Here is a 57,671-nt window from a genome sequence, read left to right as displayed (position 1 = left end):
CTTATCTTGCCAAGCTTAACGATATGGTAAAAGCGGTTGACAATTCACGCTTAACCAGCATTCGTAAATACTACCCTGGTGCCGAGATAGTGGATTCGTTTTCGCCATCAATTTGGGCGGGTTGGTATGGGGGCGCTTACGGTCAATATGAAACGGCCATGCGTGCGGCCAGTAAAAAATACCCTAACATGATTCATATGGAATATGGCGGTTCAAGTCATGTTGGTCGGCATACTGAAACTCCAATTGATGCACAGGGGTTACGTGATGCGCAAGTGTCTGTCGAGGAGGCTGTTAATCAGACCGTAGTAAAAAGTGTAGCTAAGTCGTCAGATTGGAATGAAAACTACATGGTGGATCTATTTGATTGGCACCTAAATGTTAGTGAATCATTGCCGGGTTTAAGTGGTACCGCACAATGGGCTGTACGCGATTTTGGCACGCCGCTGCGTCCAGAAAACCCCATTCCTTATGTTAACCAAAAAGGTTTGTTTGATCGTAATGGCAAACCTAAAGATACCTATTACGTATTTGCTAGTTATTGGGCCAAAGATCCGGTGTGCTATATCGAGTCACATACTTGGACGCATCGCTATGGCCCTAAAGAGGGCCGTACGGTGGATGTATTTTGTAATACTGAGTCGGCTGAGCTGTTTTTAAATGGGAAATCGTTGGGTGAAAAGCCTCGTAAGCAGGGCGAGTTTCCCGCATCAGGTTTGGTTTGGCAGGTTCCTTTTAATGAGGGTGGTAACACGCTTCGTGTTGTCGGCCGTAACGCTACTAAACAGGTGGCAACGGATGAAGTTGAGCTGACTTACTACATCGGTGAGCCGGGAAAATTTGACCGTTTACATGTGACTCAGCGCGCTACAGAGCACGGAACAGTGTTGGTAGAGGTAGAGGCTGTTGATGATAAAAACCGCCGCTTAACCGATTACTCGGACCGCATTTATTTCTCTGTATTGGGTTCAAATGATGCTTTGGTAGACCGCTTTGGTAGTCCAGGTCGCAGCAGTGTTATCGAGGCTGCCAATGGTTATGCGTCTATCGAAGTGCTCCCTAAAGCCGGGCATGATCTGGTGGTAGAGGTGAAAACTCAAAATGTTAAAGGTGTATTTGTTGCTGTTAGCGGGGAGTAAATCTGTTGTTAAACAGTGTCGAGTAGTATGAATTTTCGGTAAATACGTGTAGGTGGTCGCCATCTGGCTACCATCGTGGTAGGATGGTAAGGCCAATTTGGCGCAAATACTAATACCATCGCAAAATTTAGTTAGGAATGTACAGATGCAAGAGTCTTGGAGATGGTTTGGCCCAAGTGATTCGATATCGCTGGAAAAAATTAAGCAGGCGGGGGCAACTCATATTGTCACTTCTATGCATGATATTCCCACAGGTGATATTTGGCCTGAGACAGAAGTAATAGCGCGCAACGAGAAAATTAAAGCTTCGGGTTTATGTTGGAATGTGGTCGAGAGTATTCCTCTGCACAATGACATTAAGACGCGCAGTGGCAACTACTTAGAATTGATTGAGAATTATAAAGAATCGATTCGGAGTGTTGGTAAAGCAGGTATACCGGCGGTTTGTTACAACTTTATGCCGGTGGTTGACTGGACCCGCACTAATTTAAGTTATCGCATGCCCAACAGTAGTCAGGCGTTGAGGTTTGAGCTTACCGATTTTGCAGCTTACGACGTTTATATGCTGAAGCGTCAAGGTGCAGAATTGGATTACACTCAAGCAGTACTGGAGAAAGCCAAGTCACGTTTTAGTGAGATGGGTGAGCAAGAACAGCTATTACTTGAAAAAAATATTATTGCGGGACTGCCTGGTGGTGAAGGTTCTTATACTCGTGAGTCAATTAAAGTGGCGATTGAGCAATTTATTGCTTTGGGGACCGAAGGTCTGCGTCATAACTTAATAGAGTTTTTGAAAGCGGTAGTGCCAGTGGCGGAGCAGAGCGGTGTTAAGTTGTGTATTCACCCTGATGATCCGCCGTTTTCTTTGTTTGGTTTGCCTCGGGTGGTTTCGACCGCCGAAGATGTCCGTAAAATATTAACCGCGGTTGATAGCGCTGCAAATGGCATAACTTTGTGCGCCGGTTCTTATGGTGCACGATGCGATAACGATTTAGTGGCGATGGCGGAAGAGTTTGGCCCACGTATTTATTTTGTGCATTTGCGTAATGTTAAGCGTGAGGAAGACGGATCGTTTTATGAGTCCGATCATCTAGACGGTGACAACGATATGGTGGGGCTTATTAATGCTCTGCTAAAAGAAGAGCGTCGTCGTAAACAAGCCGGCGAGAGCTTGGTTTCGATTCCTATGCGTCCTGACCATGGCCACCTGATGGCTGATGAGGAAAAATCCGAAGGTGTTAAACCGGGTTATTCGTATATGGGTCGCTTACGTGGGTTGGCAGAGTTGCGTGGTGTTATTCACGCATTAAAGCACCTTAATACTTAGTATTAATACGATTTTACTAAATAAAAACCCCAGTAGGTTAAGCCTTCTGGGGTTTTTATTTAGCAGTTTATTAGGTCTAAACTTCTACATGTTACCAATAAGATTAATTTATAATTGACATAAACCATCATTTCTTTCGGTTTTATTGTTAAGGTTTGATAAAGTAAAAGATGGTTTAATGTCTTCTGAAATATCCACAGGAAAAGCTAGTAAGCAATCGTATTCATTGTGCTTTAGCATTAAAGTTTTAGCGTAATCGGTAAAGCGTTTGTCATAAATTTGACCTGCTAGTAAATTTACTCTAATCAAAGATTCTCGACTAACTGAGTTAGGTGTGTGATCGCTGATGTTTAACAGTTTATTTTGTTGTTGGTTTATATAATCTAGGGCTTTGACAATAAGATGTGTTTGGTTATCCTCTTCAGAACCTATAACTAATTTAAGTTTTCCTATGTCGGAAGCAATGACCGCCAATCCCCAGAATGCTTCAAGATTAAAAACACTGTAATGATAAGGCCGAGTTCGATTCAACTCGTGTGGTTGTTTTCCTGAGGGATTTATTTGGTTTTTTATGCGTCGTTTATAGAGTTTATTTATAGTCTCATTTAAGTTTTTTTGATCGTTTACAAAACGGGAAAAATAGGCGATTTGATAATCGTAAAAACTGGCATGATTGTTGTGAGTAAGTGATTCATCAATACCGTTAGGACTGTTTATCAGCCACTCTAGGTAGTCTGATATCCAAAGTGATAATGGCGCAGATACATATTTTTTGTAATTTTTAGAGCTTTTTAATAGTTGATGCGCATTGAGCACATTGATCAGTAAGCGAGACTCAATAATTCCAATTCCTCGACCATCGGTGATCCCCGGTATCGCCTGAGCATAGCGAAAATTTGGGTTCATTCCGGTATCTTTATCAAAAAGGAAGACCTGAAACAGAAGTTGTGCGTATTTTGCATAGGATTCATTATTGGTATATGCATAAGCTTGAGCTAATGTGCTTACACTCGAGACAAAACTTCGTAATTCAGTAGAGTCGCTATCTCGGCCTCGTACTTCGCGATTAATAACTCCATCTCTTCTTATCCAAGGTAAACCGTTTTCTGTTGTTGGGTTAGGCCACCAATAGGGTCCGGTACTGGTGTAATCTTGTAAGTCATTACTTGGAGGAGTGGAGTTATTAAAAGTGACGCTAAATGTTTCGTTTGTTTCAAGTAACCTGTCAGCCCGAGTGATAATAATCTTCAAGATGTCAGATCGAGTAGAGTCTTGTGGGTTAAAAAAATCTTGTGCTTGCCGTTGCCATTGATAGATGGAATCTGGTTGTTTATTAGAGTCTGGTTTCGTATTGGCTTTACTGTGACATCCAAAAATTATGGATGATAGCGTCAAGAAAACACCAGCTTTATAAATTAATGGTACTAAATTTATTTTATTTTTCACGGTTACTCTCCGCACAAGCGTTTTTGTAATTGATATTGGTATAGAGGTAAAGTTTTAGTCATTTTTGTAGCCAGCATAAGAGGGGGCGGGCAAATCACGATTTAAATTTTCAATAGTCTTTGCGGTACTTGATAGCGAGAGCATTATTAAAAGACAGCCAATAATCCTGTGGGCTTTAGGGTAAGTTATTGATTTATAAGTTTTATTGTTAGAGCTTTGGGGCGTCATGTGGTTGTACCTCTACTGTCTACCGATGAGTTTTTTGGGGTAATCTACGTTCAACTGGTAATACCACTTTACCATTTGCTTGGGTTGATTCATACTCTAACTAACGCTATTGGCAGGCCCAAGAGCTTGCATGGCGCTTCAGGTCGGTAACGACTTACAATAAAACGAATAAGAGTAGGAGAAAGTATGAGCTCTCTGTGTAAGCCACAATGTATAAATAAACGCGCGAGCTTCGCCCGCAAGCTTCTAGCTGTCACTATCGCATCAAGTTTTTTTCCGTCGTCTTTTGCTTTAGCGCAAGATGATGAGATGGATTTGCTAGAGGAAGTCGTGGTCATTGGTGTTATTCGCGAGACCATGCGTAACTCTATTGAAATTAAGCGTGATGCTGAAACGATCGTTGACGTTATTTCAGCATCTGAAATGGGCGCGTTGCCCGATTTGTCGGTTGCTGAAACCTTAGAGCGTATCGTTGGTGTGACTGGCGACCGTTTTAAAGGTAACTCTAGTGAAATATCGGTACGTGGTTTAGGGCCATTTTTGGGTTACTCTACTTATAATGGTCGTGAGATTTCATCTGGTAGTGGTAATCGCTCGGTTGCTTTTTCGCAATTTCCCTCTGAGTTGGTTAACGGTGCAACAGTCTATAAATCACAATCAGCTGATTTAGTAGAAGGCGGCGTTGCGGGCCTGATTAACCTACAAAGTATTCGCCCTATTGATTTTGGTGATCGCCGCTTCCAGGCAGAATTAAAAGGCAACTACAATGATTACGATGCAAAACTAAATGGTGATGACGGTATCGGTTATCGTGGCTCGGTATCCTATACCGATGTGTTTGATACTGAGGTAGGCACCATCGGTGTTGCTGTTGGTTACGCCGGTCACGATTCTTCAACACCGGAAGAGAGCTACAATACCAGCTCTTCACTGCGCAACTGTAACTCCGATCGATTTTTAGATGGCGGTAGCAATTGTTCGTGGAGTGATGACAATGCTGCAGCCAACGGCGGTGCCGCAGCGGATGGCGATTATTATTTTATACCTAATGCGTTTTATTTTAGACAAATGGAGTCTGAAGAGAGTCGCGATGCAGTGATGGCCACTGTTCAATGGCAGCCTAACGAAGATTGGAATATTACTGCAGATGCACAGTGGTCTGATCGTTTTTATTACGAAGATCGTCACGATTTATATTTTGATGATGGACGTCGTCGGATCAGCAACTGGGAAACTAATGAAGATCACGCATTAACCAAATACACCGGTGAATCCCGTATTAGTAGTTACGGTGAATACCGCGAGCGTGATGAAGAGTACCAAGGTGCAGGGTTAAACATAGAGTGGAACGCAACCGATAAGTTGCTATTAAGTGCTGACTTTTCTTACTCAGACACCACTCGTTATCAAGAAACATGGCAAACTCGCTTCCGTTCCGATCGTCTATGGTATGACTTTACTAATGAAGGTAATAGCGATTACCCATCGGTTACCATTTATGAAGATCCAGACGATGTTACCGGCACAACTATTAATAATAGTTTGTTGAATGATTATAGTTTCTATGATGCTGATCAGCGTGCCCGTTATGGCGAACAAGAAATTAATGACTCTATTAGCGCAGTTGCAATCGGTGCGTTTTACGAGCTGGATGGTAAAGTCTTCACTTCGTTAGAAGGTGGTATTCGTGTTTCGTCACACGAGCATAATAACTATGGCGAAGATCGTATCGAGTATACGAAATCTGACTTTGCTGACATTTCAACAATAGAACAAAACTGTGCTATCGAGTATCCACAGGACGGTTATGGTGAGGATGCGAACAGCAGCTTTAATCGGTGGGCTACTTACGATACTTTGTGCGCATCGGAGTTAATGTGGGGGACAGAGGATTGGGCGCTTTCACCTACCGATCCTAGTGCTGGTGATATCAACTTAACTGAAGATATCGTCTCTATTTTCGCTAAGGTTAATTTTTCAACGCAACTAGGTAGTGTTGATGTTAATGGTAATTTTGGTGTGCGTGTTGTAGAAACCAATGTTGAGTCGATTGGTTATCGCCAAAATTATACGATTATTGAAAATGATGCTGGAACTCCTGGTGATTTAACTGATGATAGTTACACCTTCAAGGAATTGTCCGATACGCTTACAGAGCAAGTCTTTGAAAATAGTTATGTCAATGTATTGCCAAGCTTAAACTTAAACATTGGCTTGACTGAGACTGTTCAGTTGCGGGCGGCAGCTTACATGGCTATTTCTCGCCCCGATATGTGGTGGATGGGTGCTGGTCGGGATTTAGAGTTGGGTGATGGTGAAGAAGAGTTCGCTAGCCTACAAGATGCTATAGATAACGGCAATGCGACTGCGTTGGGTAATCCCAATATGGAAGCAATTGAATCCATGAACTATGACTTGTCGTTGGGCTGGTACCCGCGTGAAGACACTATGATATCTGTCGCTTTGTACTATAAGGATTTTGAGGCAGGCCTAGAGGTTGCTGATGCCGCTGGTGTACAAGAATCGTTTAATATTAATGGTGAATTAATTAATATGAACGTCAATGGTTTGATTCAAAATACCTCTGAGTCGTCTAGCATTAATGGTATTGAGCTTAGCTTGCAGCACGGCTTTACCAACTTGCCGGCGCCCTTTGATGGTTTAGGTGTGATGGGTGGTATTAATATCGCCGATACCGATTTTGAATACGCCGAAAGTGGCTCTGATATGACCGACGATGTTGTTATTGCGCCCTCTGACTTACCGGGGTTTTCTAAAGAAAGCTATAACGCTGAGGTATATTGGGAGAATTACGGTTTCACGACTCGTCTTTCTTATAAGTATCGCTCTGATTACTTGAAGCCTTTTGGCAGCAGCTTTGGTCAAACAAATCGTTTTGTTGATGATACTAGCTCTGTAGACCTTTCTCTGGCTTATAGCTTGACCAAGAATCTTCAGGTTAAATTCCAAGCGCTTAACTTAACTAATGAGCCTTATGTGGAATACCGTGTAGCAGAAGATGCATTTAACCGTATCGAATATAGTGGCACTAAGTTCTTTTTGGGATTACGCTATAAAATGTAAGAGGACTTAACGGCTAATGGTGATTGTTTTGTGCGATCATCACTGGGTTTAAGGATTAATCAGTAAAACTTAAAAACCGGATGACTATCTAGTCATCCGGTTTTTTTGTCTGAAATATAGGCTGCGTATTGGTGTCGTCGGGCCAGCCAAGGTTAACGCGCCAATCGAAAAGATGACGGTTTCGTCGGCTAGGAAGTGGTATTCACCGGTAGCGATAGTAAAACCACTGCTGGATTTGGTTTGGTATGCAAAATTAGTCACTAGACTATCGAGCAGGCGCTGAGGTGCGGCTAAAAATGTGGTTGGCGGGGGGGATTAAAGCGCGGTGAAAAGATACCACCGCGCTGTTGTACTTTTGGATTTAACTGATCAGTGTCCCGATGGTATTGGATACCAAGGATCGGGGACGTAACGTACGCTTTCTTGGGCTTTATAGTACTGCAATGGGTGAGCTGGCGCGGGTGAGCCTTTCGGTAGGGCTAAACCGTTTATGCTGGAAAAATAACTAATACAGGCGTCGCGCCAGTAAATTGCATCGCGTAACTGCACCTGCAATTGTGCTGTTATTTGAGCAAAACGTTCGGGGTCGATATGGTTTTCTAGGCTTTGCCATTGCGATTGCATCTGCCGTACTTGTGCAATACCTGTGTCGTATTTATGTACTAGCTCATGCCACAAGCTGCGGCCGGAGTTCATTGGCTGGCTCCAAGGCAAGTGATGAAACCACAACATTAAATTCTCGGGTGTTGTCTCGGGCTTGGCAAATTGTTTAGCCCAGTGTGGATAATATTGCTCGATTGCGCTGGAGCCGCTAGCGGTGCGATCGTAACCGATGCCATCTTTATCGGCTTGATGATAATAGTAGGCGGTCCAGTCGGGGCGGCCCGATGTGTCGTGCCAGGGGGCGGGGCCGTAGTGGTGACCTTGAGCGTACAGGTGCGTTAGCCCTAAAGGCATGCGGTAGTTAACACCGGCTTCGCGACTGATGGCCATAATATCCGCGATCGGTGAGCGGACTGAGTCGGCGTTACTAAAGGTCATGCGAGTCCACTCATCGGCAATTGCTACCGAACTTAACTCGACGTCCCACGCTAATCGGCCAAAGGCATACCAGCTCGATTGAACAAAGGTGTGGCCGGTCCAGTTGCGATCGGTACCAGGGTTTATCACAGCAGCCATGCCGGTGTGTTTATAATCGAATACTTTGCCCGCTAAAATTTTACCAATGGTGCTGCCGGCACCTTGGGCGTAGGTATCAGTGTCGAGCGCCTCTTCAAACAATGGCCCTTGATAGGCCAAATGATTCGAGAAACCAAAATATTCTTGCGAGACTTGTAGCTCTAGCGCGATATTGGTTTTTTGCAGTGCGCCAAATAATGGCGAGAAAGGTTCGCGGGGCTGAAAGTCGATGGGACCGTTTTTGATTTGCACAATCACGTTGTCACGAAACTTACCGTCTAGTGGTTTAAATTCATCGTAAGCTTCGCGAAATCGGTCGCCTTGCTCTGGCGCGTAGACGAATGCGCGCCAAAATACTAAACCGTTATAAGGGGCGAGGGCGTCGGCCAGCATATTGGCCCCCTCGGCGTGGTTGCGGCCAAAGTCTTGTGGGCCGGGTTGGCCTTCAGAATTGGCTTTAACTAAAAAGCCGCCAAAGTCGGGGATGTATTGATAGACTTTTTTAACCCGCTCGCGCCACCATTTTTGTACCTTAGGGTCTAGCGGATCAGCGCTGTCAAAATCGTCCAATAACATCGGCGAGTTAAATTTAACCGACAAATAAAGCTTGATACCGTAGGGGCGAAACACCTCAGCCAAGGCGGCGGCTTTTTCTAAGAACGGTTCGGTTAAAATGCGTGCGTCGGCGTTGACGTTATTAATAACGGTGCCATTAATACCCAGCGAGGCATTAATACGGGCGTAATCGACATAGCGCGGATTGTTTTTATATTCGGGTAAATTGCCCCATTCCCATAGTGATAATCCGGCGTAACCGCGCTCGACAATTCGGTTAAGGTTGTCCCAGTGGTTGACGACGCGGTGCTCGACCGAGGGCGCTGAGTGCAGCGCTACGTTAGAGATGTCCGTGTTGGTTTGCAGCAGGCGCAACAAATGAAACGCGCCATATAAAACACCTGTATCGTTATTGGCAGCAATGATGGTGGCCTGGTGCCCAGCAACGTTGGCGCGGGTGATGATAAAACCCTCGGGGCCCACCGCGGTTAGGGCATCATTGAGTTTTAATTGGGCAATAGCCGCCGAGCTTGCTGGGGTGCCAATAATTAAATTGCCGGCCCCGTTAGGGCTTGGATGATTGGGTATCTGTTTGCTTAATAAACCGCTTAAGCCACGAGTTAATTCGGCTTGAGCAATGCTTAAGGTCGGCGATTGATCATTAACGACTAATTGTTGCAATTGGTTACGGTATTGCTGTTTGAGTTGGTCGTTGCTAATGGCGTCGTAGCGTAACCACATACGGTAGCCGTCTTCGGCGTGGGTGTTAAAGCACAGCAACGTAAGCATCACGCTGGCCAGCAGTGCCACATATTTTGGGGCTCGAGTCAGTTGTCGCATATTGCACAGGTCCTATTAGATGGCGTTATGGTCATTTTTACCATAATAGCACTTGTACTGCGCAGGGTTTAGTCTGCGGGCGAATTTGGCTGTAAGCGGTTTTAAGAGGGGTAACACATGAGGGAGTGTAGATTAATTTTATGCCGTAGTGGTAGACCGCGGCAGTGTTAAAACACGCTCCCATAAGAGGTTAGTCCAATGGGCCAGCTCGGCAATAAAAGGCTCCTGTACCAAGCTTGGATCAATAGACCATAAATCGATCTCGGGGTGGCCCAATGCGGCGTATTCCCAGTCAATAAGGTATAGGTGCTCGCCGGTATCGAGGATGTTCTCGGGAATTAAATCATGATGAGTGAGCTGCCTTGGCCAAGGCTGTTGATCAAATTGGCGTAAACGGGGCTCAAATTCGGCCCACAGTTGAGTTAACGTGTGGTCGGTGATTTTGGCTGTATGCAGCTGCTGCCAATAATGTGACAAGTAAGCGTGATAAGAGCGTGTGACAGTGGCAGGCTTAAGCTCGCGCACTTGTTGTAGCAACGCAAATAACCGTTGCCGTTGCTGTGGTTGGGCAAGCTCGGCGTGGCTCCAAACTCGCGCTTGTAGGTAGGGCAGCAGAGAAAAACGCTGCGCCGGGTCTTGATACAGCGGCGCGGGGGCGATGCCGGCGTTGGCGGCACACATCAAAATTTTCGCCTCGGCGCCGCGGTCGATTCCCAGTGCGTTGCTGTGACGATTATTAAGCCGCAGTATTATTGGCTCGGGAATACCCGGCAGTTCGATTTGAATACTGCGGTTGGTACGCCCGCCAAGGATTGGGCCAATTATTTTAGGTGGTGCACTAATCGCCAGTGGCCATTCGCGCCAGTTATCTAGTATCGGCTGTAGTTCGGCAATATTAGACACGGGCTAAGTCGGTGAGGTAATCGCGCCGCCAACTGATAAAACCAAACACAGAAATAATTAAATAAGACACCAGCAGCGCTGCAGTTAAATACAACCCGCGATCAATAAACAAAAAGATCGATGTGCTGTTGATAACCATCCAATAAGCCCAGTTCTCTAGCACTTTGCGGGCCACCATAAAGGTGGTGATCACACTGGCCCAAGTGGTAAAGGAGTCGACATAAGGCCAGGCGGCTCCGGTGTGTTGGTGCAGCAAGCTACCCGAGGTAACGGTTAATACCGCAATGGCGATAATTGCCAGTGCGTGTTTTTTTATCTTCCAGCGCTGCACGGGTAGCACCGTGTTACGGGTGCCACCATGATGCCAATGCCACCAACCATAAACGGCCATCAGCATGTAGTAACCGTTAAGGGCCGATTCCATTAACAGTTGTACATCCCAAAACAATAGCGTGTAAATGGCGGTGCTGGCCAGTGCGCAATACCAGCATAAGCTGTTTTGGCGCACCGCCAGCAATAAATAAGCAATTGCCAAAATTACCGCAGCAATCTCCCAGCCTGACATAGCTTGCCAGGCGTTGTTTATTTGCTGGGTAACGCCGTCACTCATTCGTCGTGCTCGGGTAGAGCGGTAAAGCCCGGTAAGAACTTGGCAACAAATACCGCTTTTCCGTGCTGCTCTATGCTGTGCTTAAAGCCATCGCGCAATATATTCATTACCCGGTCGTAATCGCCGGTAACGATGGTACATGTGGCGACGGTTTGTAGGCGTATGCCTTGTTGTTGATTGAGCCAAGCGATAAACCCCTCGATGGGCGGTAAATAATCGCCATTAAAGGGGTACATGCTCAATTCGACGGATAACTGCATAAAGGTTCTCTGCTTCTCGTTTAGGTTTGTTTGCACAGTAGCACTGCAAGGTTCTGGCGTTAGTTTACCTAAAATCGGTAGCTGGCGGTGGCAGCCACCATACGTGGTTCACCAAACTGATAGTAAGGTTTAGTGGTGTAACCGTCTCGGGGGTCGTTACCAAAGCTGCCAAACCCGCGTGTTTGCGTGTCTTCATCGGTGAGGTTACGGCCGTATAGGGCAAATTCCCACTGCGCTGTTTGGTAACCGATACGGGCGTTTAGCAACTCGTAAGAGTCTGCCTGCGCCTCGTGACGGCTAGAGAAGTAAAAGCCGTCTTTACCTTCTATCTCGATTCGGGCGTACCAATTGTCGCTAAAGTTAAACACCGCACCGGTGGTGAATTGGTAGCGTGGTGCGTGGGGTAAGTCGTGGCCATCTAGATTATAAGGTGCGCCTTCAGTGGCTTCGGCGTGGGCGAAGCTTGCAAAGTTTTTAAATTCGCTGCGCAGCAGGCCTAGGCTGGCAAACAAGCTCAACATTTCATGGGCTTGCCAGTTTATCTCGGCCTCTAAGCCGTAGGTAATACCCGCAGTGGCGTTGGTGGTGTAATCAATAAAGCTGCAGGGACAAATCTCGCCCTCGTCGGGTTGCACCAGTGATTGCTTGGTCTGCAAATCGTCTCGGTCTTGATAAAACAGTGCAATTTGGCTTTGCAGGCGACCATCGCTGCTGGTGGTTTTAAGGCCAGTTTCGTAGTTCCATAAAAACTCTGGATCGTACACACGGTCTTGCGCTGGAATATCGCTGTTGCTGTTAAATCCGCCGGCTTTGTAACCGCGCGAGGCCAGTGCGTAAATTAAGGTGACATCGCTCGGGCGATACTCTAGCGCCACTTTGCCGCCCAGCATATCGTCGCTGGGGTTGTAGCTGACGCCATCACTGTCGCGGTAGCTGGCTTCGCGTTGTTCGACACGTAGCCCGGTGATTAATTGCAGCGCTTGGCTTAGGGGAATTTCTAGCTGGCCGTAAAGTGCGCTGTTGTCGCTGTTAAAATCGCTTAAAAAGTCCTCGTCTAGATAGGTGTACTCGCGGTGCAGGTCTTCGGCTTGGTCGCGGTAATATGCACCGGCAACCCAGCCTAATTCACCGGGGGTATGATCGGAGACTAAACGCACATCTAAGGTGGTGTTGTTAATGTCGCGTTGGTAGTTATCAAACGAGGTAAAGCCATCGTAGATACAGGTAAAGTCGACACAGATATCGGTATAGGCCCAGTCTTCATCGTAACCGTACTCGGTGTCTGAGTTGGCGTTGCTGGCTTGGATTACCGCATGAAAAGCATCGCTTACTTGCCAGTTAGCTTTAACGGCAAAGGCGGCGGTCTCTTGGCGATCGTGGCCGGGCTGATCCGATAGTGTAGTGCGGGTGTTGTCTAGCGAGAAACCGTCGTAGCCGTTATCGATATTGACGTACAGGCCGGTAACGTCGAGAGCGAGTGAGTCGCTTACTTGCCAAGCGAGTTTGCCGCGCAGGGTTTGTTCATCAATGTTGGCGTTGTCGTCTATGTTTAGGTAGGCGTTATCTTGGTAGCCATCGCTGGTGTGTTGTTCAAGCGCAACGCGGAATCCGACATTGTGACTAATCGGGCCGCTGATGACACCGCTGGCCGTACGGGTGTTGTACTCGCCTACAGTGGCCGAGACATTACCGCTAAGCTCTTGGCTCGGGCTGCCCGAGGCCATATTGATGAGTCCTGCCAGTGCGTTGGCACCATATAGGGTGCCTTGTGGGCCGCGCAAAATTTCGACTTGTTGAATGTCTAAGGTGGTGGCAGCTGCGCCGATGCCGGTGAGGTCGATACCGTCAATTAATAAGCCCACTGATGGGTTTACAGGCTCAATAAATTGGCTGCGTTCGCCGATGCCGCGGATCTGAAAAAAGCGCCCGCGCGATGCACCGGTCGAAAAGTTAACATTGGGGGCTATGTTTAAAATATCGGCTAAATGCTCGGCGCCGCGTGCGGCGATGGTATCAGCAGCAATAACACTGGCGCTGGTCGATAAATCTTGTAGCGGTGCGGCGCGAAAGTCGGCGCTGACTAAGATTTCTTCGATAGTGTCTTCAGTCGCGTGGGTGTGCGCGGCAATGGCGAGGCTTAAAGTGCTGAGTGCGATGGTTTTTTTCATGTAGAGTCTCCGGTAGTGTTAAGGAGACCCGGTCTGCTTAAAGTAGCGTTGTAATTGGGGCACGTTGTTGGTGCTTGGCAGCCAAGAGTTTTGGCGGTGGGCTTGTTATTACTGTGCGAATAGTCCAATCCCTACGCCGGCATTAACCGGATCAGGTTCAACGGGTCCGCACTGTGTGCGTCTCAGGCATTGGGTTAAACCCTGCCACCCCGAGGATATAAAGTCAGTACTGCTTGTGCGCCGGCATCTTATACCATATTGCTTTAGCTCTCCAGTGATCGGCGGGATATTTCAAATCGCTCAGACCTTCGTCGCTGTTAAGCGCTAAATGTGATGATTAATGTATGTTAGTAACTAAGAGTGCGACTGAAAGCGTGCGAGGAACCTATCAATGCCGCTATGGGCATTGATAGGTTTTTACTGTGGTACGTTTAATGTTGCTAGAAAGGCTTACTGGGTGCCACACGCGGCTGGAATAAACTTAATCCAGTTTACATTAAAGTTGCCACTTAAGATGTTGAGCTCAATTGGAGTCTCTGCTTGCAGGGCAATATTGTTCAGCGTTAATGTCTCCCAGTTTTGCCAGCCACTGGTAGAGTCAATGCTTAGTGCAGGGCTAATATCTTGTCCTTCTGAGCGCAGTGTCAGCATTCCGCCGCCCGGTTGTGATGCCACACGCAGCGCTACGTTATAACTACCTGATGGTAGGCTGCTGTTATAACGCAGCCATTCGCCTGATGCTGTCCAACCAAGGTTATAACCGCCGCCGATGTCAGAGGTGACTTGCAGGTCAACATCATCAAAGCGGTAGCTGTTGCCGGAGTTGCCAGAGGTTGTATCGTAAAAAGCCGTATAGTCCTCGGCCTCAAGGGTCACGGCTTCACAGCTAGGGTTATTGTCAGAGGGGTCCGTTGCAGATCCATTACGCAGCTCAAATTTATCAAGCAAGGTATCGTTTTGCCCAACGTCTGTCTCTAAAATAAACACCAATTCAGTTGCGGTGGAGGCCAGGTTAAATGCAATGACTTTTTCACTAACACTTGTGCCAGTAAAATCGGTTGCACCTAATTTTTGCCCGTTTGCGTACAATGCAATACCGGCAGCGCTAGAGTTACTAGACGCGCCGAATATGCTTATTTGATAAGAGCCCGCAGACATTGGCGGCACGCTTACCGTAACTGATTCACCATTGCCGTAGAGTTTAGCTCCCGCAAGTGGCGAGCTAATGGGGGTTCTATAGCTGGGTGAAATGGTGCCCAGCTCAAATTCAAATACGCCAACAGGTGTGCCGTCGTTGCCGCCCGGTGTGGTGTTGGGCTCGTTGACGGTAATTGAGACGGTGGCTGATGCCGATAGGCTTCCATCAGAGATGGTATAACTAAAAGTATCCTGTCCAGAAAACCCATTGGCTGGTTGGTAAGTGAAACGGCTGCCCGATTGTGAAACTTGTCCGTTACTGGCTTGAGTGACGCTAACAATTGATAGCGTATCACCATCGGCATCAGAATCATTTTGCAACGCGTTAATCTCGATAGCCGTTTCAAAACCTGTTGTCACAGTATCGTTTTGGGCAATAGGCGCTTGGTTAGTCGGACAGCTATTGGTTTGTTCGCAAGAAGGAGGCGGTGTAAATTCACACTCCCCTGCAGGACAAATCACATGATACTTACCGCTTACGGCAAGCATGCCAAGCATATACAGTGAACCATCGTAATAGCGCCACTTACCACTGGGCACCTCGGTGTTCCACAAAGCTTGCACAAATTTCCAGGCCCGAGCATCGTCGGCCGCTAAGCTTGCTACCGCATTCATGGCAACTAACCCAGTTGAGTGGTCGGCATTATTTTCATAAGGCGTACCGTCTAACTCGTATAGGCTGGAATAAGCGTCCACGCCTTCACCTTCAAAGAAAGCTTGTAGTCGGTTGGCCCAAGTGGTTTGCCAAGGATCGTTTTGCCACCAAGAAAAATCCATCGCAGCATTGCCAATGGTACGCCATGCATCGTACTGAAAAGTGTCTTTCCAGTGCTGAAAGTCGCCATGAGGCGAGCCATCAAAATATGCGTAATCTGGAGACAAGCCGGTAACTGGGTGCGCAGTATCTTTAAAAAATTCTCGACTTTTTACTGCTAGATCTGCCCAAAATTGATTGTTGTTATCGGCCCAGCGTGCCCATAGCTCGTAAAATGCGGGCAGGTGATAAGAAGGATCTGTCCAGTTGCGATCAGAGGGGGTTGCTGGTGAGAAGACGACTTGCATCTCATCGTGATTGAATAAACTAAAAGTTTCTAGCTCTCCTTGATTGTTGTAACGTGTCTGGCCGTTACTGTAAAGATCATCAAGAATACTGTTAGCTTGGGCGTTGTAGTCGTAAATACCGCTGCCATCACCCCAAAGATGAGAGGCAAAAAATAAGGCGGTAACAAAATATTCTTCGCCATCGGGTGCCGGGTTCTTATCGAGTACATTGCCGCTGGTACTGACTTGCCAGGCGAAATAACCTTTCATGTCGCCCGATTTGTTCAGCGAGTAAGTGTGAGCCCACTTCCATAAACGATCAAAGTCGTCTTTTCTTCCCATTTGTACGGCCATCATCATGCCGTAAGACATCCCTTCACTGCGAACATCGTTGTTACCGACGTCCCAGATGTAAGCCATATCTGAACCTACGGGAACAAACAGCGCTTCGTTCTGTTGGTCTGGGCTGTGAAATAATTGATCGTAAGCCGATTGGATTTTGCTGTCGATCTCTGCGTTGCTGTAGCCCAGTTCTGCAAAAAGATTACGGTATACACCAGATTCGTAAGACCCAGTAGAAGGCAGTACAGGTGCTGGCGGCGGCTCTGGAATATCGCCTATACGATGCAGCTCAAACCAGTCGAGCAGTGTGTCGTTGGCACCGGTATCGGATTCCAGCACCAAACGTATTTGCTCGACGGAGCTATTGTTGTCCAGCTCAAACTCGAGTGATTGTACCGACGGTGTTTGCCCTGAAAAACTTAACTGGCCGAGGCGGCGAGTATCTAAATAAGCGCTAATGCCCGCGCTATTTGAAGCGCTGCTAGCGCCGCGAACATCCAATCTAAAAGTGCCGGGTGCGGTATTTACAATGGCCTCCGCACTTGCCCCATCTCCATTGGCGTAAGTCGCAATGCCAAGAAATGGCTGGTCAATAATGTTGGTATAACCCGGCAGTAGAGCCGTATTTTCGAGTTCTGTGTGTTGCAGTATTTCGGCGTGAGCCGAATGTGTTACAGCGCTAAGCAAGCTTACCGTTAATAGTTTTTGAATGTGTCTCATCGGTGTTCTCCCAATTATTTTTATCGTGGAGTTGCGATACATCTCCTTTGATGCGGAATAGTCTTTGCGTTTCCTTACATTCGCGCTGGCTACCCTACACCCCTTATGGTCAATCTGACAACAATTAATTTGTGTTATTTAGCCAAGACGTGAAAAATAGCAAAATGTAACCGAAATCATTTTTTAAAAAATGATTTCGATGTCCATCATTGGAAATTTTTAATAGTATTTTTAATAAGATTAGGGGCGCTAATACACACTTGCGTCATCTAAAAAGGCAGGAGACTTTAGGAAGTTTTAAATTTAGCACTTAAAAAATTTGGAGTTTTAACACAACGTTTAGAAGTTTTTTAAGATAAAAACCGGCGTGAAGAGCAAGCTCAGTCACGCCGGTTTAAGAGTAAAAAATTAGGCAGTTTTTGTTGTAGGTTACAAGCTTGTGGCCCAATCTGGCAGCCAGCTTACGGCCCAAGTTTCTAATAATTTATCGAGCCCAGTCAGTGTTAATAGCGCCAATAAAATTAGCATATAACCCAAAATAACTTTGCCACGACTGGCATTGCTGGTGAGTTTGCCCGAGAACCGGCTGAGTAACTTACCCGAAAACAAACCCACTGCCAGTAACGCCAGCGCGGTACCCAAGCCAAAAGCGAGCATGATGATAAAAGCTGTACCCATTTGCTGGCCGAATGATGCCAGCGCGATAGCCGCGCCAAGGGTTGGGCCAACACAGGGTAACCACACCATGCCCAGTAAAAAGCCCACACCAAACTGGCCGCCCCAAGCGTTTTCGGTTGTGCTGTTAAAACGACTGGTGAGTAGTGATAGGCGCAAACTTATCCAATCGCCCAACGGTTTAATGACGAGTATAAGGCCCACTAGCAACAGCAAAGTGGCGGCGATATAACGAAACAGCTCGGGGTCGAGCCCGGCACTGACCAATACAAAGGTGAGTAGTGTACCGGCAACGGCAAACGATAGGCTCAAACCCGCCGCCAAGGCGTAGGGCCCGTAGCGGCTTTCACCTGCAGCTGACCCCATAACGATAGGCACCAGTGGCCAAACACAGGGTGAGAGTACGCTGAGAATACCGGCTAAAAAAGCCAGCGGCAGTGCGGTTAACTCCAACGTCATACTTATTGCCCTAGTAGCTCGTCAATGGCAGCAAAGATTTTGTCTTCGCGAGTTTCGGCTACGCTAAACCATACTTGCTCGGTACCATCAAACAACAATAAGGTTGATTGGCGCGGGGCTTTAAAGTGTTTTACCCACTCTTTTTGGTCATCAAAATCCACTTCTAGAATGACTAACTTAGAATCGGGGTTTGCGCTTTGATAGGTTTCTAGCACCTTGCGTTGTTTGGCGCAGGTAGGACACCAAGTGGCATAAACATCCACTAAGATTGGGGCGCCTTCTGCTTGCAGTGCTTCAAAGCGCTCTTTGGTGAAAGATTCTGCCTCTAAGGCGTCGGCTGACAATGTGATGCTAAATAGCACAAGAAGGGCAGTGATAGGAGCGAAAAAGCGCGAAAATTTCATACTAAACCTCATAGGGATTAAACCGTTATCGGCGAAATGGTATTTAACAGACTCTTAAACGCCAACAATGTTACAGAAGTTTGCCATTGGTGTTTGAGATGGCTGGCAGGTTTTTTTCGAAACAGGTGTGTCGCAGGTAATATAGGCATAAAAAAGCCGCCGGTAGTAACGGCGGCTTTGGGATCTACTGCTTGAAATCTACAGCGATTAATCTATGTCGTCGAGAGTAAGAATTAGATCGTATTTCTTTACATTGATATTCTCGATGGTGTAGGTGTCACCGTCTTCATCTTCAGCTTGCACATCAAATTTGGGGTTGGAATAACCCTTTAAGCTGACAGTCACTGTCTCGCCATTGAATACATCAACATCCAACACATCCTCTTCCCATTCCACACTGCCAACACTACTGACGTAAAGATGGTAAATATCGTTGCCGGTGTTGTTGGTTACTTTAACGTACATGTTTTCGGCGTAGGCAGAGAGCGGCCCCAAGCATAATAAGATCCAGAAAATCGCAAGTTTCTTTATAAATAGAAATTCCAAAAAGTAATGATTGATGGCGCCGCTTTCAACGGATTGTGTAATATAAGCCAGTGCTTAGGCTAGGGCGACAAAAGTTTAAGATGGCGTCCAAGGCCCGCATAGTCGCAGCCTTGGCCGGGCCGCAAGTTTGCTCTATGGGCATTGTGGTGTCCGAGCGTTATAATAGAGCGCCGTTTTTGTTTGATTTGACGGTGCAATTAGCGTGTTTTGTCTAGCCGCCATGAGTAAAAAGTTTTAAATAAGTCGCCATCTTTTACCGAGTGTTGGTCGCCATAGCGCATATATCTTATGTTGATCCCGCCTTTGCGTTATAACTACCGCATCACTGTGGGTGATGCACACCAAACGTAACCACGAAGACTACATTATGACTCCTGAAATTCTTGTAGAAAAATTATCCAGTGAACCGCTTAATGTCGAGTTCGCCGAAGTTATGCAGATAATCGATGTTTTTTACCAATATCAACCCACTGCTTTTAGCAATGGTGAATTACACAATGCCGCTGGTAGCAATGAAGGCTCGTGCAAGATTTTTGCCTTTGCCAAATTGCATGGATTAACTGAGGCGCAAACCTTAGCCTGCTTTGGTACTTACTATCGCGATGATGTGTTGGCGCACCCTGAGGGAGTCGATCACGGAAATATCCGCAATTTTATTCAACACGGTTGGGACGGTATTGAATTTCACGGTGAGCCGTTAACACTCAAAGCGGGCTAACAGTGAGTAATCTGCTGGCAGCTCGCGTGCGTACTACTGAGATAGACACCGGAACATTCGGGCCGGGTAATCTAATCAGAGGTGAGGTTTGCAGAGAGTGTATGTATGCATTGGATTTTTCGTGTTGGCATTAACCTTGGGGGTGTTGAGTGGTTGCAGCGGCACAGGTGTTCTTAATGCGCTCAATCGCGCAGACCATTACCAAACGGCTAAAGGTATTGCCTACGGCCCTCACGAGCGTCAGCGGTTAGATATTTATCGGCCTCGCGAGTCGGCCAATGCTTGTGTGATTGTATTTGTTTACGGCGGCAGTTGGGACAGTGGCGCCAAACAGCAGTACGGTTTTGTCGCGGCGGCTTTAGCGCGGCGTGGTTATACAGTAGTGGTACCCGACTACCGCCTTTACCCCGAGGTAACACATCCCACCTTTGTTGCAGATGTGGCCAAAGCTGTGGCCAGCGAGCCGGTGCAGCAATTGATAGCAGATAAAACGCTGGTCATGATGGGCCACTCGGCGGGTGCTATGATTGCGGGCCTGATCAGCTACGATGTTAAATATCTGCAAGCGGTGGGTTTAAACCCCGATATTATTGCCGCCTACGTTAGCTTGGCCGGCCCGCACGATTACTTTTTACCTACCCAGAATCCTCGTTGGGCCAATATTTTTGGTGACGATGAGGCCGAGCAGGTAGCTGCATTAACGGTGAATCATATTCGGGCTACAAATCCGCCCACTCTCATCTTACATGGCGCGAGCGACGAAACCGTCACCCCTAAATCTGCGGTGTCGTTAGAGCAAAAACTAAAAACCGCTGGGGTCTCGGTAACACGTAAGACGTACCCTGAAGTGACGCATGTAAAAATTTTGGCGGCTATGGGGCGGCCGCTGGGCTTTTTGGCCCCAACATTAGATGACGTTGATGAGTTTTTGCAGATGAGGTGCAACGGGGCTAGTGTCGGTAGCCATGCGCATTAAGCTGTGCGGTCAAAGAGCGCAGCTTGTCTGAGTTCAAGTTGGGCGATTAACTTTGCCCGTGGGTGCTATGTGATAAAGCTCGGTTGACGGTAGCGAAGTTAACTCAGGCACTTGGTCGTTAAAAATAAAAATAAAGGTCGGTATAAGGTTTCTATCGGTTAACTATTAAGCCTCTTTTAACGTTAAGCTTCAGTAAGAATTACAAACCGAGAAAAATTTACTGAAAATTTTCCACTCATAAGATATAAAAAATACGATATCCGCCGTTAAGGCTGACGTATTATCAGTGCCCATCGCTTATGCGCAATAAAAATTCCTCTAGTTTTTCTCTTTGGCATGCAACCTGCTGTATCCCATGCACAACCTTTAAAGGTTTTAGTAAAACGGTAGAAATCATCAACTATGAGGAATTACTATGAACAACGATCAATTTGAAGGTAAGTGGCATCAACTCAAAGGTGGCGTGCAAGCCCAGTGGGGCAAGCTGACTAATGATGATGTGGACAGAATAGAAGGTAATCGTGAAAAGCTTGCAGGTGAAATTCAGGCCAAGTACGGTAAATCTAAAGAAGAAGCGAAAAAAGAAGTTAATGATTTTATTGATAGTCTTTAATTGTTTGGTGTCTGTGTCGCTCTTCTGAAAGTATAACTTCAGAAGAGCGAACCAGAAAAAAGATTAAATTAGCATCACGAGTCTCGAAGCTAGTGATTCTTAAGTTGAGGATTGGCGTAATTTATAATTTATGAACTTAGGTCTTTTCAGTATGGTTTATGCTGAAACCAAGTCTTGCTCACATTTCTTTATGTTTTCTCTTAAAACATCTAAAGGGCGGCCTTAGGGTTTGTCCGATACTTCCAGTTTTTCTTCGTTTGCCATACAAGAGTTAATACTGTGTTGTTTGCGCGCTAGCTGACTTTTGCCGTTATCTATGCTGTGTGGGTATCGTTGTATCGAAGCTCTGTACCGACAAGAATTGTTAATCTGTACAAAAGCGGTTGCGGTGTTAAAAACCTATTTGGTTTAATCGGTTACATTGTACAATCACACCTAACCATGGGCCCATGCCGTGATCAAAGATTCCCAGCCAATGGCAGATGCCAGCAAGCGAGATTCTCTTAAAACTCTGGCCGGACTGCTAGGTCTTGGCCTAAGTGCCACCACTTTGGATGTTCTTGCCGATTACCAGCCACCTCAAGATTTAGTCACCGATAGCCCCAAACTGTTTAGCAAAGCGCAGATGCGCTCTGCCTCGGCGTTGGCTGAGGTGGTTATTCCTACCACTGATACCCCAGGTGCACAGGCGGTTGGCGCACACCACTACCTTGATTATCACCTCAGCCGATGCGCTAGCAAGCCCGAGCAGCTGGCCATAACCGGTTTGCTAGACAAGCTGGACGCGACTGCGTTACGTGGTCACGAACGGCTTTTTGCCGCTTTAAATGCTGAGCAGCAAAGCGCTCTGGTTGAAAAGCTGCACGCCGGCCAAGCGCCCTTTACTGCTGCCGATGCAGACACGTGGAGCTACTTTATTTCGCTGGTGGTGTTGGCCTATTACAGCAGTGAAGTGGGCGCTACCCAAGAGCTTAGTTATCTTGCTGTGCCCGGCGGCTATGATGGTGATATGCCGTTTTCTGAAGTGGGCCGAGCCTGGTCTTTGCAACCTTTTATTTGATTTTCTGGAGTTTAACCAACCATGAGTTATCCCTATATTTCTGTGGCCAAAGAGCCATTTGATGCGATTGTGGTCGGCTCCGGTATAACCGGTGGATGGGCGGCAAAAGAACTGACGGAAAAAGGCTTGAAAACCCTGATGGTCGAGCGTGGTCAAGCGGTGGAGCACCGTAAAGATTACGTCGGCGAAGGTGTTAAAGCTTGGGAAATGCCCCTGCGCGGCAAGCTCGACCGTGAGACGCTAGAGCAAGATTTTTATGTGCAGAAAAAATGTTACGCGTTTAACGATGCCACCAAACAATTTTTTGGCAATGACCGTGAATACCCCTATCAGCAAGAAAAGCCCTTTGACTGGATCCGTGGCAACGCCCTGGGCGGTAAGTCACTGTTGTGGCATCGGCAGAGCTACCGCTTAAGTGATTTGGATTTTGCGGCAAATGCCAAAGAGGACGTGGGAGTTGACTGGCCCATTCGCTACGCGGACTTAGCCCCTTGGTACAGTTATGTCGAAAAGCATGTGGGTATTAGTGGCTCTAAAGAGAATCTTGCGGTACTACCCGACAGTGAGTTTTTGCCTGCATTTGAAATGAATCAAGTAGAAAAGGCGGTCAAAAAACGTCTAGAGCAACGCTACAAAGACCGCAAAATGATTATGGGTCGCTGCGCGCATTTGTCTAAGCCCACGCCCGAGCATATGGCGCAGGGGCGCTTTCAATGTATGGCGCGCAACGAATGCCAAAAGGGATGCTCGTTTGGCGCTTACTTTTCAACACAAAGCTCAACTCTGCCAGCCGCCATTAAGACCGGCAATTTAACGATTGCCACAGACAGCGTGGTGCACAGCGTTATTTACGATGATAAGCAAAACCGGGTGACCGGGGTGCGGATCATTGATTCGGAAACTCTGGAGGTGCGAGAGTATTATGCTAAGGTTGTGTTCTTGTGTGCGTCTACGCTTGGAACGACGCAGATTATGCTCAACTCCACCAGCGAAGCATTTCCCACCGGCTTGGCTAATTCATCGGGTGCATTGGGTCACTATTTGATGGACCATATTTACGGCGCGGGTGCTACGGCCAGTGTCGAAGGTTTTCACGATAGCTATTACAAAGGGCGGCGTCCTACCGGTATTTATATTCCCAGGTTTCGCAACGTTGATAAGCAAGATACGAATTTTTTGCGCGGCTACGCTTTTGGCGGCAGTGCCCAGCGCGACAGTTGGCAGTCGCTAGCTGGCAGTGGTTTATATGGCGCGGCACTGAAAGACAAAATTCGCAGTGCCGGTGATTGGGGATTTTATTTGGGCGGGCAGGGCGAAATGCTGCCCCACTATGACAATCATGTACGTCTCGACTCTAGCAAAAAAGATAAATGGGGTATTCCGCAGCTCATTATGAGTTGTGAACATCGGGATAATGAAAAGAAAATGATTGTTGATATGGGGGAGAGTGCCGCCGAAATGCTGGAGGCGTCGGGGCTGAAAAATGTCAAAGCTCGGGTTGCTCCTCGCGCCCCCGGCTTGGCGATTCACGAAGTGGGTACGGCACGAATGGGTCGCGATCCTAAAACCTCGGTACTCAACGGCTATAATCAAAGCCACGATATTCCCAACCTCTTTGTGACGGATGGCTCGTCGTTTGCCTCCAGTGCCTGCCAAAACCCATCGCTCACCTTTATGGCATTAACGGCACGCGCTTGCGATTACGCAGCGAGCGAGTTGGCCAAGGGCAAGCTTTAACTTATTTTATTTACGGAGGCTGGAAGGGGCTTGTTAACAGGCTCGGTTTTACCGGCGCCTAGGTTGCACCGAGCTACTACATTGAATGTCTATTGCTGTAGAGATGAGCCCCACCGCATTGTTTTATTAACAGGAACGGTAATCGTGTTGATCAATCATACAGGTGCTGCTGTGGATGATGAATTTGCCACATGTTAATGGACACCTCTATGTAACGTAACTAGAGGTTAAAATTCCAAGGTCCACTAATGCTGGTGTTCTTTTAGTGGGTCAGAAAGGCCCTCTAGTAAAAGTTCTGCAGCGCGATCTGCCGCATCTTGGAATGGTTCTAACACAAGGTCTACGCCGAGATTTTTTAATGCTTCCGTTTCTTGTTTACTTTGCGATACGGCTGCGAGTTTCATCGCTAGGCCTGCGGAATTTACCGATTGTACAATTGTTTTTTTTGTATCTTCATAAGATAACCCAGTGTGGTGATGGGGGATGGTGGATACGATCCACTGGGCGTGACGCAAGGGTAATTCTTGTAAAAATTCAGCATCGGTTACGTCACCGTAGGCGGAGTCCAATCCTAGTAGGCCCCAGTGTTTGGTGGCCGAGGGATTAAAGTCTAGCCCCAGAACTTTTATCCCTTTGTCCGCAAGACGCGTGGCGATGGCAGTTCCTAAGCGGCCTAAGCCAAAAATAATAACTTGGTGGTGATTATCCGCTTGATGTTCAGGGCATTGCTCGCGGCTTGTGTTTTTCCGTTCAAATATGTTTAGCCGTGGTTCAAAAAAAGCATAAATTTGGTGAGAATAGGTAATCATGTAGGTGGATAGGGTGATCGTAATCATGCCAACCAATGTTACTAAGCCAAGAATGTCTTGCGGTACATGCCCCAGACCAATGCCCATTGCGATAAAAATTAATGAGAATTCACTAATTTGTGCAACGGTTAGTCCGGCTAAAAATCCTGTTCTTTTTCGGTATCCCATAGCGCCCATAATGATTAAGACGATAAGAGGGTTACCAATCAAGACAAACAGTGAGAATACAACGGCTCCCGAAACATGTGAGCCGAGTTGAGATAGGTCCAGATTTGCACCTAGTGCAATAAAGAAAAATAACAACAGAAAATCGCGTAACGGAGCCAGCCGCGCAGCAATACTTTCTCGGTAGGGTGTCGAGGCCAGTGCTACGCCGGCTAGCAGCCCCCCGACTTCCATGCCCAATCCTACGGCGTTACCTATGGTGGCAAACAGTGCGGCTTGAGCAATCGCGTAAATAAGAAGTAGCTCGGGGTTTTTGGCAATCTGCTCTGTGAGTGGGGTGGCAATGTATCGAATAAAAACGATAACAAATAACAATAAGCCAAGACCCGAGAGAGCAACTTGCAGTATAGAGCCATTATTTTCACCGCCATGACCAGCGCCTATACCAATGGTCGCGAGTACGATCATGGCGACCACAACAACGAGGTCTTGAACAATCAAGAATCCCAGTGCAATCTGGCCATGCAGCGAGTCTATCTCCCGTTTATCGGATAGCAGTTTTACAATAATAATGGTGGATGAGAAGGTTAGGGCGACGGCAACATAAATGCTGGATATGTGGTCTAGGCCAATGGCAATGCCAATGAGATAGCCAACAATGGATGTGAATGCGACCTGCCCAAGGCCGGTGAAAACGGACACGACGCCAATGGAGCGAATAAGCTTTACATCTAGTTTGATACCGACCAAAAAAAGCAGAACGGCAATGCCGAGCTCAGAGAGAAACGCGATTTGATCTTTAGAGTGCACAATATCTAGCGCGGATGGGCCGGCAAGCAAGCCAACGGCGATAAAGCTCACAATTAGAGGTTGTCTTAACAATGATCCGATAAAGCCAATGATGGCTGCCAACACCAGTAATGCAGAAATTTCTGCGAAAGATGACTGCGTAATTAACTCGACCAATGTAAGTTCTCCAAATTAAGTCTTATGTGCTATGCACTGCTCGATGAACCTGTGTGTTTGTTGTGCGATTTTGTTGTGAGCGTTTTGCAATATAATCGTTGCTAATCTTACAGTATAAAGCCGTTTTTTGGGTTGTATTGGCGTTGGTGTTTTGTCCATTAGCCGCGCTTGCTTATGGCTGCATTGCAGCGGCAACCTCATCACTTAAGCGAACGTATCTAAACCCGTCCATCTACATAGTGCTACTAGGTGCGGCATTGTATGACGGCTGTGGCTTATATAATACTTGAGCTTGAATAATGGGTGGCATTTTCGACGCGGGGACTTGTTTCTTTGAGTTTAAATAGTCGCACTATGGGGTATGCTGGCGGCATTAGTAATTCGATGGATTGCAGCTTTGAATAAAGACTGGGCGAGTTTATAGGCGATTAGTGCTGTGTTAAACGCCCTTGTCTTTGACGGTGTTAGGGCTATTTTTATCTTGATTCATAGCCCGTTGTCTTGGCGGTTATTAAGCAAATTGCTTTACCGCAAGGGGCTTTTCTTGGTCGCGCCATTGCGCTTGCTCACTAAAATGCAGTAAGCGCATGTGGCCCGAATAATCTTCTACTAGTGCGGTGCAGTTTTCGATCCAATCGCCGGTATTACAGTAGCGAATACCGTTGCTTTCGGTTAGCGCCGGGTAGTGGATATGGCCGCAAATCACACCGTCAAAGCCGCGTCGACGAGCTTCATCGGCAGCTGCTTTTTGATAAGTTTCGATAGCGTCTTTTGCACCTTTGATGTTGTCTTTGATCATCCCTGCCAGCGAGAAATAAGGCCGGCCTCGCCATTTGCGCCAGCGGTTGGCCCAGCGATTGATAAACAACAGCAAATCGTAGCCGATATCACCAAAAACGCGAGTGATATGGGAGAGGTTAATGTGGGCATCCATCGCGTCGCCATGCATGATCAAGTAGCGTTTGCCGTTGGCGCAGGTGTACTCGTGTTCTTCGATGATCTCAATAGGGCCAAACAAGTGACCAGCAAAGCGACGCATGGGCTCGTCGTGGTTGCCGGGCACATAAATGACGCGAGTGCCGTTGTTGGCCATGTCATAGAGTTTTAGCATCACTTGATAGTGTTTTTGGGGCCAGCGGAATTTACGTTTAAGCGCCCACATATCGATGATATCCCCCACCAAATACAGCGTATCGCACTGCACACAATCGAGAAACTGCAACAAGTATTCTGCCTTGCAGTCGCGGTAACCGAGATGTAAATCGGATATCCAGATAGTGCGGCCTTTGATGACAGCACGTTGTGTGGCTTTAGCTGTCGGCTTAACCGCTTGGGTTGTAGGGGGTGACGATATTACCGGTGTAACGGGTGTTGCAGAGAGAGACTCACGGGCAGTCGAGGTCATGGCGCAGTTGCCTATATCAGCTGTCTGTTGGCCCAAAGTGTGGCCAGCAGCGGTGACCGTTAGGCGACAATTTGGTGAAGCTTTGGTGACAATAGGCTTTATGCTGAGCTTGAGGTTTGTGTCGTGTCGAGCGTGTTAGGTCCCCTGTTTTTTTATCAGTGACACAACAAACACGGCGGTGGCGCCCAGCACAATGGCTGGACCGGCGGGCCAATCCCAATAAAAAGAGGCCGTTAGGCCGCTAATAACCGCCAGCGAGCCAATACCGCTGGCAAACAGCGCCATTTGCTCGGGGGTGCTGGCCAAGCGGCGCGCGGTGGCGGCGGGAATAATCAACAAGGCGGTAATCAGTAGTACGCCAACAACTTTCATGGCGATTGCGATTACTAGCGCCATCAATAACATCAGCGCGGTACGGACGGCGGTAACGGGTACCCCTTCTACACGAGCAAGATCTTCATGTACGGTAATGGACAACAGTGGCCGCCACAAATAGGCCAGCGCGCCCAGTACCAACACCCCTACCACCCAAATAGTGGCAACGTCCACCGCGGTAGTCGCGAGAATGTCACCAAATAAGTAACCCATGAGATTGATACGCCCAGGGCCGATGAGGCTAATGGCGACCAACCCCAATGCCAAGGTGGAGTGAGACAAAATACCCAGTAGAGTATCGGTGGCCAGTTGCCGCCCGCGTTGCAGCGCGACCAGTACAAGGGCAATCAATAGGCAGCCGGTGGCGACGGCAAGATTAATATTGATATCTAGTAGAAACCCTAAGGTGACACCCAGTAGTGCCGAATGGGCCATAGTGTCGCCAAAATAAGCCATACGTCGCCAAACGGCAAAACAGCCCAGAGGTCCTGATACCAGTGCCACTCCTAAGCCGGCGGCGAGTGCTAGCAGTAAAAACTCAGGCATGGGACTGGCTGTCCTTGTGCGCATGATGCAGCTCGCCGCAATCGTCGTGGGCGTGATCGTGGTGGTGGGTGTAGAGCGCCATTTGCGCCTCGGCGCGGTGCCCAAATAGCTCGAGGTAGGCAGGGTTAGCTGTTACTTGTGAGGGATGCCCTTGGCAACAAACATGGCCGTTTAAGCACACCACGGTATCGGTATTGGCCATAACTAAGTGTAAATCGTGAGATACCAACAGCACGCCGCAGCCTAGTTCGTGGCGCAGCTCATTAATTAATGCATAGAGCGCCGCTTGACCGGCGACATCCACGCCTTGTACTGGCTCATCGAGCACTAATAGTTGCGGGTTGCGCAACAAAGCCCGCGCCAATAGTACTCGCTGGGTTTCGCCACCCGATAGCGCTTGCAGGTGTTGTTCTAGCAAATGAGCGGCGCCGGTGCGGGTCAATGCGCCGGTTATAGCGGCGAGCTTGCTGCCGCCCAGCGCCAAAAAGCGTTTAACGGTGAGCGGTAAGCTGGGGTCGATATGCAGCTTTTGTGGCATATAGCCGATACGTAGCCCTGGTTGCTGCACCAGCTCGCCACTGTTGTAAGGCATTAGGCCCAGCAGTGCCCGCACCAGTGTGGTTTTACCTGCGCCATTAGGGCCAATTAGCGTGACTATTTCACCAGCATGTACGGTTAAATCGGCACGATCCACCAATGTGCGCTTGGCGCGAATAACCGACAGTTGTCGCGTTTGCAGTAATATCGCTGGGTTGTTCATGGTGCGGTTGTGCTTGTGCGGCAATCGGGGCATAAGCCAAAGACTTCGAGCGATTGCGATACGACGGTAAAGCCTGCTTCACCGGCGGCGTGCTGAATACTATCGCTGACCGTTTTAGAGTGAATTTCTTCGGCGCGACCACACTCATCGCACAGTAAAAAGTGGCTGGCGTGGGAATGATCTGGGTGTGGGCAGCCGATAAACGCATTCAGGGCACCGATGCGGTGGATCAGTTTTTGTTCTAATAAAAAATCCAGCGCGCGGTATACGGTTGGTGGTGCTACTTGGCGTGTGGCTTGAGCGGCCAGCAGGTCGATAAGCGCATAAGCGCCTAACGGTTTGTGGCTTTGCCAAATTAGCGCTAATACTTGTTTACGCAATGGTGTTAACCGCGCTCCGCGCTCTGAGCAAAGGCTGACCGCCGCTTGCAACGCATCGGTGACGCAGTGTTGATGATTGTGGGCGCTAAACGCCGAGGGTGTATTGTCCATGAATTCAGTATAACTGATATGTTATACTATAACTATTCAGTCTTTGATCGCTTGCTAGGTTGTCTTTATATGCACATCTCTTATTTTTTGCGCCCGTTATTATTACTCGCCTTATTGCTGGCTGGTGTTGCGGTGCGGGCGCAGCCGCTGGAGGTCGTTGTTAGCGTTAAGCCGCTGGCAATGATTGCCGGGCGTGTGGCAGGTGCGGATGCGCAGATACGAACGCTATTGCCACCGGGTGTTTCTCCACATGATTTTGCGTTAAGGGTGTCTGATATGCGCCTGATTCGCGGCGCCGATTTGGCGTTGTGGGTGGGGCCCGAGCTAGAGAGTTTTTTGCAGAAGCCCTTGTCTACTTTACCCGTGGGCAAAGTCATAACGGCAGCAAGCTTAGATTTAATTAATTGGCCGGTTGATCGAGGCACGACACCGCCAAAAGATGCCGATGGACACATCCACGCGCATGCTCAGGGGCGTGATCCGCATATTTGGCTTGACCCAGCTAATGCAGTAGTTGTGGCGCAAGAGCTGGCGTTAAGGTTAGGCCAGTTGCGTCCGGCGCAGGCGGCGGCGTTTGCTGCGCGTGCGCAACAGTTTGCCCAGGAGTCAGACGCACTGGATGCGCGTTTGCAGCAAATGTTGGCGCCGGTAAAAGAGCAGGGTTTTGCGGTATATCACGACGGATACCGCCATTTTGTCGCGCGTTATCAGCTTAATCAGGTAGATTATGTCGCTTTGACGCCCGAACAGCGCCCAGGTGCACGGCATTTGTACGAACTAGAGAAGCACTTGCAGAGTGAGGCCGCATGCTTGTTTATCGAACCTTACGCCGATAGTCATGCTGCCCTCGCCCTCGCTCGACGCGTTGGATTGCAGACGGGGGTGTTGGATCCGTTGGCAAGTGATGTGGCGATTGCCGATTATCCTAGCTTAATGAACCGCTTAGCGGCGGAGCTGGTAAGTTGTTTACAGTAGGGGAAGTAAGTAAGTATTACGAATTAAAAGGCAAGTGCTCGATGAAATTCATTGAAGCGCATTAAGAGAGTTTCTGAGGGAGGTAATAAAGGGAAACAGTTGGTTGTTCAGGGCCTGCTGCAGGCGATCATCGGCGTTGGAACCGATTCTGCTTTGCACCTTGGTGAACAACCAAAGCTTTTCAATTCAATCATCAAATCTTGCGTCGATGTCCGTATCGTTGTCGAACTGTCCAATCATACTGATGTACCACTCTCGCGATAAATCATATGTCTGTGCTTCAGCTGTTGTTACAGGTTCAGCTCGCGTTGCATTTTTTCATTGAACTTTTCGTTAATCTTGGCGCTTAACTTGTCAGAAATTGCATCGGTTTTGTCAGCAAAGTCCACGTCGATCACTTTTAGTTCTTTAGTCGCCAATTTTCGTTCTGATTTAATGTTGATCGCTTGAGCGGTTTGATTGGTAGCCAAGGTAAGGCTGTTATCAGCTTGCTCGGTGGCGTCGTTTGCAGTAACGCCGCTGGCAAATAGTAATCCTGCCAGTAAAACACCATAGGTCTTCATGAGATCCCTCCATTGGTTTAGGTGATGTTACACGTCGGTGTGTCGTGTAACGGTATTGTAATCGGCTGCTTTTGGCGGCCTGCTACAATATGTTACCCATGGTAACAGATGGCAAATAATTGTCTATGGTATTAACGATTATATTTGCCAAATAGTAGAAATATGTGCTCCAGATCACCGATGTTGGCGGGGATTTTTATTTTCTGGGTGTTTTTTGATCGGTAACACTTGGGGTAACTCTGAAGACGACCAAAGTGAGAGGCGGGGCTTTGGTGTATCCTTGCGACTGCTTCGGCCATCAATTGGCCACGTTAGGTCTTAGGTATCAGAAAAAGAGCACACGAGAGAAAATTATGAGCGATCAAAAACCTGTCGTTTTAGTGGACGGCTCCTCTTATTTGTATCGCGCGTATCACGCGCTGCCACCATTAAATAACTCTCGCGGTCAGCCGACCGGTGCTGTTAAAGGGGTGATCAGCATGCTGCGGCGGCTGTTAAAGGATTACCCTGATAGCCCTGTTGCGGTAGTGTTTGATGCAAAGGGTAAGACTTTTCGCGATGAATTGTTTGCCGAATACAAGGCGCAACGGCCGCCTATGCCTGACGATATGCGTCCGCAGATCGAACCGATACATAATATTGTTAAAGCTATGGGTCTACCGCTACTAGTCGAGGAGGGCGTTGAGGCCGACGATGTGATTGGTACTTTGGCTGTGCAGGCCATTGATGGTGGGCGTCCTGTAGTGATCTCGACTGGCGATAAAGATATGGCGCAGTTGGTTAATCATAAGGTAACACTCGTCAATACCATGACAGGTAGTGCGCTAGATGAGGCGGGTGTAAAAGAAAAGTATGGGTTTGGTCCAGAGCTAATGATCGACTTTTTGGCGCTGATGGGCGACAAAGTGGACAATATTCCCGGTGTGCCAGGGGTAGGTGAGAAATCGGCAACAGCCTTGTTGCAGGGCATTGGTGGGCTCGATGCCTTGTACGGCAATTTAGAGGCTATTCGTGAGTTGGATTTTCGTGGCGCGAAAAAAATGCCTGAGAAATTGACCGAGCACCGTGACCAAGCGTATTTATCTTATGAGCTCGCCACTATTAAAGTGGATGTGCCACTGCATATTACCGTCAATGATATTGAGTTAGGCCAACCCGACAATGCAGCCTTAAAGGCGTTGTTTGAGGAGATGGAGTTTAATGCCTGGCTTAATGAATTGAACGCCAGCCCCAGTGCTGCCACTACAGATTTTATAGAGCCTAAAGAGAAAGTAAGTATTCACTATGACACTATATTAAACAAGGCCGATTTTAATCAGTGGTTGCAGCGGTTACAGAGCGCTGAGCTATTCGCCTTTGATACTGAAACCACCAGCGTACAGGCGATGAGTGCCGACATAGTGGGGCTGTCGTTTGCGGTAGAGCCAGGCCGCGCCGCCTATGTGCCGTTGACGCACGATTACCTAGAGGCCCCCGAGCAGCTTGATCGTGATTGGGTGCTGGATCAATTAAAGCCCCTGCTAGAGGATGCAAGTAAAGCTAAGGTAGGGCAAAATTTAAAATATGATCGCAATGTGCTGGCTAACCATGGCGTTATTCTCAAGGGCATCGCCTGGGATACCATGTTGGAGTCTTACATCCATAACTCGGTCGCTGGGCGTCACGATATGGATTCGCTGGCGATGCGTTTTTTAAACGAAACAACGATTCATTTTGAGGACATTGCCGGTAAAGGTGCCAAGCAGCTCACTTTTAACCAGATAAAGATAGAGGATGCAGCCCCTTACGCCGCCGAAGACGCCGATATTACTTTGCGTTTGCACACCGCTATTTGGCCGCAGTTACAGCAAGATGAGCCACTACGTAAAGTGCTGATGGATATCGAGATGCCGTTGGTGCCGGTGTTGGCCGACATCGAGCGCAATGGCGCTTTGGTGGATGCCAAGCAGTTGGGAATACAAAGTAAAGAGCTGGAATTGCGCTTGACGGAACTTGAGCGTGAAGCGTTTGCGGCTGCCGGCACAGAGTTTAATCTAAGCTCGCCCAAACAGTTGGGGGTGATTTTGTTTGAAACCCTCGGCTTGCCGGTTAAAAAGAAAACCAAAACTGGAGCCCCCTCAACAGCCGAAGAGGTGCTGCAAGAGCTGGCGCTTGATTATCCGTTACCCAAGCTATTGTTGGAGTACCGGGGCTTGGCGAAGCTTAAGTCTACCTATACCGATAAACTGCCGAAGATGATCAACCCTCGTACTGGTCGGATTCATACCTCATATCATCAAGCGGTTACGGCCACGGGGCGTTTGTCATCGGCTGACCCAAATTTACAGAATATCCCTATCCGTACTGAGCAAGGCCGACGGATTCGCAAGGCCTTTGTGGCGCCAGCTGGCTATAAAATCCTAGCTGCTGACTACTCGCAAATTGAATTGCGAATTATGGCCCACTTGTCGGACGATGAAGGCCTGTTGAGTGCTTTTGCTCAAGGTCTGGATGTCCATAAGGCGACAGCAGCGGAGGTGTTTGGCACCGATGTCGACAGTGTTACGGACGAAATGCGTCGTCGTGCCAAAGCGATCAACTTTGGCTTGATTTACGGTATGTCGGCCTTTGGTTTGGGCAAACAGTTAGGGCTGGGGCGCAACGAGGCGCAGGGGTATATTGACCGTTATTTTGAGCGCTATCCAGGTGTGGCGCGATATATGGAAGATACTCGTGCGCTGGCTCATGCTACCGGATATGTCGAGACGATACATGGACGGCGTTTATACCTGCCCGAGATAAACGCTCGCAATAAAATGTTACAACAAGGTGCCGAACGTACCGCGATTAACGCGCCGATGCAGGGCACAGCCGCCGATATTATTAAAAAAGCCATGGTCAGCGTGGCTGATTGGCTTGGGGTCAGCGGCTTGGATGCCAAGCTGGTGATGCAGGTGCACGATGAGTTGGTGTTAGAGGTGGCGGACGTGGATGTAGATGCCGTGCGCGTAGGTGTGATTGAACGAATGAGTGCGGCTGCTGACTTAAAAGTACCGTTATTGGTTGAGGCCGGCGTTGGCAACAACTGGGATGAGGCGCATTAGTCCGTTGTTTTGCAGATTCTGACGCCGGCAGAGGAGAAAATGGAAAAATTTTATACAAATACTGAACTTTCCCGCAGTAAGGGGCTCTGAGTATTAGCGTATTGAACAGTTTAGTTTTTTCATGAGCTCCTCCTCTATTGGCTAAATGCCAACTTGGCAGAATTATTTTCTGACATCAGACCCCAATCATATGGTTGGGGTTTTTTTTATCTAAAGTTTGGCTGGGGTCGCCAACAAGCCTAAGGCTATTGACGTGGTTCCAGCCGTTGTACTTAGAAAAGGGCGGCGGTACAAAATTTTACAGTGGCGAATGAACTAACTCGAAAGTGTTGAGTCTTAAATTGTAGGTTGAATGCATAGCATGCAAATCCGTTACTGACATCACCCCCCAAGGATGTCAGGGTTGTGGCCGATAACAATTTGTTATCGGCCTTTTTTTTACCTATAAATTGGGGCGCCGGCGCTTCACTGAACGACGTAAGCACTTACGAGTCTTGCTCGTCACCTGCTATTGCCTCAGGCTCCTGTGGTTCGTCTTCAAACTCTCGGCCGCCTTCTAGTAGCCAGCTAGACAATTTAATCCTTAGCTCATCGAGTCCAGTCTTTTTTAACGATGAAAACATCTGCACGCTAATAAGATCATCCACTTCAGCTTCTTTTAATTGTTTTTTGATTTGTAGCAAAATGGTGTTGGCGGGGCCTTTTTTCAGCTTGTCGGCTTTGGTTAACAACAAATGCACCGGCATGTTGGTCTCTACTGCCCAATTGATGACCATGGTGTCAAAATCTTGCATCGGATGACGAATATCCATGACCACCACTAATCCTGTCAGGCAGCGGCGCTCGTGCAAGTATTCGGATAGGTTTGCTTGCCATTTTTGCTTCATGGCCAGTGATACTTTGGCGTAACCATAGCCGGGTAAATCCACCAGCCGAGTATCCTCGGTCAGATCAAAGTAATTAATAAGCTGGGTGCGGCCGGGGGTTTTACTGGTGCGCGCCAGTTTGGAGTTGTTGGTTAAGGTATTGATGGCACTGGATTTCCCCGCGTTAGAGCGTCCAGCAAAGGCCACTTCACGTCCAAATTCGGGGGGACATTCGCGAATACTGGGGGCGCTTTGAGTAAAGTGGGCGCGGTTGAAAGCGATGATGTCGGACATGGTAAATACTCGTTGTTGGACTTGTAGGGATTGTGGTTCGCAGTGTACCGGTTTCGGGTTTGGTGGGGAATTGTTCAGAGCTTCCCGAGTTAGTATATAATGCCGGCTGCAACCGGGCCCTGTTGGTAAAAGAGGGCCTCAATCTCTGCCTAACAGGCAATGCCTGGGCAGCATCGCCAACATAAAATAACGACTTCATGGGTTAGCCAATGAAAAAACATGTTTTATCTATGCTTCTTGCGCTGGGTGCCGCTGCGCTGACCCAGACTGTTAGTGCTGCGGGTGTCGCCAGCGCTGGTGCCGATAAATCGGCTGTTTGTGCCGCTTGTCATGGTGCCGACGGCAATAGCCCGGCTCCGAGTTTTCCCAAAATTGCAGGTTTGGGCGAGCGCTATATCCTTAAGCAGTTGCGAGACATTCAGGCGTGGGACAAAGCTAGTGGCAGCGATAAAGCCAGCACTGGCCGTCCCGTTGTTGAGATGACTGGACTGTTAAGCGGTCTTACAGACCAAGATTTACAAGATATTGCTGCGCATTACGCCGACCAAACGATTCAGCTGAGCGGTTCAAAAGAGCTAACGGTAAAAATCAATTCGGGCGAAGATGTTGATGCACTTAAGCTAGGTCAGCAGGTGTATCGCGCTGGTAACGAAGAGACGGGTGTTCCTGCCTGTACCGGTTGTCATTCACCTACCGGTGTTGGCAATGCTCCAGCGGGTTACCCTCATTTGGGCGGCCAGTACGCTCAATACATCGAAAAACAGCTGCGTGCGTTTCGTGCTGGTGAGCGGACTAACGATGGTGATCAGATGATTATGCGTTTGGCTGCCAAGCACCTAAGCGATGCTGAAATTAAATCGTTGGCCAACTATATAGCTGGGCTGCACTAAGCCGAGCTAAAGCAAAAAAGGCGGCCCTGGGTCGCCTTTTTTGGCTTTTTTGATTGCTGTCGAGCCGGAACTTGCGCAAGCTTAGCGGCTCTATAAAATGTCATTGTGATTTAATCGTTAACAGTAAGCACTTAGTGGAGCAAAATTATGCGCGTTTTAGTTGCCTTTTTTGGCATTCTGTTTAGCCTTGTGGCGTGTGCCGAGGATTCCGCGACTACTGCGGGGCCCGCTTATGAGGAAGGTAAAGAATATATAGAGTTGGCCGAGCCGGTACGCACTGACGATGCCGACAAAATTGAAGTGCGCGAGATGTTTGCCTACACCTGCGGCCATTGTTTTCGTTTCGATCCGCTGTTTCATCAGTGGCGCGAAAAGCAGGCTGATGATGTAAACGTTGTGCAAACACCCGTTGTTTGGGCGAAGCAAATGGAACCATACGCACGGGCTTTTTATACCGCTAAAGCTCTTGGTGTACTGGAAGAGGCGCACATGGATTTATTTAATGCGCTGCATATTCAAAAATCGCGTATCAGCAGCGTCGAGGATTTTGCTGAATTTTACACGCAATACGGCGTTGATAAAGATCAGTTCACCAAAACCTTTGAATCTTTTGGTATTGGTAGTCAGCTGCGTCAGGGTGATGCCAAAGCGCGCGCCTATAATATTAGTGGTACACCAGAGTTAGTAGTGGATGGTCGTTATCGAGTCGGCGCCGCTGGTGCCGGTGGGCATCGCGAGATGCTGCAAGTGGTCGACTATCTGGTTGAGAAGATTCGCGCAGAAAAAAAGTAACTCAGTATTAGCTATATTTAGTCGTCTTAAACCCCAGTAGTGGCACACTACTGGGGTTTTTTATATGGGTTAGAGCTGCTTGAGGCTGGCGTTGAATGACGCGCTGGCTATAATAAGATCATTAACCGCAACAGGTGAATAACGGCTATGCAGGAACCGGAGCTCGCAGATAACGGGTCAGCTAAATGGCGAGATAAATATCTCGACGCACTAGATACTCATGAACAACAAGAACAAGCGCATAAGGCTGATATTCAGTTGTTGGCAAAAGCTTTATCGCGGGTGAGTTTGGCAGCCGAAGGGCAACACCCTGCGCTTGATGTTGCGCTGGGTGCGTTGCGCCAAAGTCTGCGAGGCGATGATAAAAATGATATTGCACAACAATTGCAGCGGCTTGAGCAATCGCTATTGGCTTTTGAGCAGTTCCGCGAAACAAGCACGGCTAAGCAGAGCGATGCCTTGCAAGCTATGGTGGATCGACTGTTATCGTTGACGCCAGAGCGAGCGTTAAAAAAACAGCTGCGTAACTTGACTCAGGATGCCACCCGTCAACGTGACCGGCTGGATGTTTACCCCGACTTATTGCGTCAGCTAGAGCAGTTGCAGGGCGAAGTGTTGGCCGAGCGAGCCCCAGCAGCGGATAAAGCGCCAGGCTTGATGGCGCGATTACTGGGTTCGAGCGGTGCGGCAGTATCGGAAGTGCAGCAACACGAAGGTGATGCAGCTGAAACACCTGAGCCCGCTGTTAGCGAGAGCTGTGACAAAGCCGATCGGGCCCTGTTTGAGTTGAACCCCAATGCTACTCTACGCGATAGTGAAACCGTTAGTGACAGTCTGCGGGCTATTATCACCGAGCTGTTGTTAAGTGTGGAGGCTCAAGCGATTGCACCCGAGCGCGTGCGCCTGCTGCAAAAGCGATTGAGCTCGGGTTTGAGTAATGCCGATTTACTGCCAGCGCTGACAGAGGTGAGGGACCTAGTGTTGGCAGCTTATATGGCGGCGAGCCGAGCGTTTGCCGGTTATTTAACGGAGGTTAATCAGCAGCTGGCGGATATTTACCAAGTGATCGAAGGGGCGGCACATCATACCGATGGCTTGCAGCAGGCTAGCGATCAAATGCAACAAAAAATGCTGAGTGAATTTGCTGAGCTTGAGAGTCAAAGCGCTCGCGCCGAAAACCTTGATGAGCTTAAGCATCAGGTGCAAAACCGGTTGGGCAGTATTCGCACGGCGTTATCCGATTACCAAAGTGCCGAAGGGCGCGATCATCCGGTTACCGAGCAGCTGCAGCAGTTGGCTACACGTATTCGAGAGATGGAGCAAGAGGCCAGCCAAAATCGTGAAGTGCTAGAGGAGCAGCGCAATAGAGCACTGACAGACACGCTTACCGGAATGCCTAATCGCGAAGCTTACACCGAGCGTGTTGAGCTAGAAGAGCAACGTTTTATCCGCTACGGGCATCCGTTGACGCTTGCTGTGTGTGATTTAGATTACTTTAAAAGAATCAACGACACGCTTGGGCACCAAGCGGGTGATCGGGTGTTAAAAGTGCTAAGCAACGCCATGGCTAAACGTTTGCGAGAAGTAGACTTTTTTTGTCGCTATGGCGGCGAAGAGTTTGTGGTTTTAATGCCAGAGACAACAGCCGAGCAAGCATTTGTGGTGCTTGATCGAATTCGCGCCGCAATTGCTAAAACAGCATTTAATTATAAAGAAGCACCAGTGGCAATTACAGTATCTATGGGTATTGCCGAATTTAAAGCGGGTGTTGATGAGAGCGCCGAAACCGTGTTTGAGCGCGCCGATAAAGCTCTTTATGATGCCAAGGCGGCTGGACGCAATACTTGCATGATCGCTAAAGAATCAACAAGTGCAGAGTGAATAAATTGGATGAATGGATTTATTCACTCAACGGATGACCAATCATAACTATTTTTTAACTACCTTAACGCGCATATAGGTAGGACTCTATAGAATAGTCCCGCGAAGCCTTATCATTCTAATTATAATCGAGGAGAGCCATGAGAACGCTATTGTTTGCTACCCTGCTATTGGCGGCTGGAACGTTGCAGGCTGAGAGTAACTTAGAGTTAAACGAGCGAGGCTACTTTTCTATGCCGGGCTTGGATGTGACAGTTTTTGCCGACATTTACCCCGATGGCCATCAAACCGGTGTAACGGTTATTCAGCACGGAGTGCGTACGGCTGCCAATGGTGATTTACGATTAGAGGTCTCACCAGGGCAATGGTCTCCAGTGCCGGCGGGTGTGGGTGAGGCGCATGTTGATGAAAAAAATCAACGTATTTCACAAACATTAGCCTACCCGGACGAAAGCAAAAATCGTCAAGGGTTTAACCCAATTACTTATCCCGATTTAAATTTTAGTTATCAAGTTCATGTGGAGCCACTTGAGGGTAGTAGTTTTAAGGTCAGTGTCGATTTATCCCAGCCGTTACCTGCACAGTGGATTGGCAAAATAGGTTTTAACTTTGAACTGTTTCCCGGCGACTTATTTGGTAAGTCCTACATTATGGACGATGACGTTGGAATTTTTACCAACCAGCCTAACGGCCCCATCATTAAACACAAAGGCGAGTGGTTGGGTGAACCCTTAGCGGTTGGTAAAACATTGGTTGTTGCGCCGGAGACCGATGCACAGCGATTAATTATTAAACAGTTAAAGGGCGATAAACTCGAGCTTTGGGATGGTCGTGCTAATCACAACAATGGTTGGTTTATTGTGCGCTCATTGATTCCGGCGGGTGCAAGTCGTAACGCTATTGAGTGGATAATAACGCCCAATGTGATTGATGACTGGCAATATAAACCTGTGATTCAAGTGTCGCAGCTCGGTTACGGTCTCAGTTTGCCAAAAACGGCAGTGATTGAGCAAGACAGTAGTGATACTAAAGCGAGTAAGGTGCAGCTGTTAAAGCTTGGCGCTAATGGCGCAAAATTAGTACAGGAAGGCGACCCTAAACCTTGGGGTAGCTTCTTGCGTTATCATTATTTGCAGTATGATTTCTCTGCCGTGCGCGAGCCAGGAATGTACCAGATTTCTTATCGTGGGGAAAAATCACAACCCTTCAAAATAGGTCTTGATGTTTATTCACGTCATGCGTGGCAGCCGACCTTAGAATATTTTTTACCTGTGCAAATGTGTCACATGCGCGTTAATGAAAAGTATCGAGTTTGGCACGACAAGTGTCATCACGATGATGCGTTAATGGCGCCGGTGGATTACAATCACATCGATGGTTATATCTCAGGATCATCGACCTTGACCAAATTTAAACCTGGCCAGCCCGTACCGGGTTTAAACAAAGGCGGCTGGCACGATGCAGGCGATTACGATTTGCGGGTTGAGTCGCAAATTGGCACAACGTGGTTGTTGGCAATGATGGTAGAAGAGTTTGGGCTTGATTACGACGCAACCAGTATTGATCAGCAAAAGCAGTTGGTAGAAATTCACCAGCCCGATGGTAAAAATGATGCACTGCAACAAGTTGAACATGGCTTGCTTACGGTGTTGGGGGGGTATCAGAGTTTAGGGCGTTTGTATCGAGGTATTATTGTGCCGACTAAGCGACAATACGTTATGTTAGGTGACGCCGCCGCTCAAACTGATAATTTAGTATACCACCCAAGCCTAGAGTCCGGGGAGGTTAAAGAGGGGCGTTCGGGTACGCCTGATGATCGCTGGGTGTTTACCGAGCAAAACCCTAAACGTGAATTACGTGTGGCGGCAGGTTTAGCTGCCGCCGCCCGAGTTATGAAAACCTACAATCTTGAGCTGTCGCAGCAGGCTCTTGCTGCCGCTGAAGGGGTTTTTATCAGTGCGTTTAACAAAACCGATGATACTTTTGCTCGTGCGTTTGTTTTGGCTGAACTGATTCTGGCAACGGGCAAAAGAAGTTATATCGAGACCTTGATCAATATGCAGGAGGCTATTGTTGCCGACATTGATAATACTGCATGGGTGATCGGCCGAGTTATGAGGCTGATTGATGATCAGAGTTTTGTGGTGGCAGTTAACACGGCTGTGGTTAAGCAACAAGAAAATGTCCAAGCGCAGGCACAAGAAACGCCTTATGGTGTTCCGTATAAACCCAATATTTGGGGTGCGGGTTGGGGGATACAAGAGTTTGGTGTTAAACAATATTTTGTACATAAATCTTGGCCCGATATTGCCAGTAGTGATATTTATGTCAACGCATTAAATTTTGTCTTGGGGGTCCACCCTGGCAACAATACCAGCTCGTTTGCTTCTGGTGTGGGCTCGCAATCGGCTTTGGTTGCTTATGGGGTCAATCGCGCTGACTGGTCGTATATTCCAGGTGGTGTTATATCCGGTACGGCGCTGATTCGCCCAGACCTGCCCGAGCTAAAAGTGTGGCCATTTTTCTGGCAGCAAACTGAGTATGTCATGGGTGGTGGCGCGACTAATTATATGTTCTTAGCCTTGGCGGTCGAGGCGTTGGAGCTTAGTAATAACCAGTCGGTTGTTGCGGAACCTAATGTAAAAAATTAATGCTCAAGTACTAAATAATTAACAACGGCCGATGATCTGTGTGATTGTCGGCCGTTGTTAATTGGGCATGAAAAAACATAGGAGATTTATTTTGAGCGATCAATAAATTTATTCGTCACCCGAGTAATCAATGTCGTTCCAGCCCTTTACTATACTTTTCACATAAACGCCCGATTCGGTTAAGTCGCTATCGCTCCAAGGGCCATTGGCTGCGGTTGTATTTTTGAGAATCGAAGCGCCTTCTGCTTTGTCGTTTAGTGCCCAGTTGGCGTGGCTTAATTGATTGCTTTTGAGAAATTCCATCCATTGTTCCGTACTACTGCGATCTACCTCGCCATCACCGTTGGCGTTAACCGTGCCCCACTCAGTTACCATTAACGCGATGCCTTTATCCAGTGCGTATTGGGCCTTCTTACGTAACTCACCTTTGTGAGTTCCGGCGTAAAAGTGCAAGGTGTAGGCAATGTTGGCGTAACCGGTAATGGGGTCGTCAGCGGCTTTGTCGACGTCTTGTGACCAAGTTTGAGTGCCGACAATAATTAGGTTGTCTGGATCAATGGCTCGAATCGAGCGAATGAGTTTCTCGGCATAGGGCTTAATAACGGTTTGCCAGTCGGTATCGGCTAGCGGCTCATTATAGATTTCATAAATAATGTTTGGCTGTTCGCCGTATTTGCGTGCGAAATACTCAAAAAAGGCGATGGCTTCTTCTGCATGATCTTCTGCGTGATGAGCGTGCCAGTCGAGAATGACATACATCCCCTGATTGATGGCGGCATCGATTACGGCTTCGGCTTTGGCGATGTTTTCATCGGCGTGGGTGAGCATACCGCCATTTGCTCCGGCGCCAATGGCGGCGCGAATAATGGGGGCGTTCCATTGCTCTTGAATATAATTGACTACTTCTGCGTTGTAATATTTATCTGCCCCCCAGCCGCTATTGCTCCAGAACAAGCTGGGGCCGGCCAGAGACACAGGCTGTAATTGTTGGTCGACAATGCGATTGCCTTTTATGCTTAGTTGGCCGTAGTGATCAACGGCGGTATCGGCCAAAGCGGATGCGCTGGCACATAGAGCGGCGGCTAGCCATAGGTATGACAGAGGTTTAGCGAGCATTGTGAGTACCTTATTATGTAAGAATTGCTAATCACTTATACTAATGCAAGCCACCGTTGTCTATAAGATGGACGGCAAGCCAAAACAATTCTTTACGTGGACTCAGCTAGGGTAGAGTTTTCGATATATTGAGAGGTGACCTATGCGTCTTGCGATCGATGTAGTTAATGCCTTTTCTCGAGGCCCTTTTACGGGTAATCCTGCGGCGGTTATTGTGACTGAAACGGCTCTGGACGATACTCTGATGCAGGCGGTGGCGGCACAGAATAACTTGGCAGAAACGGTCTTTGTTGTGACGCAAGCAGCGCCTTGGGCTATTCGTTGGTTCACCCCTATGCGCGAGGTCGACTTGTGCGGTCATGCGACATTGGCGGCGGCATATGTATTGTCGATACGAGGTTTGTTGGTCGGTGGGCGGGTTGAGTTTAGCAGCCGCAGTGGGTTGCTAGTTGTTACTCAGCAAAAAGACGGTTGGCAGCTGGACTTTCCTGCGCGGACGGTGGGGCCAGTATTGGATGTTGAATATGACCATATCGCACAGGCGTTAGGGTGTGAGTTGTCCGCCATTGTGGCGTGTTACGACGGCGTACAGCTGATGGTTGTTATGACCGACGAAGCAGCCGTGGCATCTTTAAACCCCGACCATCGAGCATTGGCGCGATTACACGATTTTGCCGTAATGGTCACGGCGGCGGCCCAGAATGATTTTGTGGCACGTTTCTTTGCCCCTAATGCTGGAATTGATGAAGACCCAGTCACCGGCTCGGCCTATACTACACTTATGCCTTACTGGGCTGAGCACTTACAGCTGAGTCACTGCCGCGCACGTCAGCTGTCTGTTCGTGGAGGCTGGCTTGAGTGTACACTGGTAGATACACGGGTATTAATTACCGGTGTGGTTGAGCCTTACCTACAAGGTGAAATACAGTTGCCAGCGTACTGAGTAAGCTGTGTAGGTAAAGCTCAAAGTAAGATAATATTTGTGAAATCGTCTATGGTTACAGAGTATTTGCAGCGCGTATAGGTTCTTAGGCCAATCGGAGAAATCGTTATGTTTTTGTTGTCGCTCGTTATCTTTTTTGTACTGCTTGCCGCGGTGCTTTATTACCAAGTGTCATTGCTGCTCAGCTCGGTGGTGTTGGTAGCCGGCGCGCTGGCTTTGACTTTTGTCTCACCGTGGATGGCAATCTTGTTGTTGCCAGCCTTAGCGCTAGCGATATTTCTCAATATTCCAGCGTTGCGTCGTCCGATATTGATTAAGCCGGTATATAAGCTACTGCAAAAAGCCATGCCGCCTATGAGTACGACCGAGCGCGAGGCCATGGAAGCCGGCACCACTTGGTGGGAAAAAGACCTTTTTAGCGGTCACCCCGATTGGAAAAAGTTTGTTGAGATCGAGCTGCCACAGCTGACCGAAAAAGAGCAAAGCTTCCTTGATAATGAGGTCAATGAGCTATGCACACGTATCGATGAATGGCAGATATTTGAAGACCAAGACCTATCACCGCAAGCGTGGGACTATTTAAAGCAGCAAGGCTTTTTTGGCTTAATTATCCCCGAAGAGTTTGGCGGTCGCGATTTTAGCCCCTACGCTCAAAGCCGGATCATGAGTAAGATTGCTAGTCGCTCGGGAACCGCGGCGGTTACCGCGATGGTGCCTAACTCTTTAGGCCCTGGCGAGTTGTTAATGAAATACGGCACCGAAGAGCAAAAGCAACACTGGCTGCCAGGCTTAGCCGATGGCAGCGAGATTCCTTGTTTTGGCTTGACGGGTCCAGAAGCTGGCTCCGATGCTGGTTCGATTCCCGATATTGGTGTGGTTTGTAAAGGCGATTTTGAAGGCCAAGAAGTCGTTGGTATCCGGTTAAACTTCTCGAAGCGCTGGATCACCTTAGCACCGGTTGCGACAGTGGTAGGCCTTGCATTTAAGCTACAAGACCCCGAACATTTGTTGGGTGACGATGAAAAATCTGATTACGGCATTACTTGTGCTTTGCTGCCTGCCAGCCATCCTGGTATCGAGATAGGTAAACGCCACAACCCAGGGTCGCCGTTTATGAACGGCCCGATCAAAGGTAAGGATGTTTTCATTCCGGCGAGCTGGATTATTGGTGGGCCGGCGCAGGCAGGTAAAGGCTGGCGTATGTTGATTGAGTGTTTGGGCGCCGGTCGCGGTGTATCCCTACCCGCACTGTCGACGGCCAGTGGCGAGATGAGCTACTTAACGGTCGGTGCCTATGCGCGTATTCGCCGTCAATTTAATATGGAGGTCGGCAAGTTTGAAGGCGTTCAAGAGGCTACGGCGCAGATTGCAGCTAATGGTTATACCCTAGAGGCAATGCGTCAATTAGTCACCCGTGGACTGGAGTCCGGCGCCCCATCGGTGATGACTGCGATGGCTAAATACCATGCCACTGAGCTGATGCGAACCTCGGTTAATCACGCGATGGATGTGGTTAGTGGCCGGGCGATTCAGTTGGGGCCGCGTAACTTTACCGCTTTTGCTTATCGTTCTGTACCGGTGGCTATTACGGTTGAGGGCGCTAATATTCTGACGCGCTCATTAATGATCTTTGGTCAGGGCGCGATGCGTTGTCACCCTTATTTATTTGATGAAGTACAAACTCTACAGGCCGAGGACGAATCGGCCGCGCTGGATACGTTTGACGGCTTATTTATGAAGCACATAGGCCACGTGCTTGGCAACATTACACGCCTTAAATTGTTTAGTTTTACCGGAGCACGTTTGAGTCCCACACCGGTAAATGCCGATGATTTTTCACGTCGCTGGTATCAACATATTAACCATATGAGCGCCGCGTTTGCGGTGGCGGCTGATGTTGCTTTAGGTGTATTAGGTGGTGATTTAAAACGCCGTGAGTTGCTCTCGGCACGGTTAGGTGATGTGCATAGTCAGTTATTTATTGCCTGTAGTATCTTGAAGTTTCACGGTGCACATCCACGCACAGAAGACGAAGATGCGCATGCTACATTTGCACTCGAACAATCATTGTTTAAGGCTCAAGAAGCATTGCTGGGTTTCTACCGTAACTTTCCTCTGCGGCCGGCTGCTTGGCTGTGTGTTGCTGCCAGCTTTCCTTTTGGTCGCAAACACAAAGCGCCATCCGATGATGCCGTGCGGCGTTTAGGTGGGCTAATAATGGAGAACAACACCGTACGACAACAACTGGCAAGCTATGTGTACGTAAGCGATGATCCTATGGATTCAGTCGGTCGGTTAGAGACAACCTACCAAATGCTTTTGGCACTAGGTGATAGCTGGCACAACTTCTCCCGCGCGCAAGCAAAAGGGGAGCTGACCGGTGATACGTTAGAGGCGCGTTTACATGATGCGGTAGCACGCGGAATTATTAATGAGTCTGAAGTGGCGCCGCTAATGGAGTACGATGTACGTCGTTACGACTGCCTACTTACGGATAGCTTTGATAAACTTTAATAATCATATAGCACGCTATAGTTGAGTTTTTTGCGGGCGCTTGCGCCCGCTGCATACAATAATAATTAATAAGCAGGAGCCGCTATGAGCAGGCTTACCGATACCGACCCAGATTGTCGTAGGTTGAATGAGCCTGAGGCTCCGGTAGAAACCATTATTATCCCCAACATGCGCGACATTGGTGATTTCTCTGTACGTCGTGTTTTACCTGCGCCTGCCCGTCGCGCAGTCGGGCCATTTATATTTTTTGATCATATGGGGCCAACCACTTTTGCCCCCGGTCACGGTCTTGATATCTGTCCGCACCCTCATATTGGTTTGTCGACGCTTACCTATTTATACGAGGGGAGTATTTTGCATCGCGACAGTTTGGGATTTAAGCAATTAATTACCCCCGGCGCGATAAACTGGATGACTGCCGGTCGCGGGATTGTCCACTCCGAGCGCAGCTCCGAGCAAGCTCGAGAGCAGGGTCAAACCTTGATGGGGCTGCAAATGTGGGTGGCATTACCTAAAGCGTTAGAGCAATGTGCCGCTCAGTTTCAACATTACAGCGTGTCTAGTCTTCCAGAGCTGGCTGCCGATGGCGTTAAAGTTCGGGTGGTGGCGGGAGAATGTTTTGGGGTGCACGCACGTCTAGAAACACACTCCTCTTTATTTTATGCCGATATCACAGTCGAGCCTGGTCGTTATATAAAAATTGATGCCGATTATATTGAGCGAGCTATTTATTTAGTGCAGGGCGTTATTAGCGTAGATGATTGCACCTTTGGTGCCGGACAAATGCTAGTGCTAAAGCCGGGTGCAGAAATTATTGTGCACAGCTCCTCCGGCGCAGCGTTTGCCGTGATCGGTGGCGAGCCGTTGGATGGCCCTCGACACTTATGGTGGAATTTTGTCGCCAGTGACCGAGAGTTGATTGAGCAGGCTAAGGCTGATTGGCGCGATGGAAAGTTTGGTCGTGTACCGGGCGATAATGAGCTTATTCCGTTGCCAGAGTCTTAGTGCTTTTTGTCAGGTAGATTGAACAATTAATTAATACGCTTGCCCGCGGCATTGGCGGTGTCTTCATCAATGCCGCGAGCGACCTCTATACAAGTTTGGTAGGCTTCATCGGTTGTCTCATAGCTGCACGAGTACTCATTTTCTGTTTGGTTGTGAGAGCAAGCAACAAAACTGATAACGGTAAAAGCGATTAAAATTCGAGGCATGTTGGCACGCTATCTAGGTTAGGTGTGGCTTGAAAGAGATGTTTGGTAGCTTATGACTCGCTCTGGAGTGAGGCAGTTCCCGAGTGTATAGAGTCAATCAACTATTCTTTGGGGTGAGTTGTATAGATTGTTCCGTTCCAAAAGCTGCGGCGTTAGAGCGCCGCAGCTTTTTATGTTGTAGCCTGTTGGTTTACGTTTTACGGCGCTGCACCGCACGCATGCCAAAGCCCGCTAATAGTATCAGTAGCAGCAGTTGGCTCCACTGGCTGAGAGTGGGTAGGCTAGTAGCGCCAGCGCCAACGCTGGGAGCGACATCGTCATCCAGAGCAACACCGTTGATATCTGCAGGGTTAAGACCATCGAAGCCAAGATCAGTTGAGGTGGCAGCGCTGGTGGTAAAGGTGAAGGCTTGATCGCCATCGATCAGAGCGTCATCATTGGCGGTAATATCAAAGGTGACGCTGTAACCATTGCCGGCTGTTAAAGTGACGGTAAATGGTGTGCCAGGTGTCGCTGTTGCTTCGCCACTAACCGTGGTCACGTCAAAAGAGATATCGTCAGTTGGGAGGGTGTCGGGGCCAACACTCACTGTAATGGTTTGTGCGGCGCCACCTTCGGTCACAAAAATACTGCTGGGGTCGACAATAATAACGGCGATACCCCCAATATTAGCGTTATTAGCATTGACGTCAGGGGCTGTTTCGCCATCATAGGCACCGCCACCGAGGTTGGATGTCACTGCATTGGTAATGGCATAAGCCACGTCACCGTCGTTGCCATCGCCAGATGCGCCGGGAGTGACTGTGATGTATTGAGGAGTTTCCCAGTTGGCGTCGGTAAAGTTAATAGCTGCGGAAACAGTGCCTTCCGTAACGTCGCCACTAGAGGGAGTTACGGTAACGGTTTCACCGCCATCGGGAGCGCTGTCTAACACTACTTGGTATTGAACGGTGCTGCCACCCTCGGTTGTGGAGATGTTGGTGGGATTAATAATCACGGCGGCCTGTGTTGTTGCGGCCAGCGTAAGCGCGGTAAGCGCCGAAAGAACACGGAATGATTTCATCATAAGTTGTCCATAAATTTTTAATTGTAAGTGCCCTACAAACATAGTTCGCCTGTGGCCAATAATCAATAATACGATGATAAATTTGCGCTTTTCACTAAAATTTGGTGTGTTTAGTTGGTTCTGGGGCTATTAATATTCAGAGGGTGTCTGTGGGGATGGCTTACTCGTTGCCAATATTGTCATTGTTTAGCAACGAGCAAGCGTTAGGCTTTTAGCTGTTTTTTAAGCTCTTCATATCAATGACAAAGCGATATTTCACATCGCCTTCTTTCATCCGCAGGTATGCGGTGTTGATGTCTTTAATATCCAGCATCTCGACATCACAGGTAATACCGTGCTCGGCGCAAAAATTCAATACCTCTTGAGTCTCGGCCATGCCGCCGATCAAGGACCCGGCCAATACCCGGCGACGCATTACTAGGCCGCCAGCTTGCAATGCGGGCTCTATCGGCATGAGTAGCCCGACTAAAATATGCACGCCGTCAAAAGTTAGGCAGTTAATGTAGGGGTTTAGGTCGTGTTGTACTGGGATGGTGTCTAGCAGGTAGTCAAATTGTTCGGCGGCGACGGCCATTTGTGCTTCATCGGTCGAGATGATGACATGGTCGGCACCTTGTTTTTTCGCTTCGGCAATTTTTGATTCTGAACGGGTAAAGATGGTGACTTCGGCCCCCATGGCTTTGGCAAATTTAACGCCCATATGGCCCAGTCCGCCCATACCAATTACGCCGACTTTATCGCCTTTTTTAACACCAAAGTGCTTTAACGGTGAGTAGGTGGTAATGCCAGCGCATAAAATGGGCGCGGCACTGGCGGGATCAAGTTTAGCGGGTACTTTAACGACAAACCGCTCACTTACCACTATGTTGTCTGAATAGCCGCCCATGGTAATAGAGCCATCATGAAGGTCTTCGCCATTATAGGTGCCGACAAATCCGTCTTTGCAAAATTGCTCGAGGCCCGATTCACACGCAGAACAACTGCGGCAAGAGTCGACCATGCAACCGACACCGACTAAATCGCCCACCTTATGACTGGTAACATTATCGCCCACGGCGCTGACACGGCCGACGATCTCGTGACCGGGTACGACAGGGTAGACGCTCATGCCCCAATCGTTTTCGGCAAAGTGAATGTCAGTGTGGCACACCCCACAGTAGTCGATGGTAATAGCCACATCGTCGGCGCGCAGGTTACGGCGGTTAAATTGGTAGGGCGCTAAAGGGCTACTATCGGATTGTGCGGCGTAAGAATAGGTTGTGCCCATGGTTTTTCTCCTGAAAAGGTTATTTCATCGTAGATCAGTATTGTGCGTTAGGAGCGCTCGCTTTGGATCACTCATTCGTCGGTAGTTTTTGCACATTTCTCCAAATCTGTTCATGCGCTGCTCGTGATACGGCTGTTAGCTTGGCATACTGTATTGGGTCAACCATAACGGCAATAGGGCAACGGCATGAACTTACCGGTGATGATGAGGCTGATCGAGCCTCTGCTTAAGCATGACGGATACTCCGATACTGCCCTTGCCGGGGTGACGGTGTTTGGTAGCCATAAACATCTAAAGCGGACACCTATGGTGTATCAGCCGAGCCTAATTTTTGTCGCGCAAGGTCGCAAAGTTGGTTATTTGGGTGACCGCGAAATTCACTACAATCCAGGGCACTACTTAGTTCAAACTCTGCCTTTACCGTTTGAGTGTGAAACCTTTGCCAGTGAGTCGGCGCCGCTAATGGGGGTGTCTGTACGCATCGATCCGGCCACTTTGGCCGAGTTGGTACACACAACTCGGCCTGCGGCGCTCGCGCAAGGCTCGCCTGAGCCGATGGCTGCGGTGGCGATGACCGATGCCATGGAGGAAGCGGTGACACGTATGCTGCGGGCATTGGCAGACCCGCAAGTGGCGCAGCTGATGGGGCCGAGTCGGGTGAGAGAGGTCATATTTGAGGCTTTAAGCGGCACACAAGGTCCAGCGCTAAGAGCGTTAGTTGATGGCAGTGGCAATTACTCGCGAGTGGTGCAGGCGCTGGAGCTAATGCACACGGATATAGCCGCTGAGTTGAGCGTTGAGCAGTTGGCGGAGCAGGCACATATGAGTGTGTCGTCGTTTCATCAGCATTTTAAAGATGTGACGCAAAGCTCGCCCCTGCAGTACATAAAGCGGCAGCGGTTGTTAAAAGCGCAGATGTTACTGAGCCGCGATGACTTAAACGTGACACAAACCGCTGAGCGGGTGGGGTACCGCAGTGTTAATCAGTTTAGCCGCGACTACAAACGCTACTTTGCTGTTAGCCCCTTACAAGATAAGCGTGAAGCTCCTCAGCGGATAGCGGTTTAAGTGTCGGTGTTATACCGCCAAAAATTAATACTGTAGCCTGGCACTCGGTGGTCGTGTTCAAACTGGGGAAATTGGGCAAGGTGTAAGGCGCCTTTTTGCAGTTTAGGCTTTACGCCATTGATTGTAATTTTGCGGCTGGTTAAGCGTTTAGCCGTAATTGTATAGCGTTCTTTGGCGGTACCGGGGATATCCACTGCAATGCGCACGCCGCGTGGCTTAAGGTTGATCACCATCAGTGTAATATGCATTTTATCGGGGTGTCGGTGAGCGTAAATGCGCAGGTGTTTATCTGTGTGATAACAGCGGTATACATCGTTGCCCATTAATCGTACCCAGAGCCAGCTTACCCAGTAATCGGGCCGTGGCTTCAGGGTTAACCTGTCAAGTAAACCATAGTCGCCGCCCAGCAAGCTCTGTCGCACCATGACCTGATGACCCAGCAGTGCGCCCTGGCCTAGCTGATCGGCCCACCAAAACGATGAGATAAACCGGTCGGATAGATTGGGTTGGCCACCGCATTGTGCCGAGCCGGTTTCACCCGTCCACAATTGTGCCTGAGGCTGATATTGATCGCGCCAGAAGGCTAGGGTTTGGCTGTGCTTAGCAAAATCGGCAAACGACTTAGGGTTAAGCAGCGTGCGTAAATTAGCACCTCGTGTACGCACCGGCGAACGGCTGCTTTGAAACGGGTAGTAATGCCAATTAATGATGTCCAAAGGGGTCTTAAGTTCTTGTAAAAAGCGCCGAGTGATATTGGAGAACGGTTTAAGTGCCTCACCGATGCGCGGCCAGAAGGCACTGCCGGGACCGGATACTCGGGCGTCTGGATAGTACTCGCGGATATGATTAATAAAGGTCGCATAATCGGTGGCCAGATCACGTGCACGGGGCTGGGCGCGCAACCCGTGAAATGCCCAATAAGCATTGAGTTCATTGCCGAGCTCAAATACATCAATCCGATAATTTTGTTCGCGGCTGTAATCCAGCAACTCTTTTACCTCGTCGCTGCACCATTGGCCGTGATCATGGCGAGTAAATAAGCCATATTTAACGGTAAATATAAGTTTCAAGTTGTTGCGCTTAATAAATCGATGCAAGCGATCCCACTGCTTGCGCGTGAGCACTAAGGCATCGGTCTCGTCAATCGGGGCCGAAAAGTAGTGGATCTTATCCGCCTCAGAGCCGCCGATACGCAAATATGAGCAGCCGAGCGCCTGCACCAAGTTATCGAGCTTTTTACCTTTTAATGTCAGAGGTGGTACTCGTAAGGTACCAAGACCGCGACGCGAGCCTTTGCTGCCCTCCCACCAAAAGCCGCCGGCTAACACCGAGATGTCGATTGAAAACGATAAATAGTAATCGCTAACGCTGGCAACAGGCGTGTGCGTAGCCACCGTGACGGTCACGATGCCAGTGCTGATGCCAGCGCGAGCGGTGTATTGGCGTTTGAGACGAGCGTACCAACGCGGCAGTAATAGGCGCAAAGAGTTAGGCATAGTAATATGGCGTGTAAAGAGAGTCGCGCCGATGATAACGGTTGAATGTGATTAAGAGGTTGCAAGTATGCGCAGTAGCGTAAAACACTACCTAGTGTCAGGGCGGGTGCAAGGTGTTTCATATCGTGCGAGTACAGAACAAAAGGCCCGAGCATTGGGGCTAACAGGTTGGGTGCGTAACTTGAGTGACGGTAGAGTTGAATTGATTGCCCGAGGCTCTGATAGTCAGCTTAAGCTCTTAGAGGCTTGGCTGTGGCAGGGGCCGAGTCAAGCGGCAGTAACACAGGTGGTCGGCTGTGCCGTTGAAATGGAAGTTACTGCAGGTTTTTGCGTGCTTGAATCCAGCGATAAAATAATAGAGGTCTAGGGCGATATGTTGCGTTTTTTTGTCGTGTTTTTTACTGTGATGGTAGGTTTGTTTGTATTGGAGTTGTTGCCCATTGGACAGCGTTACTTTATTGAACCTTTAACCATATTTCTGACCAACAGCTCGGCTTTTTTTATTGAACTGTTTGGTCGTGAGCTGTTAGTTAATGGCATTTTAATCGTTGATAGCGCAACTGGCTTTGCCGTGCAAATCGCAGCTGGCTGCAATGGCGTCGAGGCGGTGATACTACTGGTGGCTGCCATTGTGGCGTTTCCCGCACCTTGGCGCTATAAGCTGACAGGTATTGGCTTAGGTATAGTATCCATTCAGTTGTTAAATTTAGTACGCATTGTCTCGCTGTTTTATTTAGGTATTTGGCACAAACCAGCCTTTGATTGGGCGCACCTATATATTTGGCAGGCGTTAATTATGCTAGATACATTGTTGGTTTGGATGGTGTGGATTCGTTTTATCCCGGCGCTGCCTGTACGAGATACTCAAAATGCCTCAGTCTAATTTTTCTCCAGCTCGATATTTTTTTCACGTTGTGCTTTGGCTGCCGATATTTTTTGTGCTTTGGTATTACCTAGCGGGCATGCTGAGTATTGTCCCCGCGCATTTAAGTGAATGGATTATAAATTTAATTAGTCCGGGTGCAGTGGTGCAACTCGATTGGGTAAACCGCGAGTTAGAATATGTTACTCGTTACACGGTTCCCGCCGCTGATGGTGTGCGTACAGGTCATGCAGTCGTAAGTATTAATCCATTACTATACTCGTGGAATATTCCCGTTTTGTTAGCGCTGTGTTATGCCGTTAGCGATAAATTGTTCTCTAATAAACGAGTCATCATAGGGGTTATTGCATTGCTTCCGATGCATGCTTGGGGGTTGGTGGCAGAGTTTTTTGTTAATGTACTGTTTCGAATGGGAGACTCCGTAGCAGAGCAGATTGAGGCAGCTCAATGGCAGCAAGAAATGGCGGCACTTCTTTATCAGTTTGGTTACTTAATGTTACCTGTGATTGGTGCCGTTAGTGTGTGGTTTTTAGTTAACCAGGCATGGGTTCAAGAGCTGATTAACAGCAGTGGCCAGCGAGCCCGCGATTAATGTGCGGGCTTTAGCTTTTTAATTAAAGTTATAATGGCAACCAGTAAAGCGCCGGCAGTTAGGCCGATAATACCATTAATAAGAGTGGGGGTGAGAGCACCAAGTATTGTGCCAACGGTTGGTAGGCTGGTGGCCCAATCGGCGCTTTGATTGCTCAGGTGATGTAACGCTGAAACCCCATGAACTAAAATACCGCCACCGACCAAAAACATGGCTATAGTACCTGCGACAGATAAAAATTTCATCAGTTTAGGGGCCGCAGCCAGCAGTAATCCACCCAGCGATTGTTGCCATTTGGCCGTGCCGTTTTGTTTTAGCCACAAGCCGGCATCATCTATTTTTACGATTCCTGCGACTAAACCGTAAACTCCCATAGTCATAGTTGAGGCAATAATGCACAGCACGATAAGTTGTTGGGTAAAGTTTGCTTGGGCGACAGCTCCTAGGGTTATGGTGATGATCTCGGCTGATAAAATAAAATCGGTACGAATGGCGCCTTTAATTTTGTTTTTTTCAAACTCAACCATATTGGTTTTGTTTTGCGCGATCGCTTGCAGTCGCGCTTTATGCTCTGAATCTTGTTGGTCTTTAGGGTGCAGCCATTTGTGCGCAATTTTCTCAAACCCTTCAAAGCACAAAAATGCGCCGCCTAACATAAGCAGCGGTATAATCAGCCATGGAATAAATGCACTAATCAGCAGTGCTGCAGGCACTAAAATGACTTTGTTTAATATCGAGCCTTTAAATACCGCCCACACTACAGGCAGCTCGCGATCAGCTTTCACTCCGGTAACTTGCTCGGCATTAAGCGCTAGATCATCACCGAGTACACCGGCCGTTTTTTTTGCGGCAACTTTGGTCATCACCGAGACGTCGTCTAGCAGGGTGGCGATGTCGTCAAGGAGTGTTAGTAGGCTTGATCCTGCCATATATTATGTCTCTGTGGTTGTGTAAAACAGTTGATCTTGGCGCGAATATTGGCGGTAAATAGAGGGTGAGTCAAATTTTAAAGGGGTAAAGGTGGCTTTGTGACTGTGGACATAAGCCGTTAATAGGTATCGTTAGGTATTGAGCTGGTTGTTGTAAAGTTAGAAAGTTGTTTGATGCTGAATGCTATGGAGTGTTATAGGAGACAGATGATTCCCTGTCTTATTGTAATTTGCGAACCCAAGTGATTTATAAGTTCGAGAAAAGTTGGGAATCATCAATGTGGATTAAAGTGCTGCGGTATTAGCCCCGCGCAGCCCAAACTGCACACCAGCCCGCGCCTTTAACACGTTTGCCAGGGAAGATATTACAGCCTACCCAATCAGCAGCTAGATCACCATTTGCGTGTGCGCAATTGTTACAGTGCTGGCCTTCGGTGGTGCTGGTTTCGGTATACTTCAGGGCACTGGCTTGTGTGTCATCGGTAGAGAGTTTTGGTAAATCGTTGTCGGCGAGTGCGATGGCGGGTATCAAACTAGCACCAGCTAATACAGTACTGGTACGTAAAAAGTCTCTGCGTTTCATGATTTAATCCTTGAGGTATATGGCTAAGGCCTCGATCAAAGTAAGATTGATATTCGGCCCTTAATTGAACCGCTCACGGCTTGTTAACGCAACAGCATAAATGTAGTTTTATCCGCCATATTTGCGCGAAATAATCCTACTTGGATTTCGATTCTCATTTAGCCTGTAACAAAAAGGGGAAGCACCAGAATAAAAGGTTTTTGTTGGTTGTGAATAGGCTTTGATATCAAATTTGGTGCGCTGAAGGTTTTGTCTTAGCCAAGTACTGTATCGAGGTACATCATGATTGAAAAACCACCGAGCAAGGAAAATGTAGCGTAACCCTCATGATTGCGACGATGAGTCTCGGGGATGATTTCGTCACTGATAATAAATAACATAGCACCAGCGGCGCCACCGAGAATCCAGGGCATTAAGGGGGTGGCAACAGCGATGAGCGTGGCACCAAACAGCCCGCCGATTGGTTCTAGTAAGCCGGTTAATGTCGCCACGCCAAACGAGTATAACCGGCTGTAGCCAACGGCCATTAGCGACACCGCTACTGCGAGCCCCTCGGGAATATTCTGTAGGCCAATACCGATAGCCAGTGGTAAGCCGTTATCTATATCGCCATTGGCAAAGCCAACTCCCACGGCCATGCCCTCGGGGAAGTTATGTAGGGTAATCGCTAAAATAAATAGCCAGATTCGTTGTAGTTTTTTGGCATTGATATTGGATTCGGGTTTTTGAAAATGTTGGTGCGGTGTGTAGTGGTGAATGAGAGCCAGTAGTGTAGCGCCTAACAGCATGCCTGCTAGCACAATAAGAACCGCATTGCTTTGGCTGTGGCCTTGAGTTTGCGCTTGATCAATACCTGGCAATAACAGTGAGAAAATAGCGGCGGCTAACATAATCCCCGCCGCCGCACTAAGCAAAATATCTTCACTGCGCGATGACAATTGGCGAATAAAAACAATACCGGCAGCACCTACTGCGGTCATCATGCCGGCCGCTAAGCTCCCAAGAAAGCCCAGGGTGATGACGTCCCAAGAAGAAATCATTGCTGCGTTCCGTTAAAATAGTTGGATATTGTGTTGCTCACTGACGTTAAATGCAATGTTAATCATGATATTTTTCGCTGGCTGGTTGATAGTGTATGTCGACCTGCGGGGTGTCTTCTTCATCTGGAAAGCTTAGGTTAGACACACCTAAGTAACGGGTTAAACGACGGCCCTCCCTCTGGTAAGTCAGCTCGATAGGGTCAACCAATATTCGCAGTAACCAGTTGTTGATTTCCAGTGAAAGACACAGGTGAGTGTCGGGTTTAACATCGCTACAAGTGTGCGACGTTAGTCGAAGCTCCACCAGTTTTTCACGTCGAGGTAATAAAAAATAAAATTCTTCTGAGTTTCCTCTGCTAAGACTCTCCCAGTTATTTTGTACAAATGGATCGAAGCCTGCATCCACCACTAAAGGTTGTTTGATGTCCAGTTTAGACTCTTGCAGTACATCATTTTTTGCATAAGCAATGGATATGATTTTTTCTGCAATATTTACTCTTAAAGTTTCGTTATTAAGTGAATCGGTTAATTCGAAGCTAGGAGCGGTTGCTTGATCATTATAAGATATTTTTTTATAAGCTAAAGGAGCTCCATTCGGTTGTGTATATGTCACGTTATGTTCTAACTGATCGCTGGCGTTAATGGTGTATTGATGTCGCTCTCGGTAGAGTAGTTCATTGCTACCTTGGCGAAATGCTTCGCCGATTATGTCTGGAGATTTTTTTTCTGTATTTTCTTGCTCGGTAATGGGTGCAGCGGTGCTATGAAATACAGCAGCCCCCAGTAATACTATTGCAATATTAAAAACTCGTGAGCCGGTGGAATACAAGCTATACATAAGTTGTTCCGTCGTTGGGTCGGCAATAGTTTTTACACAATCTCAATGCCACTGGGAGTACAATCGCCCAACCGAAGGCAACAGCAAGCAATGGTGGCCAGTGCGGCTGCGATAGTTGAGCATCGCTTAATTGAACGCCAGCGTAGTAGCTGATAGGCGCAAAAAATCCTGTCAGTAGCGCGGCAAGCCAAGGGTGGGGCGCCAGCCAATACAAGGAGTGATTAACCGTCGTGGCAAAGAGTACCCAAAGGCAGATAAGCCATAGGGGAATTATCGCAAAGTGTCCTGCGATTAATAGTGTGTCTTGGATGGGTGAAAATTGTATAAGAGCGGTACTCATTAGCAATCCATCCCATACAATGCCGACAAGGGCAAAGCCTGCAATC

Annotated in this window: 49 protein-coding genes and 1 riboswitch (2 of these 50 only partly in view); of the genes, 22 read left to right on the top strand and 27 right to left on the bottom strand. The window is 48.2% G+C overall.

The window, feature by feature from the left end:
- Positions 1-1,139 carry the 3' portion of a glycoside hydrolase family 2 protein gene (locus GILYN3_RS10485; protein ID WP_084005354.1) on the top strand. Its footprint begins 1,276 nt before the window's first position, so the window shows 1,139 of its 2,415 coding nt (coding positions 1,277-2,415); its start codon lies beyond the left edge, outside the window; the stop codon is at positions 1,137-1,139.
- 145 nt (positions 1,140-1,284) lie between these two features.
- Positions 1,285-2,466 (top strand): mannonate dehydratase, encoded by a 1,182-nt coding sequence (uxuA, locus tag GILYN3_RS10480; RefSeq protein ID WP_049722934.1) that lies wholly within the window; start codon positions 1,285-1,287, stop codon positions 2,464-2,466.
- Positions 2,467-2,574: 108 nt separating this feature from the next.
- Here the strand turns inward: uxuA and GILYN3_RS10475 are convergent, their stop codons facing one another.
- Entirely contained in the window at positions 2,575-3,912 is a 1,338-nt protein-coding gene (locus GILYN3_RS10475) for an alginate lyase family protein (RefSeq protein ID WP_049722933.1), read from the bottom strand.
- A 414-nt stretch (positions 3,913-4,326) separates the two neighbouring features.
- Here GILYN3_RS10475 and GILYN3_RS10470 point away from each other — a divergent pair, with 414 nt between their 5' ends.
- Entirely contained in the window at positions 4,327-7,224 is a 2,898-nt protein-coding gene (locus GILYN3_RS10470) for a TonB-dependent receptor (RefSeq protein WP_049722932.1), read from the top strand.
- Positions 7,225-7,593: 369 nt separating this feature from the next.
- Here GILYN3_RS10470 and GILYN3_RS10465 read toward each other — a convergent pair whose 3' ends face one another.
- The 9 genes from GILYN3_RS10465 to GILYN3_RS10425 form a co-directional block, all read right to left on the bottom strand.
- On the bottom strand, positions 7,594-9,798 hold the full coding sequence (locus GILYN3_RS10465) for an alpha-glucuronidase family glycosyl hydrolase (protein ID WP_049722931.1): 2,205 nt from the start codon (positions 9,796-9,798) through the stop codon (positions 7,594-7,596).
- 138 nt (positions 9,799-9,936) lie between these two features.
- On the bottom strand, positions 9,937-10,701 hold the full coding sequence (locus tag GILYN3_RS10460; RefSeq protein WP_049722930.1) for a choline/ethanolamine kinase family protein: 765 nt from the start codon (positions 10,699-10,701) through the stop codon (positions 9,937-9,939).
- A complete protein-coding gene (pnuC, locus tag GILYN3_RS10455; protein WP_049722929.1) occupies positions 10,694-11,311 on the bottom strand; it encodes a nicotinamide riboside transporter PnuC in 618 nt (205 codons plus the stop codon). The genes GILYN3_RS10460 and pnuC overlap by 8 nt, the downstream gene beginning before the upstream one ends.
- Positions 11,308-11,571 carry a hypothetical protein gene (locus GILYN3_RS10450; protein WP_049722928.1) on the bottom strand — a complete coding sequence of 88 codons (264 nt, stop codon included), beginning with the start codon at positions 11,569-11,571 and terminating at the stop codon, positions 11,308-11,310. The genes pnuC and GILYN3_RS10450 overlap by 4 nt, the downstream gene beginning before the upstream one ends.
- A 68-nt stretch (positions 11,572-11,639) precedes the next feature.
- The gene (locus tag GILYN3_RS10445) at positions 11,640-13,739 is read right to left on the bottom strand and encodes a TonB-dependent receptor (protein ID WP_049722927.1); all 2,100 of its coding nucleotides are present in this window, start codon (positions 13,737-13,739) and stop codon (positions 11,640-11,642) included.
- 110 nt (positions 13,740-13,849) lie between these two features.
- Positions 13,850-13,961: riboswitch (TPP riboswitch) on the bottom strand.
- Between the two features lie 228 nt (positions 13,962-14,189).
- Entirely contained in the window at positions 14,190-17,039 is a 2,850-nt protein-coding gene (locus tag GILYN3_RS10440) for a glycosyl hydrolase family 8 (protein WP_049722926.1), read from the bottom strand.
- A 429-nt stretch (positions 17,040-17,468) separates the two neighbouring features.
- Positions 17,469-18,173, bottom strand: coding sequence for a cytochrome c biogenesis CcdA family protein (locus tag GILYN3_RS10435; protein WP_049722925.1), 705 nt, complete (start codon positions 18,171-18,173; stop codon positions 17,469-17,471).
- A gap of 2 nt (positions 18,174-18,175) precedes the next feature.
- On the bottom strand, positions 18,176-18,577 hold the full coding sequence (locus GILYN3_RS10430) for a thioredoxin family protein (protein ID WP_049722924.1): 402 nt from the start codon (positions 18,575-18,577) through the stop codon (positions 18,176-18,178).
- Between the two features lie 207 nt (positions 18,578-18,784).
- Positions 18,785-19,042 (bottom strand): hypothetical protein, encoded by a 258-nt coding sequence (locus tag GILYN3_RS10425; RefSeq protein ID WP_049723916.1) that lies wholly within the window; start codon positions 19,040-19,042, stop codon positions 18,785-18,787.
- Positions 19,043-19,490: 448 nt separating this feature from the next.
- Between GILYN3_RS10425 and GILYN3_RS10420 the strand changes: the two genes are divergently transcribed.
- The 5 genes from GILYN3_RS10420 (at position 19,491) to GILYN3_RS10400 (ending at position 24,227) form a co-directional block, all read left to right on the top strand.
- Positions 19,491-19,841, top strand: coding sequence for a HopJ type III effector protein (locus tag GILYN3_RS10420; protein WP_049723915.1), 351 nt, complete (start codon positions 19,491-19,493; stop codon positions 19,839-19,841).
- Between the two features lie 121 nt (positions 19,842-19,962).
- The gene (locus GILYN3_RS10415) at positions 19,963-20,817 is read left to right on the top strand and encodes an alpha/beta hydrolase (protein WP_049722923.1); all 855 of its coding nucleotides are present in this window, start codon (positions 19,963-19,965) and stop codon (positions 20,815-20,817) included.
- Positions 20,818-21,232: 415 nt separating this feature from the next.
- The gene (locus GILYN3_RS10410; protein WP_049722922.1) at positions 21,233-21,430 is read left to right on the top strand and encodes a CsbD family protein; all 198 of its coding nucleotides are present in this window, start codon (positions 21,233-21,235) and stop codon (positions 21,428-21,430) included.
- Between the two features lie 454 nt (positions 21,431-21,884).
- On the top strand, positions 21,885-22,490 hold the full coding sequence (locus GILYN3_RS10405) for a gluconate 2-dehydrogenase subunit 3 family protein (RefSeq protein WP_157484919.1): 606 nt from the start codon (positions 21,885-21,887) through the stop codon (positions 22,488-22,490).
- Positions 22,491-22,511: 21 nt separating this feature from the next.
- Positions 22,512-24,227 carry a GMC oxidoreductase gene (locus tag GILYN3_RS10400; protein ID WP_049722920.1) on the top strand — a complete coding sequence of 572 codons (1,716 nt, stop codon included), beginning with the start codon at positions 22,512-22,514 and terminating at the stop codon, positions 24,225-24,227.
- A 245-nt stretch (positions 24,228-24,472) separates the two neighbouring features.
- Here GILYN3_RS10400 and GILYN3_RS10395 read toward each other — a convergent pair whose 3' ends face one another.
- The 5 genes from GILYN3_RS10395 to GILYN3_RS10375 form a co-directional block, all read right to left on the bottom strand.
- Complete coding sequence (locus GILYN3_RS10395) at positions 24,473-26,167, bottom strand: cation:proton antiporter (protein ID WP_049722919.1); 1,695 nt, start codon at positions 26,165-26,167, stop codon at positions 24,473-24,475.
- A gap of 511 nt (positions 26,168-26,678) precedes the next feature.
- On the bottom strand, positions 26,679-27,572 hold the full coding sequence (locus tag GILYN3_RS10390) for a UDP-2,3-diacylglucosamine diphosphatase (protein WP_084005348.1): 894 nt from the start codon (positions 27,570-27,572) through the stop codon (positions 26,679-26,681).
- Between the two features lie 135 nt (positions 27,573-27,707).
- Complete coding sequence (gene znuB / locus GILYN3_RS10385; RefSeq protein WP_049722918.1) at positions 27,708-28,493, bottom strand: zinc ABC transporter permease subunit ZnuB; 786 nt, start codon at positions 28,491-28,493, stop codon at positions 27,708-27,710.
- Positions 28,486-29,286, bottom strand: coding sequence for a zinc ABC transporter ATP-binding protein ZnuC (gene znuC, locus GILYN3_RS10380; RefSeq protein WP_232305565.1), 801 nt, complete (start codon positions 29,284-29,286; stop codon positions 28,486-28,488). The genes znuB and znuC overlap by 8 nt, the downstream gene beginning before the upstream one ends.
- Complete coding sequence (locus GILYN3_RS10375) at positions 29,250-29,744, bottom strand: Fur family transcriptional regulator (protein WP_049722916.1); 495 nt, start codon at positions 29,742-29,744, stop codon at positions 29,250-29,252. The genes znuC and GILYN3_RS10375 overlap by 37 nt, the downstream gene beginning before the upstream one ends.
- A gap of 69 nt (positions 29,745-29,813) precedes the next feature.
- Between GILYN3_RS10375 and GILYN3_RS10370 the strand changes: the two genes are divergently transcribed.
- Together GILYN3_RS10370 and GILYN3_RS16660 are read left to right on the top strand one after the other, a co-directional pair.
- A complete protein-coding gene (locus tag GILYN3_RS10370) occupies positions 29,814-30,719 on the top strand; it encodes a zinc ABC transporter substrate-binding protein (protein ID WP_198147343.1) in 906 nt (301 codons plus the stop codon).
- 51 nt (positions 30,720-30,770) lie between these two features.
- The gene (locus GILYN3_RS16660) at positions 30,771-30,983 is read left to right on the top strand and encodes a hypothetical protein (protein ID WP_157484917.1); all 213 of its coding nucleotides are present in this window, start codon (positions 30,771-30,773) and stop codon (positions 30,981-30,983) included.
- Between the two features lie 26 nt (positions 30,984-31,009).
- Here the strand turns inward: GILYN3_RS16660 and GILYN3_RS10365 are convergent, their stop codons facing one another.
- Positions 31,010-31,282 carry a hypothetical protein gene (locus tag GILYN3_RS10365; RefSeq protein ID WP_049722914.1) on the bottom strand — a complete coding sequence of 91 codons (273 nt, stop codon included), beginning with the start codon at positions 31,280-31,282 and terminating at the stop codon, positions 31,010-31,012.
- Between the two features lie 353 nt (positions 31,283-31,635).
- Between GILYN3_RS10365 and polA the strand changes: the two genes are divergently transcribed.
- A complete protein-coding gene (polA, locus tag GILYN3_RS10360) occupies positions 31,636-34,365 on the top strand; it encodes a DNA polymerase I (RefSeq protein ID WP_049722913.1) in 2,730 nt (909 codons plus the stop codon).
- 485 nt (positions 34,366-34,850) lie between these two features.
- On the opposite strand, the gene yihA is transcribed toward polA, so the two are convergent.
- Positions 34,851-35,525, bottom strand: coding sequence for a ribosome biogenesis GTP-binding protein YihA/YsxC (yihA, locus tag GILYN3_RS10355; protein WP_049722912.1), 675 nt, complete (start codon positions 35,523-35,525; stop codon positions 34,851-34,853).
- Between the two features lie 209 nt (positions 35,526-35,734).
- On the opposite strand from yihA, the gene GILYN3_RS10350 reads away from it, so the two are divergent.
- The 4 genes from GILYN3_RS10350 to GILYN3_RS10335 all read left to right on the top strand — a co-directional run bounded on the left by GILYN3_RS10350 (position 35,735) and on the right by GILYN3_RS10335 (position 41,739).
- Positions 35,735-36,415, top strand: a complete 681-nt coding sequence (locus tag GILYN3_RS10350; protein WP_049722911.1) for a c-type cytochrome — start codon at positions 35,735-35,737, stop codon at positions 36,413-36,415.
- Between the two features lie 147 nt (positions 36,416-36,562).
- On the top strand, positions 36,563-37,207 hold the full coding sequence (locus GILYN3_RS10345; protein ID WP_049722910.1) for a thiol:disulfide interchange protein DsbA/DsbL: 645 nt from the start codon (positions 36,563-36,565) through the stop codon (positions 37,205-37,207).
- 147 nt (positions 37,208-37,354) lie between these two features.
- Positions 37,355-39,088 (top strand): GGDEF domain-containing protein, encoded by a 1,734-nt coding sequence (locus tag GILYN3_RS10340; RefSeq protein ID WP_049722909.1) that lies wholly within the window; start codon positions 37,355-37,357, stop codon positions 39,086-39,088.
- A gap of 140 nt (positions 39,089-39,228) precedes the next feature.
- Complete coding sequence (locus GILYN3_RS10335) at positions 39,229-41,739, top strand: glycoside hydrolase family 9 protein (RefSeq protein WP_049722908.1); 2,511 nt, start codon at positions 39,229-39,231, stop codon at positions 41,737-41,739.
- Positions 41,740-41,847: 108 nt separating this feature from the next.
- Here the strand turns inward: GILYN3_RS10335 and GILYN3_RS10330 are convergent, their stop codons facing one another.
- A complete protein-coding gene (locus GILYN3_RS10330) occupies positions 41,848-42,855 on the bottom strand; it encodes a glycoside hydrolase family 5 protein (protein ID WP_049722907.1) in 1,008 nt (335 codons plus the stop codon).
- Positions 42,856-42,997: 142 nt separating this feature from the next.
- Between GILYN3_RS10330 and GILYN3_RS10325 the strand changes: the two genes are divergently transcribed.
- From GILYN3_RS10325 to GILYN3_RS10315, 3 genes are all read left to right on the top strand, one after another.
- Positions 42,998-43,798, top strand: coding sequence for a PhzF family phenazine biosynthesis protein (locus tag GILYN3_RS10325; protein WP_049722906.1), 801 nt, complete (start codon positions 42,998-43,000; stop codon positions 43,796-43,798).
- A 108-nt stretch (positions 43,799-43,906) separates the two neighbouring features.
- Positions 43,907-46,312, top strand: a complete 2,406-nt coding sequence (locus GILYN3_RS10320; protein ID WP_049722905.1) for an acyl-CoA dehydrogenase — start codon at positions 43,907-43,909, stop codon at positions 46,310-46,312.
- A gap of 84 nt (positions 46,313-46,396) precedes the next feature.
- Positions 46,397-47,317: a pirin family protein gene (locus GILYN3_RS10315; RefSeq protein ID WP_049722904.1), complete on the top strand. Its 921-nt coding sequence runs from the start codon at positions 46,397-46,399 to the stop codon at positions 47,315-47,317.
- 26 nt (positions 47,318-47,343) lie between these two features.
- Here GILYN3_RS10315 and GILYN3_RS10310 read toward each other — a convergent pair whose 3' ends face one another.
- The 3 genes from GILYN3_RS10310 to GILYN3_RS10300 form a co-directional block, all read right to left on the bottom strand.
- Positions 47,344-47,523, bottom strand: coding sequence for a hypothetical protein (locus tag GILYN3_RS10310; RefSeq protein ID WP_049722903.1), 180 nt, complete (start codon positions 47,521-47,523; stop codon positions 47,344-47,346).
- 190 nt (positions 47,524-47,713) lie between these two features.
- Positions 47,714-48,589, bottom strand: a complete 876-nt coding sequence (locus GILYN3_RS10305) for an IPTL-CTERM sorting domain-containing protein (protein WP_198147342.1) — start codon at positions 48,587-48,589, stop codon at positions 47,714-47,716.
- A gap of 211 nt (positions 48,590-48,800) precedes the next feature.
- The gene (locus GILYN3_RS10300; RefSeq protein WP_049722901.1) at positions 48,801-49,856 is read right to left on the bottom strand and encodes an NAD(P)-dependent alcohol dehydrogenase; all 1,056 of its coding nucleotides are present in this window, start codon (positions 49,854-49,856) and stop codon (positions 48,801-48,803) included.
- Positions 49,857-50,042: 186 nt separating this feature from the next.
- Between GILYN3_RS10300 and GILYN3_RS10295 the strand changes: the two genes are divergently transcribed.
- Entirely contained in the window at positions 50,043-50,924 is an 882-nt protein-coding gene (locus GILYN3_RS10295; RefSeq protein ID WP_049722900.1) for an AraC family transcriptional regulator, read from the top strand.
- Here GILYN3_RS10295 and GILYN3_RS10290 read toward each other — a convergent pair.
- Positions 50,921-52,420, bottom strand: a complete 1,500-nt coding sequence (locus tag GILYN3_RS10290) for a glycosyl hydrolase family 79 N-terminal domain-containing protein (protein WP_049722899.1) — start codon at positions 52,418-52,420, stop codon at positions 50,921-50,923. The genes GILYN3_RS10295 and GILYN3_RS10290 overlap by 4 nt on opposite strands.
- Before the next feature lie 67 nt (positions 52,421-52,487).
- On the opposite strand from GILYN3_RS10290, the gene GILYN3_RS10285 reads away from it, so the two are divergent.
- Genes GILYN3_RS10285 through GILYN3_RS10275 form a run of 3 tightly spaced genes read left to right on the top strand, consistent with a single transcriptional unit; the run spans position 52,488 to position 53,895 of the window.
- A complete protein-coding gene (locus tag GILYN3_RS10285) occupies positions 52,488-52,787 on the top strand; it encodes an acylphosphatase (protein WP_049722898.1) in 300 nt (99 codons plus the stop codon).
- 6 nt (positions 52,788-52,793) lie between these two features.
- The gene (gene xrtH / locus GILYN3_RS10280; protein ID WP_049722897.1) at positions 52,794-53,303 is read left to right on the top strand and encodes an exosortase H; all 510 of its coding nucleotides are present in this window, start codon (positions 52,794-52,796) and stop codon (positions 53,301-53,303) included.
- A complete protein-coding gene (locus tag GILYN3_RS10275) occupies positions 53,290-53,895 on the top strand; it encodes an exosortase H-associated membrane protein (RefSeq protein ID WP_049722896.1) in 606 nt (201 codons plus the stop codon). The genes xrtH and GILYN3_RS10275 overlap by 14 nt, the downstream gene beginning before the upstream one ends.
- Here GILYN3_RS10275 and GILYN3_RS10270 read toward each other — a convergent pair.
- From GILYN3_RS10270 to GILYN3_RS10250, 5 genes are all read right to left on the bottom strand, one after another.
- Positions 53,892-54,824 carry a DUF808 domain-containing protein gene (locus GILYN3_RS10270; RefSeq protein ID WP_049722895.1) on the bottom strand — a complete coding sequence of 311 codons (933 nt, stop codon included), beginning with the start codon at positions 54,822-54,824 and terminating at the stop codon, positions 53,892-53,894. The genes GILYN3_RS10275 and GILYN3_RS10270 overlap by 4 nt on opposite strands.
- A 301-nt stretch (positions 54,825-55,125) precedes the next feature.
- Positions 55,126-55,407, bottom strand: coding sequence for a high-potential iron-sulfur protein (locus tag GILYN3_RS10265; RefSeq protein WP_049722894.1), 282 nt, complete (start codon positions 55,405-55,407; stop codon positions 55,126-55,128).
- 254 nt (positions 55,408-55,661) lie between these two features.
- The gene (locus GILYN3_RS10260; RefSeq protein WP_049722893.1) at positions 55,662-56,447 is read right to left on the bottom strand and encodes a ZIP family metal transporter; all 786 of its coding nucleotides are present in this window, start codon (positions 56,445-56,447) and stop codon (positions 55,662-55,664) included.
- 58 nt (positions 56,448-56,505) lie between these two features.
- The gene (locus GILYN3_RS10255) at positions 56,506-57,285 is read right to left on the bottom strand and encodes a hypothetical protein (RefSeq protein WP_049722892.1); all 780 of its coding nucleotides are present in this window, start codon (positions 57,283-57,285) and stop codon (positions 56,506-56,508) included.
- Positions 57,278-57,671: the 3' portion of a DUF2878 domain-containing protein gene (locus GILYN3_RS10250; RefSeq protein ID WP_049722891.1), read on the bottom strand. It continues 170 nt past the right edge of the window; only the last 394 of its 564 coding nucleotides appear in the window; its start codon lies beyond the right edge, outside the window — the gene reads right to left on this strand; its stop codon occupies positions 57,278-57,280. The genes GILYN3_RS10255 and GILYN3_RS10250 overlap by 8 nt, the downstream gene beginning before the upstream one ends.

The sequence above is a fragment of the Gilvimarinus polysaccharolyticus genome, from assembly GCF_001187555.1.
Classification (GTDB): domain Bacteria; phylum Pseudomonadota; class Gammaproteobacteria; order Pseudomonadales; family Cellvibrionaceae; genus Gilvimarinus; species Gilvimarinus polysaccharolyticus.
Note: the sequence above shows the minus strand (reverse complement) of the source record. Positions and strands in the feature narration are given on the sequence as shown.

Bases quoted from the DNA above. Each gene is read 5' to 3' on its own strand.
- uxuA (WP_049722934.1), top strand. From the start codon at position 1,285: ATGCAAGAGTCTTGGAGATGGTTTGGCCCAAGTGATTCGATATCGCTG.
- GILYN3_RS10470 (WP_049722932.1), top strand. From the start codon at position 4,327: ATGAGCTCTCTGTGTAAGCCACAATGTATAAATAAACGCGCGAGCTTC.
- GILYN3_RS10465 (WP_049722931.1), bottom strand. From the start codon at position 9,798: ATGCGACAACTGACTCGAGCCCCAAAATATGTGGCACTGCTGGCCAGC.
- pnuC (WP_049722929.1), bottom strand. From the start codon at position 11,311: ATGAGTGACGGCGTTACCCAGCAAATAAACAACGCCTGGCAAGCTATG.
- GILYN3_RS10450 (WP_049722928.1), bottom strand. From the start codon at position 11,571: ATGCAGTTATCCGTCGAATTGAGCATGTACCCCTTTAATGGCGATTAT.
- GILYN3_RS10445 (WP_049722927.1), bottom strand. From the start codon at position 13,739: ATGAAAAAAACCATCGCACTCAGCACTTTAAGCCTCGCCATTGCCGCG.
- GILYN3_RS10440 (WP_049722926.1), bottom strand. From the start codon at position 17,039: ATGAGACACATTCAAAAACTATTAACGGTAAGCTTGCTTAGCGCTGTA.
- GILYN3_RS10435 (WP_049722925.1), bottom strand. From the start codon at position 18,173: ATGACGTTGGAGTTAACCGCACTGCCGCTGGCTTTTTTAGCCGGTATT.
- GILYN3_RS10430 (WP_049722924.1), bottom strand. From the start codon at position 18,577: ATGAAATTTTCGCGCTTTTTCGCTCCTATCACTGCCCTTCTTGTGCTA.
- GILYN3_RS10425 (WP_049723916.1), bottom strand. From the start codon at position 19,042: ATGTACGTTAAAGTAACCAACAACACCGGCAACGATATTTACCATCTT.
- GILYN3_RS10420 (WP_049723915.1), top strand. From the start codon at position 19,491: ATGACTCCTGAAATTCTTGTAGAAAAATTATCCAGTGAACCGCTTAAT.
- GILYN3_RS10410 (WP_049722922.1), top strand. From the start codon at position 21,233: ATGAACAACGATCAATTTGAAGGTAAGTGGCATCAACTCAAAGGTGGC.
- GILYN3_RS10400 (WP_049722920.1), top strand. From the start codon at position 22,512: ATGAGTTATCCCTATATTTCTGTGGCCAAAGAGCCATTTGATGCGATT.
- GILYN3_RS10390 (WP_084005348.1), bottom strand. From the start codon at position 27,572: ATGACCTCGACTGCCCGTGAGTCTCTCTCTGCAACACCCGTTACACCG.
- znuB (WP_049722918.1), bottom strand. From the start codon at position 28,493: ATGCCTGAGTTTTTACTGCTAGCACTCGCCGCCGGCTTAGGAGTGGCA.
- znuC (WP_232305565.1), bottom strand. From the start codon at position 29,286: ATGCCCCGATTGCCGCACAAGCACAACCGCACCATGAACAACCCAGCG.
- GILYN3_RS10375 (WP_049722916.1), bottom strand. From the start codon at position 29,744: ATGGACAATACACCCTCGGCGTTTAGCGCCCACAATCATCAACACTGC.
- GILYN3_RS10370 (WP_198147343.1), top strand. From the start codon at position 29,814: ATGCACATCTCTTATTTTTTGCGCCCGTTATTATTACTCGCCTTATTG.
- GILYN3_RS10365 (WP_049722914.1), bottom strand. From the start codon at position 31,282: ATGAAGACCTATGGTGTTTTACTGGCAGGATTACTATTTGCCAGCGGC.
- polA (WP_049722913.1), top strand. From the start codon at position 31,636: ATGAGCGATCAAAAACCTGTCGTTTTAGTGGACGGCTCCTCTTATTTG.
- yihA (WP_049722912.1), bottom strand. From the start codon at position 35,525: ATGTCCGACATCATCGCTTTCAACCGCGCCCACTTTACTCAAAGCGCC.
- GILYN3_RS10350 (WP_049722911.1), top strand. From the start codon at position 35,735: ATGAAAAAACATGTTTTATCTATGCTTCTTGCGCTGGGTGCCGCTGCG.
- GILYN3_RS10345 (WP_049722910.1), top strand. From the start codon at position 36,563: ATGCGCGTTTTAGTTGCCTTTTTTGGCATTCTGTTTAGCCTTGTGGCG.
- GILYN3_RS10340 (WP_049722909.1), top strand. From the start codon at position 37,355: ATGCAGGAACCGGAGCTCGCAGATAACGGGTCAGCTAAATGGCGAGAT.
- GILYN3_RS10335 (WP_049722908.1), top strand. From the start codon at position 39,229: ATGAGAACGCTATTGTTTGCTACCCTGCTATTGGCGGCTGGAACGTTG.
- GILYN3_RS10330 (WP_049722907.1), bottom strand. From the start codon at position 42,855: ATGCTCGCTAAACCTCTGTCATACCTATGGCTAGCCGCCGCTCTATGT.
- GILYN3_RS10325 (WP_049722906.1), top strand. From the start codon at position 42,998: ATGCGTCTTGCGATCGATGTAGTTAATGCCTTTTCTCGAGGCCCTTTT.
- GILYN3_RS10320 (WP_049722905.1), top strand. From the start codon at position 43,907: ATGTTTTTGTTGTCGCTCGTTATCTTTTTTGTACTGCTTGCCGCGGTG.
- GILYN3_RS10315 (WP_049722904.1), top strand. From the start codon at position 46,397: ATGAGCAGGCTTACCGATACCGACCCAGATTGTCGTAGGTTGAATGAG.
- GILYN3_RS10310 (WP_049722903.1), bottom strand. From the start codon at position 47,523: ATGCCTCGAATTTTAATCGCTTTTACCGTTATCAGTTTTGTTGCTTGC.
- GILYN3_RS10305 (WP_198147342.1), bottom strand. From the start codon at position 48,589: ATGATGAAATCATTCCGTGTTCTTTCGGCGCTTACCGCGCTTACGCTG.
- GILYN3_RS10300 (WP_049722901.1), bottom strand. From the start codon at position 49,856: ATGGGCACAACCTATTCTTACGCCGCACAATCCGATAGTAGCCCTTTA.
- GILYN3_RS10295 (WP_049722900.1), top strand. From the start codon at position 50,043: ATGAACTTACCGGTGATGATGAGGCTGATCGAGCCTCTGCTTAAGCAT.
- GILYN3_RS10290 (WP_049722899.1), bottom strand. From the start codon at position 52,420: ATGCCTAACTCTTTGCGCCTATTACTGCCGCGTTGGTACGCTCGTCTC.
- GILYN3_RS10285 (WP_049722898.1), top strand. From the start codon at position 52,488: ATGCGCAGTAGCGTAAAACACTACCTAGTGTCAGGGCGGGTGCAAGGT.
- xrtH (WP_049722897.1), top strand. From the start codon at position 52,794: ATGTTGCGTTTTTTTGTCGTGTTTTTTACTGTGATGGTAGGTTTGTTT.
- GILYN3_RS10275 (WP_049722896.1), top strand. From the start codon at position 53,290: ATGCCTCAGTCTAATTTTTCTCCAGCTCGATATTTTTTTCACGTTGTG.
- GILYN3_RS10270 (WP_049722895.1), bottom strand. From the start codon at position 54,824: ATGGCAGGATCAAGCCTACTAACACTCCTTGACGACATCGCCACCCTG.
- GILYN3_RS10265 (WP_049722894.1), bottom strand. From the start codon at position 55,407: ATGAAACGCAGAGACTTTTTACGTACCAGTACTGTATTAGCTGGTGCT.
- GILYN3_RS10260 (WP_049722893.1), bottom strand. From the start codon at position 56,447: ATGATTTCTTCTTGGGACGTCATCACCCTGGGCTTTCTTGGGAGCTTA.
- GILYN3_RS10255 (WP_049722892.1), bottom strand. From the start codon at position 57,285: ATGTATAGCTTGTATTCCACCGGCTCACGAGTTTTTAATATTGCAATA.